Raw genomic sequence first — 55,527 nt, forward strand, 5'->3', positions numbered from 1 at the left:
GGACCGTTGGGGTATTTCCCTCCAGAACCGCTTCGCTGGACTGGGGCTATGATAGTGCGCAACGCGGTACGTCGAAAAGAGGAAGCAGAAGATAACGAGAAAACGCCGTTTGTCTGGGATAAGTGGCTAGCAAAACTTGCAGGACCAGCAGGCAAAGCGGATAAGCTTGACTAAACTGAAGACTTTAGCCACAAACGAGACAGTTTGCAGTGAAAGTCATTGGGGCGCGATGAAGCCTTGTGTTAGCCTCTGTCTTTCAAGCTCAGATTTAAAAGGTGAGTCATAAAATGAAAGTATTCAGCAACTTCGATAGCGGCAGCATTCACTTAGTGAAAGCGGACGACAAAAACGACATCCAACTCAAAATTCCTAACGACAATATGTCGGAATTCTACCAGTGGTTCCACTTCCGTCTTGAGACAGAAGCTGAGCAATCGCACACCATCAAATTGCTTGATTTGGCTAAATCGGCTTATCCAGAAGGATGGCAAGGTTACGATGTGGTTGCGTCTTACGATCGTGAAGAATGGTTCCGAGTACCGGCAGAGTTCGATGGCGACACGCTGACTTTCACTGTAATCCCTGAGCGCAGCTCAATTTACTTCGCGTACTTTGCGCCATACACGTACGATCGCCATTTAGACTTGTTACACATGGCACAAAGCGCGCACCACTGCCAACTTGAAACACTAGGCCACACATTAGACGGCAACGACATGAGCTTGCTTACTTTCGGTGAGCCAGAAGAAGGTAAAAAGAAAATCTGGATGATTGCACGTCAGCACCCAGGTGAGACAATGGCGGAATGGTTCATGGAAGGTATGATCCAACGTCTGTTAGATGAAAACGACATGGTTGCGCGTGCATTGCTTGAAAAAGCGGTGCTTTACGTCGTACCAAACATGAACCCAGACGGTGGTATTCGCGGTCACTTGCGTACCAACGCAGTAGGCGTAAACCTAAATCGTGAATGGCAAACGCCATCAATGGAAAAGAGCCCAGAAGTCTACCTTGTGCGTCAGCGCATGCTGGAAACGGGTGTTGACATGTTTTTAGATATTCATGGCGATGAAGCGATTCCGTATAACTTCGTCGCTGGCTCAGAAGGTATTCCTTCTTACGATGAAAATCTTGCCGCTTTAGAGACATCATTTAAGCAAGCGTTACTGACTATTACGCCAGAGTTCCAAGATGAGATTGGTTACGATAAAGATGAGCCTGGTAAAGCGAATTTGACGGTCGGTTCAAATTGGGTTGCAGAGCAGTTCAAATGCTTGTCTTACACAATCGAAATGCCATTTAAAGATAACAACAATCACCCAGATCCACTTTACGGTTGGTCTCCTGAGCGTAGTGTTTTGTTTGGGCAAGATGTATTAGCTGCAACGTTAACCGTAGCGGATAAAATTTAGCTCGACGAGTTAACGCTTTTTCATTATTTCGAAAACAGCTCATTTAAATGAGCTGTTTTTTTGTGCTCTCCAGAACCACGCTCCCCTGTAAAAATTTGTTGCCATTCACAAGCTTAAATGATGATTCTTAAATTTGAGAAAGTGGCTTTTTATGGTGATTTGCGTCACAGAAAGTTGGCTTCTTTGTGATATTCTCCGCAACGAATTGACTATGGCTAAACCAACGCAACGAACTTTATTTTTCGGTTGGGTATGCGGATGAAGCTCATGAATAGATGGTCTTGAGGTTACCTTTTTCCGTTTTACGTCATTGGCGTTTGAATATCATTTTTGATTCTTTCCTACGCTATTTAGCTATTTCTATTCGAAGAAAAGAGAAAGTTACGGCTTCATATTTTACGGCAGTATGCTGCCGCGATGTGTTGCTTTGTGTACAAGAAAAAGGAAAAGAATAATGAAAAAAATCGCTATAGCAGTGGCTACTGTACTTGCTGGTGGTGTGCTCTCAAACGTTGCACTTGCTGACACTTACATGGGCGGTAAAGTAGGTTACAACTCTCTAAACGATGCGTGTTACCTAAACGAACCTTGTGACGACGACAGTTTTGCAGCATCTATGCACTTAGGCTACAGCTTCAACAAGTACGTTGCGGCAGAGTATGGTGTTGATTACCTTGGTGACTTCACTGCAAACTTCAAAAAGCCTGGCCTAAACACCGTTGATGGTGATCTTTGGGCATTGACGCTTGCTCCTAAATTTAACCTACCACTAACGGATTCTTGGAATCTATTCGCGAAAGTTGGTGCTGCATACATGATGGCTGGTGACGAGAAAGATTTCGTACCAACTGGCTCTCTGGGTGCTGAATACCAAATCAACTACAACTGGAGCCTACGTGCTGAATACCAACGCTACCAAGATATGTCTGATGATGTAATTGAAGACATGGATTCAGATTTCTTCGGTATCGGTTTCAACTACAAGTTTGGTTCTGAGCCTGTCGTTCAAGAAAAAGCCGTTGAAGAGGTGGTAGAAGCACGTCCTGCAACACGCATTGTAGATCACGTTTACCCTGCTCAAACAACAGCGACAGTACAATTCGACTTAGAAAGTGCAGAAGTGAAAGACACGTCGAACCTTTCTGGTACCGTTGATTTGATGAATACTTACCCACAAGCTCAAGTTGAGATCACGGGTTACAGCGATACGACAGGTTCTGCTGCTTACAACAAGCAACTCACAGAAAAACGTGCGAAAGCCGTTGCTGACGAGTTCCAAGCAAAAGGTATTGCGGCTGAGCGTATGACAGTGAAAGGCATGGGTGAAGCTAACCCAGTGGCAAGCAACGAGACACGTCAAGGTCGTCAAATGAACCGTCGTGTTGAAGTGGTTGTTCCTGCGTTTGAATACCAAACAACTGAAAAAGCAGAATAATTCCTGCTTAAGATAAAGTTCCAAAAGCCAGCGTGTATCACGCTGGCTTTTTTGATCCCGCTTAACTAACTAAGTAGTTGTGTAGAAACATAGTTATATCGGGACGCTTTGACATGTGCTCAACATACGTAAACTCAGCACCTTCATCAATTTGTCATCACCAGTTCATAGCATGACAGCCAAGTGTTTGGGAGAATGATATGCAAAGTTTACCACCGCTCAATTTGCTCCGAGCTTTTGAAGCCACGGCGCGACTACAGAGTTTTACAAAAGCCGCAGAGGAGCTAAATGTGACTCGTGCGGCCGTAAGCCAACAGGTGAAATCGCTAGAACTGCAGTTAAATGCAACATTATTCGAGCGTAAGGGCACTCACCTTACGCTGACCTGCTCCGCGCAAGAATACTGGCCAGTGGTTAATCATGTGCTTCAAACATTATCGACCACGACGCAGCATTTATTTACTCGTCCCAAGAATACGCAAGTTAACTTACATGTCGCTCACAGCTTTTGCTCTCAATGGTTAATGCCAAGATTGGCTGATTTTCAGCGACAATTCCCAGACATTTCCTTTAAAATCTCGACCACTGCTAATACAGTTCCAAACGCCAGTGCGATTGCGGATATCGAAATTATTAACGGAGATGGAGATTGGCAAGAGCAAGAAGCCATACGATTAACCCAAGAAAACTGGATCGTTGTCGCAAGCCCGGGCTTTATGCATTTAAACCCGATAAATGACCTCTTGCAGTTAGCTAAAGCGCCTAAAATCTGTACTAGCGGTTATCATGAATCTTGGCAAGAGTGGCTTACGCACCAAGGTTATCAAGGGAAGGTGAGCAAAGTCGTCGCCGAGTTTGAACACTCATTGCTTGCTATTCATGCTGCGATTAATCAACTTGGCGTGTTGCTGGTAAGAGACTTTCTTGTTGAGGATGAGCTGCAACAGGGCGTATTAGTCCAGGTTGGAACTTGGCATATGCCAAGTTCTGGTGCACATTATATGGTGGTTCGAGCATCCGAAAAATCACACGTAAACACCTTTGCTCAATGGTTAATACAGAGTCTTTAATGTTCGTTCAGCTAGTGAGTAGAGCGCATGTGTGGTTTGGCTATTATTAGCAGTAGCAAGTCATCAGTCTAGGACTGAGCGACATGCTTAATGACATCTAATAACCACTGATTTACCGGATCTTGCTGTTGAGAGCGACGGCAGCTCATCACGTAGCGAACATCAAGCTCTAGCCCAGCAGGAAGCGCGATACTTCGGCAACCCTTAGGAACATGTCCACTCATCGTTATGCCAAAATGATTCGTTTGCAGAAGCACTTTTTGAATCATCGCTGGATGCTCAATTTCCACTTTAGGTGTGGCTCTAAAACCCATATGTTTGAGCCTTTCCAACACAGGGTATCGGTAGTCGTTCCATCCCGGCGTTTTAAAAAGTATGAAAGGGTACTCTTCTAGCTCTTGGGAGTTTTGAGCGGGATGATCTTCTCGAACAAAAAATACCGCTTTTCCTCGCCCTAGTTCGGTCTGAACAATTGACTGTGGCAGATCTTCATCAAAGTAATGAATCGCAATGGCGTTTTCACCGTTAATTAATCGTTTTTTTGCTTCGCTACCCCAGCGCAAACATGAGAATTTTGCGTTTGGGGCGTGCTTTAGTAACTCCAAGTAAAACTTGTCACCGAAGTACTCCCAAAACAATGTGTTGGCATAAATAGTGATTGAACCGTCAAAATGAGCTGGTGAAAAATGCTGTGGTTTGATGGAATCAATACTGTTGATTATTTGCTCAAAATGCGCAATGTTCGCTTCCACAAAAGCTGTTGGTTCAAAGCCATTTTTGGTCTGAACGAATAGCGGATCATTGAGCTGAGTTTTCATCTTAGTCAGATTTTTGCTGATTGCTCCTGACGTTTTACCGAGTGATTCTGCGACTAACCGGACGTTACGTAACTCATACATCCGTTTTAATACCAAAATATTTTGAATATCCAGATTAACGCTCATACATTGTCTCGCTTGGCTTTTGTCGACAAATCATATCGCTGAATTTCTTAAGAAAAGACAACGCTCGGTCAATTTAAGTCGCTGCCTTATCCCTGATTTATTGAAGGTAACGATAAGTTATTCTTGGTTACATCAGTTTATTAGCATGGATTTCCATTTGGTAAATAATGGCTTTCCTCGTATGAGCGCGTTTCTGTTGTTACAGTTTTTCCACCGACAGAAAGTAAGAACGATAATAGAGGTGATGTATGAAAAAACTAATCGCACTTGTTTTGATGGTTTGCTCAACAAACGTAGCATTTGCTGGCGATGGGTCATACACGGGCACGATTGATATGACGATGGCAACGAAAAATCAGGTTGACGTAGAGCGTGCAGATTCTCAATTGACGCTGAAGGGTCGCAATGAAATGGCCTATGGCGGTGTAACAATCCATTCGGATGCTGCAACTCAAAAAATTGAACTTCGTGGTCGACGTGATTAATCGAATAGTTTCTTGTTAAGAAAATGCCGCGAAGAACGCGGCATTTCTATATGTAATATCATCAGATCATAATTACCAGATAAGCGTATGGTGAGAAGCTAAGCGCAATGACCACCTGCCATTATTCGCATGGCGGTGCCATATGAATGACAGCTAAGCCCCCCAAAGAGGTTTCACGGTATTTTTTATTCATATCTTTACCAGTCTGATACATGGTTTCGATAACTTTATCTAACGAAATTAAACATTTACTTGTGCGCTTTAATGCCATACGCGATGCATTAATCGCTTTCATTGCTCCCATGGCATTTCTTTCAATACAAGGTACTTGAACCAAGCCGCCAATCGGGTCACAAGTCATACCCAATGAATGCTCCATCGCAATTTCCGCAGCAATACAAATCTGCTCGTTACTGCCCCCTCTTAGCGCTGTTAAGCCAGCGGCAGCCATGGATGAAGAAACCCCAACTTCTCCCTGACACCCCACTTCTGCACCAGAAATTGACGCGTTAGTTTTATATAAGATGCCGATAGCGCCGGCGACTGCGAGAAAGTCTTTTAGCTGTTTAACATCGAGCTCTTTGATGAAGCGATGGTAGTACATCAATACCGCCGGAATCACCCCTGCTGCACCATTCGTTGGAGAAGTGACGACTTGCCCTCCTGCTGCATTTTCTTCACTAACCGCAAAGGCGAAGAGATTGATCCAATCCATGATCTCCATCGGATCGTTTTCAACTGCAGCGTTGGCTTCGAGCTTTTTCAAAAGGTTTGGTGCTCGACGAGTGACATTTAGACCACCTTCCAAAATCCCTTCCGTATCGAAGCCACGTTGCATGCAGAGCGACATCACTTTCCAAATTTGCTCTGCTCTTTGGTTAATTTCTTCGTCTGAGCGAAATGCGAGTTCGTTTTGGAGGATCATGCCTCCCAAGCTGAAACCGTTCGTCTCGGCTTTTTCCAGCATCTCATCTGCGGATGTAAACGGAAATGGTACTGCGACCTCATCTTGTTGCGTGCCGTTCTCTAGTTCGTCGGCGGTGGCGATGAATCCGCCCCCAATGGAGTAATAAATTTCAAACGCTACTTGATCTCCAGCAGCGTCTAATGCCGTAATCGTCATGCCATTTTCATGCAAGGGAAGGTTGTCGCTATGAAAGACGATGTCATGGTCGTAGCTAAACTCAATTTGGTGTGTACCGGCGAGCATGAGCGTATTATTGTCTATGGTATTTTGTAGCGCACTTTTGGCACTGCTCATTTTGATGGTATCAGGTTTATTTCCCATCAAACCAAGGACCGTGGCTCGGTCTGTATGGTGCCCTCGACCTGTCAGTGACAATGAGCCATAAAGGTCCACTTGCACCCGATGCACTTTCGCCATAGAGTCGCTAACTAGCTGAGTGAAATGGAATCCGGCAAGCATAGGACCATTAGTGTGGGAGCTGGATGGCCCGACACCAATTTTAAATATATCGAAAATCGACAGCATAATTGACTTCCTTTAGCAGTGAACCTTTATAAAGGTCTCTAGAACAGTGTTGTTAACTAGATGTTAAAGCTTGTGGGTCGGGAGTGAAAGAAGATTTTTGTAACACTGCCAACTAAGCGCGAGATTTTAAAATGAAGTTAGACAACATCGTCATCGTTTTAGGTAAACGCCTCGTCAATAACAGGTTGACCTCTGAGGGCATAACCAGAGTCGAAGCTTTGTCTTGTAGGACTGCATCACTACCGATAGAGCGAACGGTGATTGTTTTTTGTGGCGGAGTAACGCAAGGACAAAGCGTTTCTGAAGCAGAGGCGATGTACGCGTATTTTAGAGCCCTAAACGCAGACTCTGTGAATCCGTTCCCTGAACGTCATATACTCTTAGAAACGGAGTCGTTGAACACGTTTCAAAACATGCGTTATGTTTCCCAAGTTTTGTGCAAAAGTGGGTTGTTCGAGTTATGGTCGGGGCATCCGGTTAAGGTTATCTTGCTATCTAATGACTACCACCTCGAACGAATCATTGATATCCAGAATTTGATGGATGAGCAAGGCTTATTACGAGTACTTAAATCCGATTGCGAATCCATGGGGGTGACACTCAATATTCCACTGGATATCAGCAAACATATTAGCGTGCCATACCCACATAAGGGGCTTATAGCGGAGACATTCTTGCTACTCGATGAACTCACAACCTACCGAGTTTATTTAGAAGGGGTCAAGCATGGCGTATTTTTCCGAGATTTATCAATTGTCCGAAAAAAGCCACTTATGATCGCAAGAGATGCTATTCACAAATTGCTCTCTTTCCCGCTCGATAAAGAGGCTTTGCAACATATTGAAGAAATGAAAAAGGCCGTCGAAATGACGGCCTTGGATGAATCTGTAGGTGCTGCGGAAAAGGCATTAAGTATCTTCCATCCGATACTGACGGCATTGAACCGTCGCTTTGACCCAGAGTCTATTCATTAAGCTCGCGTTTTGTGCGGACGGCGCTTAATGCGATCAAACAGTAGCAAAGCAGTTCTATACCTTCTTCTGAGATATTTTTAACATCACGGATGTAATTTTCGTCCATCACTTGTTGCCAAAAACTACCCATACCATACAAACGAGAGAAGACTAATAATAGCATTACAGCACCAACTAATAGCTTCATATGTGGCACCGTTAAAATAGTCGCCATTTCGTTCATGGTACCTTTACCACCTTGGTAGGCTTTGGCGCAAGCCAGTGCGGTGACAGCAAGTGCTGGGAAAACCCAAGAGCCATGATGAATCATGTCTGTCCAATAGTCCGTTTCGCGAATAATCAGTACTGCAAAAAATCCTGCAATCAAAATAGCCGCATGCTTTAGCTGAGGCTGTTGTTTCGATAAGCTGAAAAACGACCATGATGCAATAGCAAGCATCACAAGCTGGAGCGTTTCTGTAACGGAAAGCTCGCCAAGGCTTGATCCCAACACGACATAATCAAGACGAAGACTAAGGTTAACGAGAATACTTATAGCGACAATCATCAAGGCGTTTAAACTCGATTTATAAATAATGCGCTTTGATTTTTCAGTAACAACGTTGCTTGGGGCTGACTCGGCTTCTTTTACTATTTGTGTTTTCATCTTGCTCACCTGTCCCAGAAAATGTGGAAGAAATGTGAATTAGTGTGATCTGTGTTTGGAATTTTATTGTCCAAGTGGAAAGTTATGTCAGGGGAATGTCAAGAATAGAACACTGTTCGATATAGGGTCGATGTGCGGTAAAGTCAGAGATATGTAAAAACAACGTAAGAACACTTTGATAAATCAAATAAAAAAGGAGCCCAAAGGCTCCTAAGTGATAGAGGGAAGGTGACGTATCGATAAAAATAATTAGTAGTTGTCACCCTCATTTTCTTTGTGATTCTCGCGATAGTATTCCCATTGCTCGACGCGTTCATTGTCCGACAGCACACAGTAAGTGACACGTTCGCCGTTTTCCGACACGGTATCCAGCTCACCACCTTGCTGAACACAGTATACGGCTGCGGGATTTGCAACGGAGGTATACTCAGTTGATCGGGTCGCTCCCTCGTAAGTTGAACAACCAGCCAGTACCAATGTTGCAGCCATAGCCATCATTAAATTTGTCTTTTTCATTCTTTATCTCCGCATGGGGTGGGCGAGTATTGTATTGATTATAGGCAACTTTAAGAGATTATTGTCTTATCGATGTTAAAAGTAAGAGGGACGTATAAGAATTTAGATATTCTCATTTATTGCTGATTAGCACGTCACACTTCTGTTCTTGGCGTATTGTTGTGAAGGTCATATCAATCACTTCCTGACAAGCGCTCGAACGTACCTGGCCTACAACAATGATTTAAAGTGTGAAATTCGGTAATATGCGCACAAAACATTGACCGTGGTATTTTCGATGAGACATTTAAAATCGACCGTTCATCCAGACATAGAGCATTTGGATGACAAAATTGTTTTTCAGCGCAATGCAGCGCGAGCCATTGTACTTGATGGTGAAGATGTGCTGTTGCTCTATACAGAACGTTACCATGACTACACGCTACCAGGCGGTGGTATTGATGATGGTGAAGATGTCATTGCTGGATTAGTCCGTGAATTAGAGGAAGAAACGGGCGCCCAAAATATACATGGTATTAAGCCTTTCGGAATCTTTGAGGAGTTTCGTCCGTGGTACAAGGATGACGCTGACGTGATGCACATGGTGTCGTATTGTTATACATGTAAAATCGAACGTGAGCTAGGCGAAACGGCGTATGAAGATTACGAAGTTAAAAATGGAATGCGCCCGGTATGGATGAACATACACGAAGCAATTGCACACAATGAAAAAACGATGGCAGAAAGCCCGAAAAAAGGCATGAGCATTGAGCGCGAAACGTTTTTACTTCAGTTGATTTCTAAAGAATTACTATAAACAGTTAGTTTGCATCATTACGACTTAGCTTCTGTTGGCTCTATTGTGGGCAAAGATTTTAGAGCAATAAAAAAGTCCGGACTCCCCCCCGGAACCCGGACTTATTCCAGACGCGCAAGCGAAGCGTCATCTTGATATGTTAGATTTGTTTCGAACTATGAAAACAATAGCTGTTTTACATTTAGTGTGTAAATAATTATTAGGTCTGACCATTGGTTTTCATGTTTTTTTGCAAACGCAATGTGACGCATATCTACCCAATTGCCAAGCGCAATTGGGGCGCTTTTTAGTAAACCACTACTCTTTCTTATCTTTGAGATACCTTACCTCAACTTTTTTGCACACGTTTGCATAGAGATCACGAGTTTTCAAATTCGCCGAACAGGATCTTGTAATTTTACGTTTCTCTGACATTGAGCTCTGTCGTAGCTTTTATCACAAATTAACTAGCGGAGGCAGTCGGCTAAAGTCGACCAGCGGTTGTGAAATCATAGGAGCGTCTGGAGCAAATAAGAGTAAAGGTTGGAATGATGAGGATTGTAACTGACCGATATCTATCAACTTTTCCAATGCATAGAAGCGGCTGACATATTGGCGAGTCTCGTTAGGCAGCGTGAGTTGTTGGAAATCTCGACTTCCTGCTCGCTGAATAGCACGTGCAACACGTCCTTCTCCGGCATTGTATGCAGCTAAAGTGAGAGCCATATTTTGATCGAATTTGTTGTATAAAAACGCCAGGTACTTGAGCGCGGCCGTTGTGCTGGCTTCTGTGTCAAAGCGATCGTCTTGTTTTGTATTTATCGTTAATCCGAATCGTTTCGCTGTGGTTGGTATCAATTGCCAAAGTCCGGCGGCGTTAGCGTGAGAAACGGCTTTGGGGTTGTAAGAAGATTCTAACATTGGCACTAAGGCTAGGCTATTTGGTAATGAGTGGTTTTGAAGCTGTTTGAAAATGTGGTTAATTACCGGTTTGGATGAATCGAGACGCTTGGCAATTTGTGGCTTGTATGGTGCTAATACTTGATACTGCGTTTGAATATCGACAGCATTTGGTTTTGCCTGGCATGTGATTGGAAGGTAGGACAGAAAGGCAATAAAAATAAAAAGGCCTACAGTACTCAGCCGAGATGGCGACTGAATCTGTAGGCAAGACGAACATCGTTTAGAACGATTTATCTTCATAAGTGTGTTGCACAGGTTGTTTGAGTTGACTGACCAACTCATGGAACGCCGCAGAGCTGTGGCCATTGCTCTGATTGTATTGTTGGCACTGACTTACCAACGTTTCCAATAGCGCCCATTGTTTTCTAGCTTGCATACCTATTTGGGCAGGCAAAGCATTGAAAATTCGTTTTACGCTGGCGTCATTACACGCTAACCCCAGCGCTCGCATACACTGGCTTCTGTCATTGGCGGAGCGGCTGAGTTTATTGAGTATCGGCATTTGTTTCTGAACATTGTCGTTCAGTGCCTCTCCATCAAACTTTAAGTACAATACCTTTTGCTGCTGAAGCAAAGGAAGCAGTTGTTGATAAAGCTTAATATCCTCAGATATAGAGCGAACAAATTGTTGAATTCGCTGCGATACTGCGCTTGCCATGATGTCTTCCTAGCGTTTTATTACTCGTGACCTGTATGGAACTGCATGATTGCCTTGGATAGCACTTTTGTATCTAGGCTAAGTTCACCACGCGCTAATGCGTTGCGTACTTGTTCTACTTTTTCCATATCAACATCAGGTAGTGATGCCATTTCAGCTTGAGCGCGATCTATCGCTACGGTATTCGCTTGAAATGCAGGCTCGTGTACTTTGCTCTGTTCGACGACGTCGACAGGCTGTTTGCTTGCTTGCTGTAATTTTGTTTGTGGGACATGACCGCCCGCGACTTTGTCGATTTTCATGCTGTGGTCCTCATCATCATGTTCTAAATTAAGTAGGCGGTTAGAATGTGATAAACATTAAATATTTTTTTTGTACTCGAAGTTCAGTGTTACTGACGAGAGCCAAAATTAAAAAATGTTACCCCGAGTCAAAAAATCAAAATTGAGTATGAACCTGGTTTAATCCAGTTACGACTGCTCTTATGACCTTGCCCGAACTTGGGTTTTCCACGTCAATTTGTTGCCCTTTCGCTCCATCTTCTAAGGCGACTCCTTTTGTGCTGGCACTAAATCCATTTTTGCTCGCAATGACTATGACTTCATTGCCTTTCTCGATTAGAGGTGGGGCCGACAAATTGGATGGATTAACCACTTGTCCAGCCCGCAAACGACGCGAGGTTTCTAAGCCTACTGCTTGCTCGGGGCGAGTATAAAAATCGTCTTGGCGAGAGATGGTTCGGGTTTCAAGCTTTATGTGTTTAGCCGTTACGACTTCATTTCGGCCAACCGTGGTTGTCGCGACCAAAACAGGCAGAGTCAGCGAAGACTTTATCGTAACGTTAATTCGCCATGGTGATGCGATATTGTCGCAGCTGACTGAGCGCTTGAGGTTACCGACTGGCAACGTGTTGTTGTCACGACCTGTGATAACTAAAGGAGATTCACATTCTGGCAAGTGATTGGCTGAACCGGGCACCCACATGTCGAAGTCTAGTTTGTACTCCCCCCACTGATTGGAGAGCGCTACGCGATCCACCTCTTGTTCGAAATCCGTTGCTACAACGGACCTTATCTCTTCAACGCTTAGGGTTTTGTCATTGGTGTTGGCGAATGCTTGTTCTGATGTCAAAGCGAGTAACGTCAGCATTATTGTTGAGGAAGTAGACACTTTCCTCTTGTTTTTAATGCTTTCCGAGAACCGGAAGTCTGGCTTCCATCCTTGTTTGTAAATCATTGATATATATGGCTATTTTTTATGGCACGTATCTTGTTTGTATGTTGGCGTATTCGAGCCAACTGTAAGGAAGATGCATGGCGATCACATTTGAAAATGCTTTAGGAGTACATCCAGAGGCACTTAATTTTCGCGTTCAGCGTACCAAAGTCCTCGCCAGTAACCTAGCAAATGTTGACACCCCTGGGTATTTGGCGAAAGACCTAAGTTTCACCACCGTAATGAACCAAGTAACGGCAGGTGGTGTGAACAAACCGGTGCCAAAGTTCCAGGTTCAGGCCCAATACTCGGTGCCTTACCAGAATAGCAAAAATGGCAACACCGTAGAGCTTGGTGTTGAACAAGCAAAATTCACGCAAAACAACATGGACTTTCAAACTAGCCTGACGTTTCTCAACATGAAATTTAATGGCTTAGCGAAAGCGATTGAGGGACGTTAATTATGTCATTCACTGATATTTACTCGATCACTGGTTCCGCGATGACAGCACAAACTGTGCGTCTGAATACGGTAGCCAGTAACTTAGCAAACGCAGATGCAGTATCTGCAAATCCAGAAGATGCTTATAAAGCGCTTAAGCCAGTATTTGCGACTGTGTACCAAAAAACGCAAATGACAACAGAAAATGGAGCTTATCCCAATGCAGAAGTTCGCATTGTTGACGTTGTTAAAAATGCTGGAGATGCAGAGAAGCGTTTTGAGCCGAACAACCCACTGGCTAATGATGAAGGCTATGTGTTTTACCCCGATATTGATGTAGTTGCTGAAATGGCAGACATGATGTCCGCAACACGCAGCTTCGAAACGAATGTTGAAGTATTAGCCAATGTAAAAAGTATGCAGCAAGGTCTGCTTAGATTAGGGCAGGGCAGCTAATGAGTATTGCACAATACACCCCTTTATCGTCTGACGCTCCAGTAAATACAAAAGCAAAAGACAGCAACGGTATCTCACCAAACCCTAAAGACATGAACAGCGCTTCTTCATTGGAGAATGAGTTTATTTCTTTGATGGTGGCTCAAATTCAAAACCAAGACCCACTTAATCCCCTTGATGGTACGGAATACGTTGGTCAATTGGCTCAGTTCTCGCAGGTACAAAGTACCGAGAATATGTCTAAGACAATGCAACAGAGCATGGTGTTACTGGACAACATGCAAGTGCTATCAACAGCGGGCCTTGTTGGGCAAACGGTTTACGTCAATGCGGATGAATTTCAGCTTGGTGAAGACGTACAAAACGGAAAAATCGAACTCGCTCATAGCTCAAACCAAGTCACGTTAGTTGTTAAAGATGAATTTGGTCAATCAACTAAAGTGCCACTAGGTGCTCACGGCAAAGGTGACGTCGACTTTTCAATTAATCCTGAAGAACTTGGTCTTAAACCAGGCAAATACTCAGTGGCCGTAGAAGTGCAAGAAGGGCAAGCAAGTCCAAATGTGCTGATGGCAGGCACTGTTGAGCAAGTGCGCATTCCTAATACCGGTGGCGCAGCATTAGTCAATGTCCATGGCGTTGGCAACGTTCCTTTCTATCAAATCACTCAGTTTGGTGCTTAACCAAATACGGAAATCAGAGGTCTATTTATGAGTTTTAACATCGCACTAAGTGGTCTGGACGCGACCAACACAGAGCTAAACACAATCAGTCACAACATTGCCAACGCATCAACGTATGGTTTTAAAGGTGGCCGCACAGAATTCTCCGCTGTATATAACGGCATGCAACTTGGTGGTGTGGAAGTCGCGTCAATTTCACAGAACTTCGACAAAGACGGCAGTATCACAGGAACTGGCCGTGCGATGGACCTAGCTATTAATGGCGGTGGCTTTTTTGTTACTAAAGATAATATGGGTCAAATGTTGTACACACGTTCAGGTGTGTTCTCAACGGATAAGAACAACTTTGTTACGGCTAACAGCGGTGCAAAGCTTCAAGGTTACAGTGTCGATAGCAACAACAACCTAATGACAGGTTCTGTGGGTAATATTCAGGTATCGACTTCCTCGCTGAATGCTAAAGCAACAGACAGCTTAGATTTTGTTGCGAACTTCGACGCAAGCGCGTCTGTTATTGATAAAGCCGTAACGCCATTCAATCCAAAAGATCCAAGCTCATTTAACTCGTCTTACACAACAAAAGTCTACGACTCATTGGGTAACTCGCACACGGTAACTCAGTACTTTACTAAGACTGCTTCTAACTCGTGGGAAGTGAACGTTCAAGTAGATGGCGGTACGACGCCAGTAGCAACTGTGCCTGTAACGTTTGGTAAAGATGGCTCGCTTTCAACACCGACAGCACCGTTTAATGTTTCATTCCCTGCTGCAGGCGCGAACGCGATGAGTGTAGACATTAACCTGAAAGGCAGCACGCAATTTGGTGCAGCTTTTGGCGTAAGTACTAATAGCCCTAACGGTTACACATCAGGTGAACTTGCAGGTGTACGCGTTGAAGGTAACGGCATGGTTTACGCGACTTACACTAACGGCCAATCACAGCTACAAGGTCAGGTTGTTCTTGCTGATTTTGCAAACACACAAGGCTTAGCGAAAGTGAGTGGAACATCATGGACTCAAAGCTTTAGCTCAGGTGCTCCAATTATGGGTGTTCCGGGTTCAGGTACGATGGGTGACCTAACTCCGGGTGCATTAGAAGGTTCTAACGTTGACTTAACCAGCGAGCTTGTTGCTCTAATGACTGCACAACGCAACTACCAAGCAAACGCAAAGACAATTTCTACCAGCGACAAGCTTACTCAAGCTTTGTTTAACGCGGTGTAATGGGAGTTTTGCATGGATAGTTTGTTATTTACGGCAACGTCGGGTGCCAGCCGAGTTCTTAAAGCGCAGCACGTTCGTTCAAACAACTTATCAAATGCTGATACTGCGGGTTTTCGAGCGGATATGGAGCGTGTGCGTAGTGTCGAGATGCAAGGCCCTGGTTTTGATGGTCGCACTATGGTTGTGACCAACTCTGCCTCAACACGTTTCGACGCTGGCGATATTGTGAAAACAGGACGTCCGTTGGACGTTGCGGTTATGGGGGAGGGGTATCTCTCTGTAGAAACCCCAGCGGGTAACGAAGCTTACACCCGTGCAGGCAATATTCAGGTCGATACTTTTGGCGCTCTAACAATCAATGGGTTCCCTGTCCTCGGTGACAATGGTCCTTTGGTTGTGCCGGATTACCAAAAGATTGAAATCAGCGAGCGTGGTCAAGTCTCAGTGATCCCACCAGGTGGCGGCGCAGAAATTGTGGCAGGCACTTTGAAGTTGGTTAAACCGGAAATTAATCAGCTGCAAAAAGAGAGCGATAGCTTGCTGCACAGCGTAGATGGCGTGCCATTCGCGGCAGATGAAACCGTGCAACTCTCTCCTGAGCACATTGAGGGCAGTAACGTATCTGCTATTGATGAATTGGTTAGTGTGATGTCGCTGACGCGCAACTTTGAAATGCAAGTTCGCATGATGAAAACGGCGGAAACTCTAGCAAAAGCTGGTAACAAATTAATGGCGGCGAGCTAAGTCTCGCCCCGCAAGGAGTAAAAAATGCATTCAGCATTATGGGTAAGTAAAACAGGCATGGCAGCGCAAGACACTAAGATGACTGCCATTTCTAACAACCTAGCAAACGTAAACACGGTAGGCTTTAAGCGTGACCGAGTTGTATTTGAAGATCTTTTCTACAGCATTCAGCGTCAACCAGGCGCTCAAGTAGACCAAGTTAACGAACTACCAAGTGGTATTCAGCTAGGTAGCGGTGTTCGCGTTGTTGGCACACAAAAAGTATTCACTCAAGGTAATACCCAAAACACAACGCAAGAGTTGGATCTTGCTGTAATGGGTCAGGGTTTCTTCCAAATAGAAAACTCGGACGGACAGATCATGTATACACGTAATGGTCAGTTCCATCGAAACTCAGAAGGCTTAATGGTGAACAGTCAGGGCCTGCCTTTAGAGCCTCAAATCCAGATCCCAGACAATGCGGTCTCTTTCTCTGTGGGTGTTGATGGCACCGTGACTACAACAACAGCAGACGATCCAACACCTCAGCAGCTTGGTCAAATTACACTTGCAAAATTCATCAATCCAGCCGGCTTAGAGGCCATGGGTGGCAACTTATTCCGTGAAACGGAAGCCAGCGGTCCAGCTGATGAGCTGATTGCAGGAGCTGATGGTGCCGGCATTATCAAGCAAGGTGCACTGGAAGGGTCAAACGTACAAGTAGTAGAAGAGATGGTCGACATGATCACCACTCAACGTGCGTATGAGATGAATGCGAAAGTGGTCTCTGCTGCAGATGACATGCTGAAGTTTGTTTCGCAATCAATGTAAGTATGAAATTGGTGATGATGAAGGAAAAAGCAATGAAATGGCTTTCTAAGAGTTGGGCAGTAGCCGCCGTGTTGCTGGTGGGATGTGCTGGCCGTCAGGAATTTATTCCGCCTGAGCCGAATGCTGAGGAATATGCACCACCAACGCTCGATTACACGCTGCCGGAAACCCAATCTGGTAGCCTTTATCGTCACCAATACACGATGACCCTGTTCCAGGATCGTCGTGCTTACCGAGTTGGCGATGTATTAACGGTTCAATTATCAGAAGAAACCTCATCGAGTAAAAATGCGGGTACTAAGTTCGGTAAAAGTTCAGCAATTAACTTTGTGGCTCCGACCATAGGCACGAAAACTATCGATGAGTTAGGGGTTAGCGTGGATGGCAAACGTAACTTCGATGGCAGTGCATCAAGTTCACAAGGCAACAAGCTTCAGGGTGCCATTACGGTAACGGTACACGAAGTATTACCTAATGGCGTATTGCGTATCAGCGGTGAAAAATGGCTTCGTCTGAATCAAGGCGACGAGTTTATTCGTCTAACCGGTATCGTCCGTGTGGATGATATTAACCGCAGTAACCAAGTTTCTTCTCAACGAATTGCTGATGCAAGAATTACCTACGCAGGTCGCGGAGCCCTAGCTGACAGCAATGCAGCCGGGTGGCTAACTCAGTTCTTCAACAGCCCATGGGTACCTTTCTAATGAAGACAATGCAATCTTTCTTTATGTCTCTCCTATTGGTGTTGACCTTGGGACTACCAGGCACTTCACGTGCTGAAGCGGAAATTCCGATCATGGACTTGGTCGATGTTCGCGGCATTCGAGAAAACCAACTGGTTGGTTATGGTTTGGTGGTTGGCTTAGCCGGCCAAGGTGACCGAAACCAAGTGAAATTTACCTCTCAATCTATTACCAACATGCTACGTCAGTTTGGGGTTCAAATTGATGACAGTATGAACCCTAAGCTACGAAATGTGGCTTCTGTGAGTGTGACAGCGTCCGTTGATCCAATGGCAGGCCCAGGACAAACGTTGGATGTGGTTGTGTCTTCAATCGGTGATGCAAAGAGCCTTCGCGGTGGTACGTTATTGCTAACGCCTTTACGTGGTATTGATGGCGAAGTGTACGCGATTGCGCAAGGCAACGTGGTTGTGGGGGGCTTATCTGCAGAGGGGCGAAGTGGCTCCAAAGTAGAAGTGAACACACCAACGGCGGGTCGCGTTCCGAATGGTGCGACTTTAGAGAGAGAAATCAAAACCGATTTCAACCAACGTGATGAAATCACCCTAAACCTGCGCAAGCCTAGCTTCACTACAGCAAAAAATATTGCGCGTGAAATTAACAACACTTTTGGACCTAACGTTGCAGTTGCGATCAATAAAGCGCGCATTGATATGCGTGCACCAAAAGATACACAGCAGCGTGTCGTCATGATGTCGATGCTTGAAGAAATGAGCGTCGTTGAAGGCCGTAAACCAGCTCGTATTGTCTTTAACTCTCGCACTGGCACCGTGGTGATCGGCAAGAGTGTCAAAGTGAGTGAAGCAGCAGTAAGTCACGGTAACTTAACCGTGCGAATTTCTGAATCACAACAAGTTAGTCAGCCTAATGCGTTTGCAAATGGCGATACGAAAGTCGTTAACCAAACGGATCTTGATGTGAATGAAGATCTCGCTCAGATGGTGATTTGGCCTCCAGGCACGGAACTTAACACCATAGTTAATGCGGTAAATAGTTTAGGTGCCACGCCTACAGACTTGATGTCTATCCTGCAAGCTTTGAGTGAAGCGGGTGCATTGAACGCTGAATTGGTCGTGATATAAGGAGTTAAGGATGAAGCTAGACAGTACCAATGAACAAACTCAGTTAAATTCGATGCTTTATCACGACAACAGTGCATTGGCTAACATCAAGCATAGTCGTGATCAAGAAGGCGCACTTGAAGTCGTCGCAGGTCAATTTGAGGCAATGTTCTTACAAATGGTGTTACGCCAAATGCGCAGCAGTAGTGATGCTCTTGCTGATAAAGACAGCCCGTTTGCCAGTCAGCAACAAGGGGTATTCCGTGATATGTATGACGGTCAGCTGGCGATGGAACTAGCAAAGAAACAGAGCTCAGGCATTGCCAATATGCTCATCCAACAGCTGAGCCCGTCTATGCGTGAGGTTGCTTTCGATGCTGCGCGCAACATCTCATCCGCTAACGATGGTAAAGCTTCGAATTCTGAATCTATCTCACAAGTAGATTCTAAAGAGGTGGAGAAGAATTCAAGCCTATTTAATACCGCTTCTCAAGCCGTCGCCTCTGTTAAACAGGTATTCGGTGAGGCCGGTATGACTACCGCGTTTTCTCAGCCGTTGATCAGAAAAATGGAGCTGTAAATGAACCTAGTTAATATTGCCCTTTCAGGTTTAGGCGCGAACCGTGTGGCCCTAGACGTAACCGCGCAAAACGTGGCAAACGTGAATACCGTGGGTTACAGTCGTCAACAAGCGTTGATGGCGTCTGTCGATGATGGTAAAGCCAATCGCTTAAGTCCAGGCTTAGGGGTAGAAGTCACTAGCATTCGCCGCGTTACTGATCAATTTCTGATTAAGCAAACGTGGTCGACTAACAGTATGGCGGCATACGCATCTGGATACACCAGTAACATGAGTCAGCTGGAGAATACGCTTGGTGCCGATGGTTTCAGTATATCGGCTGGCTTGGACTCGCTAAACGCTGCGCTTAACGATGCGACCGTTAAGCCGGAATCCATACCTTACCGCCAGCAGATCATTAACGAATCTGAAGCTTTGGCCCGCCGTTTTAATACGCTTACCGAGTCTTTATACAATCAACATAAAGACATGAGCGACCAACGTAATGCAGCGCTTAACCACGCGAATAGCCTTATGGAAAATATCGCGAAGGTGAACAAGCAACTGGTAGAGATGCAAGGTACAGGTGGTAACCCATCACAGTTAATGGATGAACGAGATAGGTTAATCGGTGAGTTATCTCAAACCATTGAAATCAAAACAACACAGCAGCATGACGGCAGTGTTCAGGTCACACTAACCTCTGGTCAACCGCTTGTGATGGGTACGGACCATGGCAAACTGGAAGCCATTCCTGACCCGAGTGATCCTTACTTGGCGGACTTACACGTCACGTTCTCGAATCAAAGTTTTGCGATTGGTGACTCGCTTGGTGGCAAATTAGGTGCGATTAATGACTATCAAACCGAAGTGTTGAAACCAAACCAACTGGCTCTGAATGACATGGCGAAAGCTCTCGCGGATGAATACAACGCCGTGCTTGCAACTGGCAAAGACTTAAATGGCAACCCAGGTAAACCTTTGTTCAGCTATGACCCAGCAAACCCTGCAGCCAGTTTGGATATTACCAAGCTAACTCCAGATGAGCTTGCGTTCTCAAGTGATGGAACACCTGGTAACGCAGATGCGTTGCAATCATTGATCGAGTTAAGCAACAAGCCAGTGGCGGTATCAGGTTACGGCTCAGTAAGCTTGAACGATGCCTTTAGTTCAATGGTGGGTCAAACCGCAATTAAAGCACGCCAAGCTAACGCTGATTATCAAGCGAAGTTAGCCATGAACAAGCAAGCGCACGCAGCTCGCGATAATGTTAGTTCCGTAAACAGCGATGAAGAAGCGGCTAACCTAATGATGTTTGCTAATGCGCACAATGCCAACATGAAAGTGATCAGCACAGCAAATCAACTGCTCGATTCTATTCTGCAGTTATTCTAAGAGGAAAGTTTAGATGCGAATTAGTGACAATCAATTTAGTCAAATGATGTTGCACAGCTTGCAGAGCAATAGCGCGGGATTAGGCGAAGCTCTGCAACAGATGTCTACTGGCAAGCGCTTGACCAAGCTGTCTGACGATCCAATGGCTTCGATCAAGTTGCTTAACTTAGACCGAGAAACCAGTGCGATTGCTCAGTACAAAAACAACATTGAAAACGTAAAAACGACGCTATCGAGTCAAGAAACCCATTTAGATTCGATCAAAGAAAGCTTAAAAAGCATGCGAGACATCGCGCTTTGGGGTGCGAACGGCTCTCTTACTGACGAAAGTCGTGGCGGTATGATTACAGAGCTTAAGAGTTACCGTGACTCTATTGAGTCGTCTTTTAACGCGCAGGATGAAGAAGGGCACTACCTTTTCTCTGGTACTAAAACGGATACTGCGGCTGTAAGTAAAGCGAGCGGCAGCTACGTAATTGAAGGTAATAGTGACAAGCGCGTAGTAACAATTGCTAAAGGTGTCACGATGGATTCCAATATGACTGCAAAAGAAATATTGGACCTTGGGGGAGGCCATAACGTGCTTAACCAAATTGATGCGCTGATCAAAGAGTTTGAGAGCCCTACCGCCAACTTCAGAGCTGAAGTTGAGGCGAGTATCAGCGCTATCGACGATACTTTTTCAAACGTACTAGGGACCATGACTGAGATTGGTGGTCGACACAACAACTTAGATCTTGTTGGTGGCGCGCACAGTGAAAACAAGCTGTTCGTTGACAAAGTATCTGGAGACCTCTCTGCTCTGGACTATGGTGAAGCGTCGGTACGATTGAGTAATTACATGGCCGCTTTGCAAGCAACGCAAGCAAGCTATGTGAAGATCGATGGTTTGTCGCTGTTTGACCGTTTATAAGGTTAGGAAGTTCTTTTTATGGTAATGAGTACAGTAGAGGTTAGACCCCATAGCATACGCTTAGGTGGACAAGAACAAGCCTCTATCATGCCGACCCGTTCTGCAGACTCAAGTACGGCAATTAAACCGCGCCCGGCGCAAATTCAGGCTGACACTGCGTCAGCCTACTCTGTATCTGGTATTCAGCTTACGCAGGGTCAGCAGCAAGCCACGGCGGTTCAGATCGCTTCCAAATCGCTGCAGGTGATTGGCAAAGAGCTCACGCAAATTAAACGTGGTTTGACGCAAGCTGTTAATCAAGGCGTACAAAATGTTCCTAGTTTGCAGGATACATTGGTTCGCTCTAAAGCCACCATCCAAAAAGTCGTTGAGCAAGCACGTTTCGATGGCCAGAAAGTCCTAAATAACGAACTGCACTTAAAACTGGATAAAGCGAACATTCGTCGCTTTTCTATTCCAGGTTTGAATGTTCATCGCTTAAGCGACAAGGCCGAGCAAATCCGTTTGGATTTTCCTCAAGGTCAAGCGGTGATGATTCAGTTTGATGGACAATCAGACGGTGAGCGAACGGTCAAAATGCTGGATCGCAGCTTGATTGCGTTAGGAATGCGAGCCTCATTAGCCGATGATGGCAGCATTTTATTTGAAGCCAGAGACAACGCTTATCAACAAATGCAGCAAAAGGTGATGGTAACGGGGGAAGGGCACCGATTCCCTGCGGGACAGCCTAACGTTTTGAACTTAAAGTCTGAGCCAGATGGTATTGCGGAGCTCGGGTTTGATCTAGGCTCACGCGACGGCATCAAGCAGACGATTGCCAAAGTAAATCAGCATCTGAAACAAGTTCAAACGAGTTTGCAAGAAGCGAAAGCTTTTCATGGTGAACTGAATACTCAAATGCGTTCTATCCAAACCAAAACCGCACAGCTTTCAGTCAATGAGGTGAATGCAAAACTGGATGGATTCATGCAAAAGTCTGGCGAGTTTACTTCGACTTTTCAGGCATTGAATGCGCAAGCAAACGTGCGTCGTCATACCGTGGTCGCTTTACTGAAGTAACGAACACTCCAATGATTCCCGGCTTTACACTGTTATCGTCCCCCAATAACGAAAACAGCGCACTGTCGGGAATCTCTCTTCGACTCGTCTAGGGCTCGAGTGCTTTTGCCACCGAACGATTCAATTTCTGGAATAGCCATCCAAGTGCTATCAAAGACGCACCTAAGCCTAAGAAGCTTATTGCTCGCCAGAACCCATCCAGAGAGCTCACATCCCATAAGAATACTTTCAGTGCGACACAGGCAAGGACCACTAGACCGACACGCTGCATCATCAGCCCCTGTTGGGTCACGCCGCGCCAAGTCAGCAATCCACCTACGAGCAAGCCAGCCACAGAATAACTGAACAACTCTGCCATGCTGGTTGGCTGATACAGCATCATCGATGTGGTTTGCCAGAATTGACGGATAGACATCCCCAACCAAATGGCTGCAAGTAAAAAGCCTAGACTAGCAATCGCAAATCGATGAACTTGCAACGTATTCCAGCGTTTAAAGGTTGCGATAAGCAGGATGCAAGCTGGTAACAGCCAGCCGATACTCAGCATGTTAAAGATGGGAAGTGCTTGTGCCGAGACGTTATCAGTCACCAACGGCGATTCTGCCGTATTAAGCAAAATAATCAATATAGCGAACGCGCACCAAAGCAAGTAACTATAGATTTCGTAGATACGGCTTAAGCGTTGCGCAAATTGGCTGCGGTAGCTGTATACCAAACCCATAACTAATGCTTGATTGGCAAAGACTGCCGCACTTGTGAAGTCGATGTGCCCCAAGTAACCATATTGCCCCGTTAACCAGTAGTTAGTTTGGGTGAACAATGCCATTAAGAATACATGTAAAAACGCCCCTTCAAACCAGTTGGTCAGTTCTCGGTCCACTTGTTTTAGTGTTGAACGAGCATAAGACAAGATGAAGAGAGAAGGCAGATAACTCACAAGAACCCAAGCCCAATGCCCAGCTTCTACCGGTTGCCATTCGGGGATGAAAGGTAGCAGCGTGAGTCGGATAACCAGTATTCCCATTGCCACTTTAATCGCCCAACTCGCAGGTCGAAATAACCCGACTTGAGCCTGTAAGGCCATTATCGCAACTTGTATTGAGATTGCTGTTGTTAACCAAGTATCGCTCAACCAAACAAAAGCGATACCTACGATTAAAGCATGCATAACGGCAGAGCATTCTAATGCCAACGAACGTGCACGCTGACCAAGCACAACGTAGTAAGTGGCCATCAATGTGCAGAGTGCAGTCCAATACCACAGGTAGCCTTGCATAAATTCGTCAATATAAAACAACGTAATTAAGCTCATCGCGGGAGCCAGTACCAGCAGAAGCAGCCCACTGAGTTGCGAACGGTCACTAAGTGATTGGCAATATGTTCGATAGCAGATCAGCGCAATACTCACCGCCAATGCGAATAGGATGCTAGCTTCTCGCTCTACCATATACAGCGCATCAAAAGCGATGGTAAGAACTATCAGCGCGGTTGCCGAGACGAGTATGGATGGCAAAAATACACGTAATGACCAGCCTGTACGAAGTGCTGGTAGCCAGATGCTCGCAACAAGCAGCGTATAACAGTACGCCATTTGTAGAGTGTTCAGCTCCGGCATTCTGGTGACGGCAGAAAAGGTCAATAAAGCAGTTGCGAGAGCGGTAGCGGTCGGCGAGTTTGTCCACTTGCTTTGATAGTGACGAAAGCGAGGATTGAGCATCCAACCCATTCTCGGAACCGCGAAAATGAGATACAAAGTGATGGAGAGATAAATCGCGAGCCACGAGAACAACCGTTCTGTTGGTACACTCTCAATCAACAGCAACATCCAAATGACATGTGGAATCGCGATACTTGGCGTAATCCATGCCCTACGCACTTTTTGCATCAATAAGGTCGCCGCGAACGAAATTGCGCAGATGTATCCGGCTAACAAGAAGTAGTTGGGTTCATTACCCCCAATCCACAGTGGTGCTGTGTAGCCACCAATTAAGCCAAGCACGGCCATTAACGGCCCTTGTCGCAATGATAATGCTAAACTGAAAAATGCCGCTGAAGCCAAGATGATCAACGAGATACTCGGCGTTAGCATTTGATAAACCACAAAGGCAAAAATGACGGTGCAGTAAATGCCCGTTAATCCCGTACCGGTAACAGCAGCAGGAACATACGTAAAGCCTTGGGCTCGTGCTGCCCGTTGCGGATTCTGTTGTTCTTTACGGTGAAACCACTCGCCAACAAGCACCATAAGTAATGAGATCACAAAGGCAAAGGACACTCGCATAAATGGCGAAAACTGGATGTGACTACCAATCACCTGTACGAGATAACCTCCACCGATCAGCATGGCCAATGCGCCTACCCAAACCAACCAATTTTCTTGAATGTTGCTAAGCAGGCTCTGAACTTTACTCTGAAGGAATGACTCATTTTCTTGACTAAAAACATCCAGTTGCACTTCTCTTGTCTGGGCGTACCCTTGATTCGCAGCGCTCTGGTCCAAGTCTAGGTTGGTAGCTGGATCATGTTCCCCAGAGGATGAGACATCTTTCTGTGGTGATTCTATGTGAGGTGACGTCGCTACAGATGGTGTGTCTTTTTCGATGCTGAATTGTTGGTTTGAGCCCCCATGGACACTGGCTCGTAGTGATGTGACTTCCTCACGAAGTTTGGCTAGTTCTTTTTCTAAAAGTGCAGCTCGGTTGGCGGCTTTCACTCCGATGAGGATGGCGAGACACGCCATGAACAGTGCTAGTATTACGTACAATCCATTTCTCCTTGCGTACGTCGCGTGACACACGATTCTTAACTTTGAGCACTTACGCTAAAGCTTAGTTCATGCTCTATGCCTTAGCCTCATATAGTGCTAGGTTCCGCGCTTTCTTCAGAAATCATTCTACATAATGAAACTCAATGCGTAATGATGAATTCGACAAAGTCGCACACTTGTGTGCCACTTTAAGACCTGATGAACAAAAATGAGTCGTTAAGTCATTGGGGGTCAACTATATTCATAGTTCTGATGCGATCGCCAAAGGACTTCAAACATGTGCGTTTCGTAGCGATGTCATCGAAGGTCAGTCGTTTGATTTGCACGTTCGGTTGTTTCTATTTGACCGTAAGGCTGAATGTATTCGGGTATAGCGCATTCACGCGAAAAAAGACAAAAACAGGTAATTATTGATGCAAGTGGGTAATGAAGCGCTGGTGCTGTCAGCGGTTGGGGTTATTGGTTTAGGTTGCCAATGGTTAGCTTGGCGATTGCGTTTGCCAGCGATTTTATTTTTGTTGTTGGCAGGGCTGATCGTCGGGCCATTTATGCAGTGGTTAAATCCTGATGAGATATTAGGTAATTTGCTCTTTCCGTTGGTTTCTTTAGCGGTGGCAGTGATTTTATTTGAAGGCAGTTTGACCTTAAATTTTAAAGAAATTCGTGGCGTGAGTGGTTCGGTATGGAGCATCGTTTCCATCGGGGCGATCATTTCGTGGGCAGCGACCAGTATTGCAACACACTATTTCCTCGGCTTTACTTGGGAGCTTGCCATGTTGTTCGGCAGCTTAACCGTAGTAACAGGGCCGACGGTCATCGTGCCACTTCTACGAACCGTAAGACCTAACAGTACGCTTGCTAACATTTTGCGATGGGAAGGGATTTTGATTGACCCGCTCGGTGCGCTTTTTGTTGTGATGGTTTACGAGTTTATCGTATCTCACAGCGCGATAAATAGCGTCGAAGTGTTTGGGACGATCATTGCTGTCGGTGTCATGCTAGGTGCGGCCTCAGGCTATGCAGTTGCGACGATCATGCGTCGCTCTTGGCTACCGGAATATTTGCAGCCATTTGCGGTTTTGATGGTGGTTCTAGGTGTATTTTCGGTCTCTAACCACATTGAGTCTGAAGCTGGGTTACTAACCGTCACCGTAATGGGTATGTGGCTCGCAAACGCTAAAGACATCAATATTCAGCAAATTCTGCACTTTAAAGAGCATTTAACCATTTTACTGATCACCGGATTGTTCATCTTCCTTGCGGCTCGAATCAGTCTGGATGATTTTGCTGCGCTAGGTAGCGGTGCGTTATTGTTGTTTGTATTTATGCAGTTAGTGTCGCGTCCGTTATCGATTTTTCTTTCAACCTTCCGCAGCAACTTGCGTCTTAAAGATAAGCTGTTTTTGTCTTGGGTTGCACCGCGCGGTATTGTTGCTGCTTCGATTTCGTCTCTTTTCGCGATCAAATTGACCGAATACGGCATTGATGAAGCGATTTTACTGGTCCCTATGACCTTCATGGTGATTATAGGAACGGTCGTGTTACAAAGTGCGACGGCACGTCCTGTAGCGCTGACGTTGGGCGTTGCAGAGCCAGCACCACGCGGCTTCTTGTTGATTGGTGCTAACCGAGTAGCAAGAGAAATAGGGCAGGCGCTGGCGCGTTATGACCGTCGCGTATTAATGACTGACTCAAACTGGGAGTACATCAGTCAGGTTCGTATGTTGGGACTGGATTACTATTACGGCAACCCTATTTCTAGTCACGCTGACGACAACTTGAACTTGATAGGAATAGGTCAAGTGGTTGCATTAACGCCCGATCAGCATTTCAACATTATGGCTTGCATGCAATTCGTCGACGAGTTTGGGGAAGATAAAGTTCACTGCTTACAAAAAGTGAAAACCAACGGCAATGGCAGCGAGAAGCACTCCGTGGCTCAGGAGTACCATGGTAAATTGCTGATGGGCGGCAATGTAAGCTATACCCAGCTAGCCAGTATGTTAAGTCGTGGTGCAGAGGTTAAACACACGAAATTGAGCGATAACTTCACGTATCAAGATTATTTAGCGCATCACAAAGGTAGTTCAGTTGTACCGCTGTTCCATGTAGAAGAAAAAGGAAAAATTCAATTCTGTGATGATCCCGAACAGTTTGAACCAACGACGACAAGCACTATTGTGTCGCTAATTCTGTCGGACAGCGTAAAGTAAACTACAGAGCAATGTGATCCATTTGCATCATGGGTATTGTACGCTGATTATCTCAATTTGAAGAGAAACTTGCCGGCTTGTTGAAAACGGAAAGCGAGTTTCTTTTCTTATAATGTCAGGGGCAGTCGAGACTCATTACTCGTTTCGGAAAAGTAATCCGGCAAATTCACAAAATTCGCATTGACGTTACTGATAAGGATCGCAATACTGCGCGACTGTTTTACTTTAGGGTGACATTATGGCTCCGCAAACTAACCGAAAAGATTTACACCTAGATGCTGTTTTACATCATGATATGAGCATGAAGCATAAAACGGCGGGTTTTGAGTCTGTCGAGTTTGAACACTGTGCGCTGCCAGAATGTGACTTTCACGCGATCGATTTATCGACAGAGTTTCTTGGTCATCAATTAGCGCTACCGTTTTTGATTAGCTCGATGACTGGCGGAGCAAAAGACGCAGAAACGATCAATTGTCGTCTAGCTGAAGCAGCAAGTGAATTAGGTATTGCCATGGGTGTGGGCTCGCAACGGATTAGCTTAGAAGAAAGTCAGCATTCGGGCTTGGGTAAAACCATTCGTGAGTTGGCGAAAGAAGTACCGTTGTATTCCAATCTTGGAGCCGCTCAATTGCTCGATAAAGGTAAACTCGATAATGCGCAACGTGCGGTTGAGGCGATTCAAGCAGATGCCTTGTTTGTGCACGTTAATCCAATGCAGGAAGCGTTTCAGAAAAATGGCGACCACAATTGGGTTGGTGTTTTCCAGGCAATTGAGATGCTTAAATCTCGCGTGAAGGTTCCTATCATTATCAAAGAAGTCGGTTTTGGTATTAGCGGACACGTTGCGCAGCGATTAATTGATGCTGGTGTGGATGCAATTGACGTTGCGGGCGCGGGTGGCACAAGCTGGAGTGCGGTTGAAGGGTATTGCCAAGATAATCCGAAAATGCAGCGTGCAGCCGAGCTTTTCCGCGATTGGGGTGTCCCTACAGCAACATGTTTGGCTCAAATCCGCGCACTGCATCCTACATTACCCTTGATCGCCTCGGGAGGTGTTCATAACGGACTTGAAGCGGCGAAAGCCATTCATTTGGGTGCTAATCTCATTGGGCAAGCTGGTGCGGTATTAAAAGCTGCGACGATCAGCACGCAGTCTGTCGTCGATCACTTTGAACAAATGGCATTAGAGCTGCGTTTAGCGTGCTTTGGTACTGGCTCTTTTAAGGTTGGTGAGCTAACAAAAGCGCGCTGCCTATAGCTTTTAGAATGGCGCGCTTTACACAGAGTCGCTCAATAATTTTTCGGTGTCTTAACACGTAGACTGATAATTTCGTTATAGTTGATACAAAAGTCACTTCAGCTAGTGACGCCTTTATTCAGACACTTGAATGGGCATGTGTTGAAGAGATTGAGTTTAATTTTACTATTGTTTGCAACTGGAACCTTAAATTTATGAAAAAACTAGTCATGCTGATGTTGGCGGCTTCTGCTTTGACCGCTTGTAGTGATGAAGTGGGCACTGAAGGCTGGTGTAACGACATGCGCGATAAGCCAAAAACAGAATGGACAGCAGACAACGCGGTAGACTTTGCAAAGCATTGTGTTCTGCAAGATGGTGTCGGCAGCGAGCAATGGTGTGAAAACCTGAAAGATAAGCCGAAAGGTGACTGGACTGCAAACGAAGCGACCAGCTTTACTAAACACTGCATTTTTTAAGCACAGCGGAAAGCGCCTTTTCTGAGGCGACATTCTGTGAGGTAAACACCAAGCGTTATTGCTTGGTGTTTTTGTATCTAAAATAGCTCTATTTTTCACGTGTCGAGCGCACTTCCCTCTGAATGGAATGTTTTACATTTTCGTTTCATTTTTGAAAACCTGTATTGCCTGTCTTTAATTTTTCGTATTGCAGTGGCATGGTGTCGAGATAGCCATCTAATTCAATTAGATTCATAACAAAAAGGAATTCAAATGGAAGTACTAAAAGGCTCATGTCTGTGCGGCAAGGTAAAGTTGGAAGTGGCAGATGAATTTAAGTACATGGGAAATTGCCATTGCTCTGAATGCCGCAAGTTCACAGGTTCTGACTATTCATCTGCCGGTGGTATTGCGTTGGATAAACTGCTTATTATCCAAGGGAAAGAAGATATTCAAACTTATCAGAAAAGCGAAAATACCATGCTATGCTTTTGTCGCCACTGCGGATCGAGCCTGTATTCGAAAAAGAACAATGGGATCGTCAATATTCGCCTTGGTATCTTGGATGACACACCTTCTCACAAGCCTGATTTCCATATTTTTGTCGCGTCGAAAGCGCCATGGATCGAGATATCGGATAACCTGACTCAATTTGATGCAGGGCCCAAATAGAGTTGTTGTAGATAAGTATTTAGAAACAGAGCGCGTTACAATACGCTTGCGACACGCTCTGTGCTTTTACTTTGTATATTAGAACGGAGACGACTATTTGGCGTTTTGTAGTTCTTCTAAGCCACCTGCATTGTGCAGATTCGTAAAGCCTTGCGATTGTAAGTATTGATACGCTTTGCCAGAGCGGTTACCACTGCGACAGTACAACACGATAGCTTGATCTTTATCGACGTCTTGAAAATGTTTATCAAGTTCAGATAAAGGGAAGTTGACGGCATTATCCAAATGCCCTTCAGAAAACTCTTGCGGCGTACGCACATCGACAATCATCGCGCCCTTGTCAATCAATTGCCACCCTTGTTCAGCGCGTTCAGAAGCCGACACGTTGGGGGAGAGGAAGCCAACGCACAACGTTGCAAGAAATAGAGATACGGCCTTTTTCATTGTTTGATTATCCTTTTTAAGAGTACGTAACCACTCTAGATTTGATTGAGCATATTTTCCATCATAAAGAGATGCTAAGTAGTTGTGAATGCGATAATTCGATAGAAAATTTTATTTAATTTAATAAAAAATTTTTATCAAATTCACCTCTTGAACTCTAATTTTTCGACCTTATTATTTTCATCGAAAGCGAGCTGTCGACTCGCAAATCCATCTTGATGTTTATTTTGTCTTTTATTTTTGGTTCCAAGTAGGAGGCACTTAAAAATGAAAATTCGTCCTTTAAATGACAAGCTAATTGTTGAAAGACAAGAGGTGGAAAATAAATCTGAAGGGGGAATCGTTTTAACTTCTCAGTCGGTGAAAAAATCAAACCGCGGGAAAGTCATTGCTGTTGGTTTAGGTAAACGTCTTGAAAATGGCGAACGCGCTGCGATGGAAGTCAAAGTGGGCGACCAAATCATTTTCAATGACGGTTACGGCGTGAAAACCGAGAAAATTGACGGCGCAGAATACTTAATTCTGTCCGAATCTGATGTGTTAGCAATCGTTGAGTAATTATTTTTGTAGTAGTTTTTTGAGGAGATAACCATGGCTGCAAAAGACGTATTATTTGCTAATGACGCACGTCAAAAAATGCTGAAAGGTGTGAACTTACTGGCGGACGCAGTAAAAGTGACACTAGGCCCGAAAGGCCGCAACGTTGTGCTTGATAAATCTTACGGCGCGCCAACCATCACCAAAGATGGCGTGTCTGTAGCGAAAGAAATCGAACTGAAAGATAAGTTCGAAAACATGGGCGCACAAATGGTGAAACAAGTGGCGTCCAAAGCGAATGATGAAGCGGGGGACGGTACAACGACGGCTACCGTACTGGCGCAATCTTTCATCAATGAAGGTCTTAAAGCGGTAGCCTCTGGCATGAACCCAATGGACCTAAAACGTGGTATCGACAAAGCCACTGAAGCGGCGGTTGAGAAACTACGTGAAATGTCTAAGCCATGCAGCGACAAAGAATCCATCACCCAAGTGGGTAGCATTTCTGCAAACAGCGATCGCGCGATCGGTGAAATCATTGCAGAAGCGATGGAAAAAGTGGGTCGCAATGGCGTGATTACGGTTGAAGAAGGCCAAGGTCTAAACAACGAATTGTCTGTGGTTGAAGGTATGCAATTTGACCGCGGTTACTTGTCGCCATACTTCATCACTAACCAAGAAAATGGCAGCGTAGAGCTAGACAACCCTTACATCCTATTGGTGGACAAAAAAGTCAGTAGCATCCGCGAGCTATTGCCTGTATTAGAAGAAGTGGCGAAATCTTCTCGCTCGCTATTGATCATTGCTGAAGACATCGAAGGTGAAGCGCTAGCGACATTGGTTGTGAACAACATGCGCGGCATCGTGCGTGCGACTGCGGTGAAAGCGCCTGGCTTTGGTGACAACCGTAAAGCGATGATGGAAGACATTGCGGTACTAACTGCTGGTACGGTCATCTCTGAAGAAATCGGCCTAGAGCTCGAAAAAGCAACGTTAGAGCAACTAGGTAGTGCGAAGAAAGTGACCATTACCAAAGACACAACAACCATTGTGGGTGGCGCAGCAGAAGCAAGCGCGATTGCTGATCGTGTGGCTTCGATTGAAAAACAAATCGAAACAACCACTTCTCAATACGACAAAGATAAGCTTCAACAACGTGTTGCGAAGCTATCTGGCGGCGTAGCGGTGATCAAGATCGGCGCTGCAACCGAAGTTGAGATGAAAGAGAAGAAAGATCGCGTGGACGATGCGCTACACGCTACTCGCGCAGCGGTTGAAGAAGGTATTGTTGCTGGTGGTGGTGTTGCCCTAACTAAGATCGCGAAAGAATTGGCGGATCTAAAAGGCGACAATGATGACCAAAACGTGGGTATCCGAGTTGCGCTACGTGCAATGGAAGAGCCTCTTCGTCAAATCGCAACTAACGCAGGTGACGAAGCTTCTGTTGTGGCGAACGCTGTCAAAGCTGGTGATTCCGATTACGGTTACAACGCTGCAACAGGTGAATACGGCAACATGATCGAAATGGGCATCTTGGACCCTGCGAAAGTAACACGTTCAGCGCTTCAATTCGCAGCGTCTGTTGCTGGCTTGATGATCACCACTGAAGCGATGATCACCAACCACGTTGAAGACAAAGAACTTGATATCTAACGTCATCAACCGTTAGTGATTAAGTAAGCGTTAAAATAACAATAACATTGCAAAACCTAAGCGGGCTCGCTTGAGCCCGCTAATCAGTCATTTGAGGTAAGTGTTATGACCCGTTTACCTGAGTTTTCTTTCTCAATATCTGAGCCGGGCGGTAATGAAGCTTCGTCAACGTGGCCGACTGCTATTCACTTCCCCCTTGTTCCAGCTGGGCCAGAGTTTTCGATCGAAAATGCTCTGCCTAAACGTCCGACGGTGACGATATTCACTATCGATCTGTCTCAGTTATTTAAAGGGGACGCTCGGGTCATCCATTAACTGTATCGAAACAGCCAGCGCACGTTGGCTGTTTTTTCTAATTTAAGGTATTGATAATGAAGATTTTTATTTGATTACAGCCACTTGTTCAATGATCAATTTGAACTGGGGTAATCGGACCGCAAGCGTACTACACTTTTAAGCCCAGCATCGCGCCGAAAATGATTAATCCCGCCCCACATGCTTGATTGAGTCGATGCTTAATCTTCAACAAGAAAGCTTGTAGCTGGGGTGACGTGAATAAAACAGCAACGATAGAAAACCAAATACCATGCAGCGCAATCATATAAATCCCGTAGAACAAGGCGATGTGTTGCTGACTAGAGTCGGGAGAAATCACTTGGCTAAAAATACTCAGAAAAAACAGCATCGTCTTGGGATTGAGTAAATTACACAGAAACCCCTGCATGAAAAATCGCCACATTGAATACTCGCTCTGTTGAACGGTTTCTGAGTTTGATGCAGGTTGCGAGGAGAATATTCCTTTAATCCCAAGGTAGACAAGATAAGCGGCCCCAAGATAGCGCACGAGATTAAACAACCATTCATTTTGTGAAATTAAGTAACTGATCCCCAGCATGGAGTAAGCGATGTGGATGCTTATCGCCATGCTGATACCAATCGCACTGTATACGCCTGCTTTTCGTCCTTGATTTAAGCTATTTCTTAATACCAAAACAAAGTCTGCGCCAGGGCTAATAACAATAAGCACACCTAATAACGCAAGAGTTACAAATTCCATATCGATTTCCTGTTTGAATGATGAAGTCTGGGATGTAGCGGAATTGTAGGCGTCTTTATTACTGACTATAATCGAGAAATATTCCCATATTGGTGAGAAAAACTCACAGATGCGTCACCTGAAATCTTTTTATGTCTTCCACGTTGCGGCGAGTTCTTCAAGCTACACTGAAGCGGCTGACAAACTGAACATTACCCACGGAGCCGTGAGTAAGCAGATCAAGCAACTTGAGCAATATCTGTCTCAACCTTTGTTCTTCAAAGAGGGCAGGAAAGTCGTGTTGACGGCAGAAGGCGAATTACTCAAGACATACACAGAAACGGCATTCCAAACGCTAGAAACAGGCGTGAATACGCTTATGCAAGAGAAGCATCAGCATCTTGAAGTGTCTTGTGAACCGACATTAACCATGCGCTGGTTGATGCCAAGGTTGGCCGCGTTTAATGATGAACACCGTGCTGATGTTCGTTTGTCGACGGCTGGTGGCCCGGTAACATTAGGATCAACTGGGCTTTCGATGGCGATTCGTCGAGACGATTTTGCGCAGCATCACGATTACGACAAAACCATTCTTGTGGAAGAGTGGGTGGGGCCGGTATTTTCTCCTGAGTATTGGCAATCCATTAAAGACAATTTGAAAGCAGCTCGATTGTTGAATAGCCAAACCAGACCGAATGCTTGGGCGGATTGGCAGCAATCAACACGTTGTGAAACTTTCAACGGCAACACTCAGCAATCATTCGCGCATTTTTATTTTTGCATACAAGCAGCGGTGGATGGCTTAGGCGTCGCAATGGGATCGTATCCTTTTGTCATGGACGATATTAAGCGTGGTAATTTGGTCGCACCATTTGGGTTTTCTCCATCAAGTTGCAATTACGTTTTATTGAGTCAAGATAAAAAGCGTACAGAACTCGAACATAAATTTATCACGTGGTTACAAACGCAAATGGCAGAGTGTGTGCCACTGTCATCACAGCAGATTACGCAAGGCGAATAGAAGGCATAGAGCGAGATTACGTCAGTCAGTTTTATGGAAAAAGGCTTAGGAAATTGGAAATGGAAAACCTCAATATTGTTGAAATCAAATCATTTGTTCCGGCGAAAGATTACGCGCTATCAAAACGTTTTTATGAGGCGATTGGCTTTGAAATGGCATCGGACTTCGGTGATGTAGCATACTTCTCTCAAGGTAGCTGCGCGTTTCTTTTACAGAATTTTTATGAGCCAGAACACGGCAATAACTTCATGATGCACTTGCTCGTAGAAGACGCAGAAAGCTGGCATCAGCACTTATCCAAAGTGGGTCATGAAGAATTTGGTTCGCGTTTGACTGAGCTGGTCGAGCAACCTTGGGGCATGCGCGAATGTTGTTTGTTTGACCCTAGCGGCGTTTTATGGCGAATTGGTCAGAACATGAATACTGACTAACGCCAGTCTTATTTTCACCACATCTACGCGCAGGTATTGAGATCTCGATATCTGCGCGTTTTCTTTTTTACTTAGCCTTGCCAACGTTTGTAGCGCACTCACGCCTTTTTCGAGGTGGTGTGCGATGGGCTAACGCCAAAAAACTCCTCAAGCAGCATGGCTTTGAGTTCTGCTCTGACTTCTGCGCCACCGATTAACGCCAAAAGTGCGAGTCCTCCTGGAATAAGGATGACCATTAATATCGGTCTTAAAATATACGAAAAGCAGAAGATGGTCGGGAAGAAAATCAATCCTTGGCCTAGTTTGTTTAATACGTACATGAGCGATTCCTTTTGTATTTATATAAAATGAGCATGCTCAATTTTATAAATGAGCGCGCTCAATTTGTCAATCTCAACCACGCAAGGTATGATCCTTTCAGGCTCATTAAGCAGACACATCAATGACGAAGCGACAACAAACCAGAGATAAAATTCTAAAAGCCGCATGGGCATCTTTTGCTCAAAATGGCTATGACATGACGACCACAAGGCAGATAGCGAGAGAAGCAGGAGTAGCCGATGGCACAGTGTTTAGCCATTTCCCGACTAAACTGTCGATTTTGCGCGAAGGGATGCTGGCGCAACTGCAACAGATCAGTCAAGAAACGCTAGTCAGTGTGGAAGGTAAAACCGATATCGACATTGGTTTGGCGCTGACGGAGAAATACTATCGCTACTATTTTGCGAACGTTGAGCTGAGCCGAGCTTTGTTGAAAGAGGTGATTTGGGATTTGGATTATTATCAGTCGTTTAACCAAGCTTTGTTTCAATCTGTAAACGGAAGCTCCGTCCTTGAGGGAAAAATACCGCTGATTTTTGACTGCTATTTTATGACGTTAATCTCGCACTTGAGCCGTGCAGAACCGGATGTTGAAGCGGCACTTGAAGAGCTTCATGCTAAGTTTCAGCAAATCATTGCGACTGCATAACATGGCCCCAACGCAGGATGTGAAAGAATATACTGCCTGTCATTTTATTTGCTGGACTCCCATTTTCTCGTTTCAGTTGGCGTCTCACCAAATAGCCGCTTGTAGCTTTGACTGAACTGCCCGAGATGGAAAAAGCCAAAGTCAAAAGCGATTTCTGCAATTGTTCGATTATCTTCAGGGCTTTGTAGCACTCTACGTACTTGATTTAGGCGCATTCGATGTATGAACTGCTTTGGGGAAGTATTACAGCAATGTTCAAAGGTGTACTGTAGTGTGCGACGACTGACGTGTACTGCGTCACACAGTTCACTGACGGTTATTGGTGTACGGTAGTCTAGATCCTGTAGCTGTTGTTTTATACGCTGCATCACGTGTTGACGATGAGAGATTGATATCGGATGGCTCGTGTGCAGTGAACTGAGTGAGAACAACTCCAGCACAATGTCTTTTAAGATTGCTTGATGTGTGGTTTCAGACCATCTTGGCTCGGCGGAACCAAGTAACGTGCCTAAGTAGTATTTAAGTTGTTGAATGTGTTTTTCCGTCAAACCCGTTAAGTGAAATGTGTTGTTTTGGATACTCCCAAGCTCAAGTTGATTTTCTATGATGTGAACGAAGTTTTTGTCGAGCACTATTCCATAGATAGAAAACTGCTCCGGTGTCATTAACTCAAAATCAGCGCCACCTTGCCTAAGCAAAAGCTGGCTTGAATTAAACTGACTGTGATTTAGGTGTAGCGGCTTATTTTCCGCACTCAAACCCAACCAAATACCTCCCTCTTCAACCCTGCATTGCTGTCTTAGCGAGCGGTTACTGTCTTCACGAAACACATGGAAATTGGGAAATCGTCGTTCTCGAATTTGACCTAAAAATCGACCATCGCTGAGTTGGTCATACTCCTGTTGCCAGTTTATCAGACTCGCAGCTTGTTGGTTTGCATCCTTAGTGTGATGGATGCACAGCATTGGTGCAGTTTGGGGCATTTGGTTACTCATCCTTGTGATGCTCATTCCTTTTTTGTGAGTCATGTTGGAGCAGTATTTACATAACTCATTGTTTATTATTGGTTTATAAATGTTGCCAGTTTTTGATAACGCTACGGAACACATTTGGCAATACTTTCTTAAAGCTTATTGATAGTTCAGCAAAAAGCGAACCAAATAGTGAAGAGGAAGAGCAATGACGGCAACTTATCGTCGGCAACAAGGAAGTAAAGTCTATACCTTTAAGTCATTAGCTGACTTGATGGCGAAAGCGACACCGGAGCGCTCAGGCGATGCGTTAGCCGGGGTTTGTGCTCAGTCAGCGGCAGAACGTGTAGTCGCACAAATGGCGCTGTCTGAGTTACCACTTAAAACGTTTCTTAACGAGGCGGTTATTCCATACGAAAGCGACGATATCACTCGCCTAATTATCGATACGCATGACCTTGCAGCCTTTAAGCCGATTGAGCACTTGACGGTCGGAGATTTTCGAAATTGGCTGCTGAGTGAAGAAGCCGATGGTGAAACGTTGGCTAAAATTCGTCAAGGTTTAACACCAGAAATGGTGGCCGCAGTCAGTAAGATTATGCGCAACCAGGATTTGATTCTCGTTGCTAAAAAATGCCAAGTTGTCACGGCTTTTCGGAATACGATTGGTTTGCCGAGTCGCCTGTCTACTCGCTTACAGCCGAATCATCCCACTGATTCTCTCAACGGTATCGCAGCGACCATTTTTGATGGTCTGATGTACGGAAATGGCGATGCGGTTATCGGTATCAATCCGGCAACAGATAATGTACCTCAAGCTATTAAGTTAATGAACTTAATGGATGAGGTGATTCAACACTATCAAATACCGACTCAGTCTTGTGTGTTAACTCATGTCACGAACACGATCGAAGCCATTGAAATGGGTGCACCAGTCGATCTCGTTTTTCAGTCGATAGGCGGCACGCAAGGGACGAATGATACCTTCGGAATCGACTTGTCGATTTTGAAAGAGGCCCATGAAGCCGCGTTGTCTTTGAATCGAGGTAGCGTAGGAAACAATGTGATGTATTTTGAAACCGGACAAGGTACAGCGCTGTCTGCGAATGCATTTCATGGGGTCGATCAGCAGACTTGTGAAGCCCGCGCTTATGCTGTCGCGAAACAGTTCGATCCTTTGTTGGTTAATACTGTCGTTGGGTTTATTGGCCCTGAGTATCTGTTTGATGGCAAACAGATCATTCGTGCTGGGCTTGAAGATCATTTCTGTGGAAAGTTGCTTGGTTTACCTATGGGTTGCGATATCTGTTACACCAATCATGCCTATGCCGATCAGAATGACATGGATAACTTGCTGACACTATTAGGTGTGGCCGAGTGCTCGTTCATCATGGGTATTCCAGGGTCTGATGACATCATGCTCAACTATCAAACTACCTCATTTCACGATGCCCTTTACGCAAGAAAAGTACTCGGTTTGAAGCCAGCACCAGAGTTTGAAAAATGGTTAATGGAGATGCAGATTTTCGAGAGCGTGCAAGACGTTCGGTTAAGTGAGCAAATCTCTCGCTCGTTTTCGGGAGCAATTAACCAACTGAATAAGGGGTATTCTCATGGGTAAAGTAATCACCATTGCTCAGTCCCCACAAGATGAGTCTGGAGTTGTCACACACAACCCTTGGGGCAAGTTACGCGACTTCACCTCTGCTCGGATCGCTCTGGGTCGCAGCGGAAACAGTGTACCAACCAACGAGTTACTCTCATTTCAGCTGGATCATGCCCAAGCTATGGATGCAGTGCATTGCAGTTTGAATGTTGACTCTCTCGTTGCTGGTTTATCGGACTCTTACTCGATTCTTGAAAATACCTTAGAACCTCCAGTGGTAGTGAGCAGTCAAGTGAGTGACCGGCTTATGTACCTGCAAAGGCCCGATCTAGGAAGGCTGCTTGATGAATCTTCTTGGCAAACGCTCAACTTGATAGCAAATGAGCATAACACTGACATTGATCTTGCGATTGTTATTGCTGATGGACTTTCTTCCGTCGCAATTCAAAACCATGCCGTGCCTGTTGTTACTCGATTGATTTCTCTTTTAAGCGCTGATGATGAACATCAATGGAAATTCGCACCTATCACAATCGTAAAGCAAGGAAGAGTAGCGGTAGGGGATGATGTTGGTGAATGTTTTAACGCCAAGGCCGTGCTGGTTTTAATTGGAGAGAGGCCCGGTCTAACTTCTCCGGATAGCATGGGTATGTATCTCACTTGGGGGGCTAAACGAGGCTCTAAAGATTCCCAAAGAAACTGCATTTCCAATGTGCGTCCCCAGGGGCTCAACTATGACGATGCCTGTGAACGCGCATTTTACTTGCTCAAGGAGGCTCGAAAATTACAACTGTCAGGAGTGAACCTGAAAGATCGCTCCGATATCAATGAGCCAAGTGGCGCAAGCGTTGAAGATAAACACAGCGACAACTTTTTAATTTCATCAAAGTAGAAGGATTTACTATGTCTAAACATCAGGAGTACTTGGCCAAAAGGCAGCTAAAAAGAGGCACCGCAGGTTGGATTTTACTTGCTGGCTTAGGTGTCTCGTATGTTATATCTGGTGACTTTGCCGGTTGGAACTTTGGCATCGCTCAAGCAGGATGGGGAGGCTTTCTTATTGCTGCTATCGCGATGGCAATAATGTATTTCACGCTAGTATTGTCTTTAGCTGAAATGTCTGCGGCGATTCCTGCTGCGGGTGGTGGTTACAGCTTCGCAAGACAGGCGATGGGGCCGACAGGCGGCTTTTTCACTGGCTTATCAGTTTTGATTGAATATGCGCTCGCGCCTGCTGCGATAGTGATTTTTATTGGCTCAGCAGTGAATGAATTGGTTGGTATCGATGGCCCTGTTGTTTACGCACTTTTCTACGCCGTCTTTATCGCTATTCATATGGCAGGGGTAGGCGAAGCTCTCAAAGTAATGATGGTCATCAGCGGTTTGGCTGTGCTAGCTATTCTCATTACTGCTGCTGTGCTTATTGATCACTTTGACGTTAATAACTTATTCGATATTGCTCCGGCGACGGCTCAGGCAACAGAAATCTTGCCGTTTGGGTGGTATGGCGTATGGGCTGCGTTGCCATTTGCAATGTGGTTGTTTCTTGCGGTTGAAGGTGTGCCTTTAGCGGCAGAGGAGGCAAAAAATCCGGCAAAAGATGTTCCCAAAGGCATCATTGGTGCGATGCTGTTTTTATTGCTAACCGCAACTCTCGTAGTCGTCCTTTTGGCTGGTGCGGTTGGCTCAAAGGTCATAGGCGATAGCGCGGTGCCATTAGTTGACGCCCTAAAGCTTACGGGCAATTCAACGGTAGCAATGGCCGTGAACTTACTTGGATTGGCTGGCCTTATCGCTTCTTTCTTTTCAATCATTTATGGTTACAGTCGCTTGGTGTTTGCGCTTTCCCGCGCGGGTTATTTACCGCAAACTTTGTCATTAACCAGTGACAAAAAAGTGCCTTCTCGTGCGCTTTTGGTTCCGGGCGTTTTTGGGTTCTTGGTTTCACTTACGGGTGAGGGGGACTTAATCTTGGCGATGGCTGTTGTCGGTGCGACTGTATCGTACGCATTAATGTCCTTGAGCCATATTTTATTGCGAATTAAACAGCCGGAATTAACTCGTCCATATAAAACGCCTGGTGGGATAATTACTTCGAGTATTTCTCTGGTGCTTTCTTTGATCGCAATGACAGGTGTTTATGCTTTTGATCCCTCAGCCTTTTTCATGACAATGGGATTGTTTCTTATCGGTGGTGTTTATTATGGGTTATACAGCCGCAACAAACTGGTGGCAGCAACCGCCGAGGAAGAGTTTGCCATGCTGTCTGTAGCAGAGCTAGAGCTTGAATCAGATGTCGTACGATAGTCACTTTGATTCTTGTTATTCAGCATATTAAGGGAGCCATAGGCTCCCTTTGTCATTTCTATCAAAAGTGCATAGCGCACAAATGCATCACTTTAACTTTATAAGCGGTTAATCATGTGAAAGTCTAGTCTGGATAACGATGGCGCAGATCCATCACAGGTAAAGGTTAAGTTTTCAAGGAAAGAGCATGATAAACAAGGTATTTAATACACTTTTGGGAACAGAGTTACCGATTATTCAAGCGCCAATGGCCGGTGTGCAAGACAGCCAAATGACCATAGCCGTCAGTAATGTTGGCGGGCTTGGCTCGTTACCTTGTGGAATGCTGAACAAAGACGCCATCGTAAAAGAACTTCAACTTATCAAGCAGGCAACTAACCGACCGTTTAACCTCAATTTCTTTTGCCATGAAATGCCGGAGTATGACGCCAACAAGCACGAAAAGTGGCAAAAAACGCTGCAACCGTATTTTTCCGAGGTTGATGCAACCGTTCAGGCTCAGCCAAACGCTCTGACAAGGATGCCTTTCAATCTTGATATTGCTGACGCGATTGAACCATTTGCACCGCCAGTGATCAGTTTCCACTTTGGTTTGCCAGACGATGATCTGTTAGCTCGAATTAGAGGGTGGGGAGGGAAGATCCTTTCGTCAGCGACTACGGTGGACGAAGCACTTTGGCTAGAAGCAAAAGGCGTTGACGGTATTATCGCCCAAGGCTTGGAGGCTGGTGGACACCGAGGTATGTTTTTATCGGATGATTTAACTACTCAATTAAGTTTGATGGCGTTATTACCACAAATCGCCAAACGGGTGAATTTGCCTGTTATTGCTGCAGGCGGAATCGCTGATAGAAGTGGGGTGGAAGCCGAGTTGAGATTAGGAGCGAGTGCCGTTCAAGTTGGCAGCGCCTATTTGTTGTGTGATGAGGCGAAAACATCGTCTTTACATCGATATGCCATTGCCAGTGAACGCGCGCAACATACCGCTGTGACCAATGTTTTCTCGGGCCGACCAGCGAGAGGCATTGTGAATCGCGCGATGTCGGAGCTAGGCTACATCAGTGAGTTTGCGCCGAAATTCCCATACGCCTCCATTGAAATGGCTCAACTAAGAGCGCTTATGGAAAAGCAAAACCGAGATGAATTCACACCGTTGTGGTGCGGACAAAACTCGTCGGGTTGTAAGGAAATATCGGCGGCAGAAATGACATTGTCATTAGTGGAAGGCATCGATTTAAACTGATATGCATCTTGCCTTTTAAAGCGATGCTGACTGAATGGTTACGAGTTATCCCTGTATTTATGTAGTAAATCTAATGGGATGTGGCAGTAATCATTCGGAAAGTTTGTGAGTCTGTCTTGGTGCTCATCATCACTTGGTACATAATTTGTGAGTGGCAGTACTTCTACGGCGATCTTGTCGGCGTCCGGTCGTGCTGCGATAAACGCTTTCGCGATGGTGAGATGCTGTTCGTTTTGGCTATAAACACCAGTACGGTACTTCTCACCTACGTCTTCACCTTGCTTGTTAACGCTGTAAGGGTCGATTATCTCAAACAAATACCCCATTAAAGTTTCAACCGAAACTTGCTCAGCATCGAACTGGGTTTTCACGCACTCTGCGTAGCCATCGTATTCGGATTGAGTGTTATCCGTTGTGCCATTTGCTCGCCCGGCTTCTGTGTTGATTACGCCCGGAAGGTGGCGCATAAATTCTTGCACGCCCCAAAGGCAGCCGCCTGCGAAGTAAATTTCTTCCATTACTTTTATCCTAGTCTCTATCGTTGTTGGGATGTAGGGAGTTAACCCCTACATCCCATTTTCGTTGCCCTATTATCTGTTGATGGGAGCGATATTCGCAAGGTACAGCTTGGCTAATCAGACCACGCGTTTTTTCCTTTTTACTTTCAAGTTCTTTTCATATGAAACATCAGGTGAGTATACTGTAAGCTCATCAATAAGGAGCGAACCTGTGAACCCAAGACAAAATGAAATTCTGCAATTAGTGAACGACCGTAAACGCGTTCAAGTCACGGAGCTTTCTGACATCATTGGCGTGTCGGGCGTGACCATCAGACAGGATTTGAACTTTCTGGAGCAACAGGGCTACCTAAAGCGCGTTCACGGCGCAGCTACCGCTTTGCAAAGTGATGACATTGATGCCCGCCTAGAAGTACGTTTCGATATTAAACAATCGCTCGCAAACCAAGCTGCGGATTTGGTCGCACCGAATGAGACAGTGCTGATTGAAGGAGGCAGTGCCAATGCGTTGTTGGCTCGGACATTGGCTGAGCGCGGCGATGTGACCATTATTACGCCATCGGCGTATATCGCCCATCTCATCCGTAACACTTCTGCCAACATTATCTTGCTTGGTGGCGTGTATCAGCACCAAGGCGAGAGCTTGGTCGGACCGCTGACTAAGTTGTGTATTGAGAACATTCATTTCAGCACGGCCTTCTTGGGTATTGACGGCTTCCATCAAGACACTGGCTTTACTAGCCGCGACATGATGCGCGCTGAGATCGCAGAAACCATCATTGCGAAAAAAAGGCGCAATATTGTTCTAACGGATTCTAGTAAATTTGGGCAAATTTATCCCTCATCAATTGGTAAGACTGACGAAATATCAGTGCTGCTGACTGACAAAGCCGCTCCGAAAAGCGACCTTGAACAAATCAAAAAGCGAGGTGTGGAAGTTATATTAGGCTGATTAAGCCACGCTTCGTTTTCTCTTCGCGAGCATTGCTGTTGGGGAGAAACCGGTGACTAGCATAGTGCCGCTAAGCACTAGAATTGTTCCTATGATGGTGTTAGAGCCGACGGGCTCATCTAGCACCAAGTAGCCCCATAAGATACCAAAAACAGGAACAAGAAAAGTGACAGTCAGTGCTGACGCTGGGCCGATATCAGAAACTAAGCGGAAATAGAGCAAATAAGCGAACCCTGTGCATACAACGCCGAGCGTGACAACAGAGCTCCATTCGAAATGACTTGGTTCTGCACGCATTGGTAAGAATGGTAGCAGCGGCAGTACCCAAATAACCGCCGCCCACATGCTGCCGTGAGCATTGTCAAAAGCAGGCACTTGTGGCGCATTTTTAGTGTAGTTGGTAGCAATGCCATAGCTGAAAGAAGCCATCAAACTGGCGGCAATAGGGAGCATGGCTTCTTCACCTATGGTTGAAGTATCTAAGCCGACCAAGACTGCAACGCCTCCAATGCCTATTAGCATACCGAGAACAGATTTCGCTGTGAGTGGGCTGCGGTACCAAACAAAGCCAACTAGTGCTCCCCATATTGGGGCGGTTGAGTTCAATATTGCTAAAGTTGATGCATTCAGTGTCTGGGCTGCGTACGCAAAGAGTAAAAATGGAACTGCGCTATTGAATAAGCCAATAATAAAGAAGTGTTTAGTATGCGCAGTTAACGTGAGTTTCTTCTTCAAATATACGGCGATCAATAACAAAGCGACGGCGGCAAATGTAACTCGAAATTCGATTAAGTAAGCCGGCCCGAATGTGTTGGCGGCGACTCGCATAAACAGAAACGAGCCACCCCAAATAGCAGCGAGGCAGAGTAAGCGAAAAAAACTGACGGCAGTCATTTGACATCCTTGGTCGAGGTCTAGCGCCTCATCGATTAATTGTTGCGCTAACAGTGAATTAAACCAAGGATGAGGTCAACCAGAAATGTAATGCCAGTTCCGGATCTGGCTAGCTTGGGCTCACGTTGATGGTGTGTTGTTGATTTGTGATCACTTAATGGCTCTCTGACCATACTGCGAATTCATTTCCACTCGGTTCAGTGAAGTGGAATCGACAGCCGCCGGGGAATTCGAAAATAGGGCGGATAATTTTTCCACCATGCTGCTCTACTTTTGTCTGAGTGGCCTGAATGTCTGAGCTATAAAATACTAAAAGTGCGCCACCATTTGCGGTTTGGTTTATAAACTCAGATTTGAAGAATCCGCCATCCAACCCTTGTCCTGAAAATGCAGAATATTCTGGACCATAATCGGTAAAGCTCCAGTCAAAAGCACGCTCAAAAAATTGTTTGGTCGCACTGACATTAGTGGAACCAAATTCAACGTAATTCAATTTTTCATGTTGATGCATGGTGAAATCCTTCTCGGTTACTATCGTTTCTAAGCGAACTTTTCTACGATGATGTCGTCCGCTTTTTCGACAAATAATGCGCCATTATCTCTGAGCTCTGTCAGCACATTCTCTACATTATCAGGCAGCACCGCACGAGTTGAAGCAAGATTAACTACCACATTGTAGCCAAGTTCCAGCGCTTGCATGACGGATTTTTTCACACAAAAGTCTAAGGCAAGGCCACCGATAACTAAGGTATCAATCCCGTTGAACTTTAGAAATTCATGCGCGCCTGTCGTTTTGGTGTCGGCAATATCATGGAAAAAAATACCGTAAGGGTGTGCGTCAGGATCCATACCTTTATTAACTTGAAAATCGTAGTCCAACACGGGTGGTAAGCCATCTAGCAGCTCAGAACCTGTTGTGCCAAGCACACAGTGACGGTTCCACTTTATATCCACATTCGGTAAACCAACGGGCTCAAGCATATTGGCTGGCGATTCTGCATCCCATTTTGCTTTCGGTGGGTGCAAGTCACGACTGACCAGTTTTAATCGGCCTTTGGCATGATTGTTCAAAAGCTCCGGTACGATTTCCAACGCACCTGCAACGGGCAGTTCATTTGGACATAACTCACTAAAGCCTTTCTCTGGATCAACGTCGATCACTGCTGTAGTTTGATAGTTTACTCGAACAGTCATGGCAGACTCCTTGTCTGTCTGATTGTCTGCGTTTATCCACGCAAACAGTTTTGAAAAAAGGTTACTTCGTCGCTAGTCAGCGTATATACCATTGCGGGTTTTCCACCTTTGCCTTTGTTGGTTGAAGCGACTTTATTAGTGGGTTTTAGTACGCCTGAATCTATCAAGCGGCGCTTAATCGTCATTCGGCTGATATCAATACCAAACTCTTGATAAGCAGAAATGATGTCCGCAACCAAAAACTCTTTGTCTAATGCAAACAAAAGAACCGATGTGTATTCAATGGATGCACGAAGCTTTTGCCACGCTTTTTCAATGGTTTTTTGATGATCAAATGCGAGGGTTTCTTCTCCATTGAGAATAGCCTGTAGCGAAAACCATTTAAGTTGGCATTCCGGTACACCTGCATTATTTATTTGCTCTACATTGTTACGATCGACTAAGGCGTAGTGCGTAATGTTTAAGCTCCAGTCTTCTGGATCGCGCTTTGGATCACCGTCGATAAACGCTTCGCTAAAATGGCGAGGGTAGGTATGGATTTTCTCACGGCAAATTCGGCGACGCGCCGCTTCAAAGTTTTCATCGGCCGGGCGTCCGCCTTCACTGGTTAAGTCTTTATCAAAGACAAATCCGCCCGGTAGTGCCCAGACTCCATGGTATGGCCGATTTGGATTTGAACGTTTAATCAACAACACTTCCAATCCCTTATCGGCACAGCCAGATAGCCTGAATGGAATAATGTCGACAGATACGATCATGGTTGGGTCCTAATATTGATTTGTAAGTAATCTAGCGCATAACAAGTGGTCAATCAATGGGTAAGTAACGAGTTGTTAGAAACGTTTTTGGTAGTGTTCGTAATACGGTTTGAGCATAAATTTAAGGATGACTCTGACTTATTCACAATGCTTGCTCGAATTCTAGACAAAAAAACCTTATAAAAATGAGTGGTTAGTAACAAAAGTTGACAAACTATAGATGGGTGTTTATTGTTTACGCAAATTAGTTAGTAACAAAAAGTTATATACCCAGGAAGGGCATGTAGAAGGGCACCTAATGACCACCAAACTATTTTCTTCCCGCATCATTCAAAGCGCTTTGGATTTCGATGTCTACAAAGTCAATATGATGAGTGCTGTAACAGCGCTTTACCCTGATGCGATGGTGTCATATAAGTTTATCGTGCGCAGTGAGGAAGACCTTTCTGAGCTTTTGCCTGAGGTAAAAGCCGAAGTCCTTAAACTGCAAGATATTCAATTTACGCAAGAAGAAATTGAATATATTAAGCGTGTCGCGCCTTACCTGAATCCTGACTTTGTTGATGCACTGCGCCATTTCCGTTTCAACCCACAAAGTGATGTCTCTTTCCATAATAAAGCCATGGCTGATGGCTCAAGCCAGTTAAGAATTACCATTAACGGTTTGTGGCGAGATACCATCTTGTACGAAACGATCATCATGAGCATCGTGTCTGAAGTTCGTAGCCGTCAGCGTTGGTCAGATATCCCTGTTGCGCAATTTACCACTGTTTTAGAAGAGAAAGTTCGACACCTAAAGTCGGAACTAAAACGTCGTAACATCACTAACTTTAAATTTTCTGACATGTCGACGCGTCGACGTTTTTCCTTCCAAGCTCAGCGCACTATGCTGGAATATTTGTGCCAGGAAGTGCCGGAATGTTTGACAGGAACAAGTAACTATCACTTAGCAAAAGAGCTGAATTTGACGCCTATCGGCACCGTTGCTCATGAATGGTTTATGGGACACCAAGCTCTGGTGAATGTGCGAGATTCGCAGAAAGTGGCGTTGCAACGTTGGCAAAAAATGTTTAATGGTGCACTAGGCATTGCGTTAACCGATACGATTGGTATCGATGCTTTCCTTAAAGACTTTGATGAAGAACTAAGTAACGCGTACTTCGGTGTACGTCACGATAGTGGTTGCCCTTATAGCTGGGGTGAAAAAATGATTGCACACTACCAGTCGCTGAATATAGACCCATTAACAAAAACACTGGTGTTTACCGACGGACTTAACTTCGAACAAGCGTTAGATATTTGCGAGTATTTCCAAGGACGTATTCAGGTGAGTTTTGGTATCGGTACTTTTCTTGCCAATGATATGGGTGATTATGTCAATAAAGATGGTGAAGCCTACCAGCCACTTTCTATCGTGATAAAAATGGTCACGTGCAATGGTTCACCGGTCGCCAAAATCAGTGACGAACCTGAGAAAGCCATGTGTGAAGATATCTTCTTTTTGATGAATCTCAAGCGCCGCTTTGAACAACCTCTTGATTTAAATGAGTGTCGTAAAATGATTGATCGTTTAGAAACTGAAGGTCAAAATTATCTCATCGACGCGTAGGCGTTATCCTCTCTCCATGATAAGCACCCTCTATCGTTACGACAAATTTATATAGGTAAACGTGGAGGGTGATTTCGTTATAGTAATATACAGAAGTAACCAGATACAGCGCAGGAAAGCACTCAAAAGTTGATGTGTTATCTGCCTTTGATAGGTGTAAATCGATACGTTACAGCATCGTGGACGGTGTATCTCATCCGACACTAAACTCAGTCTAATCACGTAGTTTATTCCCACGTACCATGAGCTCACTCGGGTATAGACGTCTATCTGCTTTTATGACTTTGGGCTTCACGTAGTTGCTTGAATCAGGAGTCAAAATGAACCTAGTAGTACATTTGCAAAAGAAAGCGATCCGAAAATATGGCTATGAGATGGCCACTCGCCAAGCATGGAAGTGTGGTATCAAGGCAAATCTTGTAAAGCGCGTGATTGGCCTTTTTAAAGGACAAATTGTTTGTGTGGTTGAAGGTTGCCGAGCAGAGTTTTCTTCTCCTCTTAATAACCCCCTTCACGAAGATGGCAAGCAGGGGCGATATGTGTTTGTTGGCGGTGTATGCTGGGAACCAAATAACATTATAGCGCCTGGTTTCCCTGATTTTATGTTTATGCACGTGCGTAATCTAAGCCACCGTCATAAGTATTTAACGGATGACGAACTATTTTTGAGCTTGGCTTAAAAATAAATCTCATAGACTAGTCCAGCCCAATCATAATCAGTAGTGATACAGTTTTAGCTCTGTTGACATTCTGCTGAGTGTTTCTTGACGTATCTCTTATAAAACAGTGTTTCTTTACTTGTTAATAACAGAGGGTTTGTTTTCGTCTGATGTGATTTCCCTTTTGCGATTTACCATAACGCTCATCAAAGCAAACCATACTGGGATGTAAATCATGAATATGAAATCTATCGCAATTGCAACGGCAGTTGTTGCTGTACTAGCAGGCTGTAAAGACAAAACGCCACCAGCTCCAACTCAAGCAAACATTACTTTGGTTGAAGCGGTGACTGAAACGGTGAAAAAGCCGCACCAAGTATGTAAAGACGTGGTAGTAACCGAGCAAGTTGCCCCTGCGGATGACAATAAAATTATTGGTACGGTTGGTGGCGCAGCAGCTGGAGCAGCGCTGGGCAACCAAATCGGTGGTGGCTCAGGTAAAGTGATTGCAACTGCAGCTGGTACGATTGCTGGTGCACTGACAGGTCGTAAGATCCAGGAAAATGTGCAAAAAGGTGATGTAGTAACAACGACGAAAAAACAGTGTCATACAGAATATACGACATCTGATAAAGTAGTGGGTTACGACGTCACTTACGAAGTTTCAGGTGCACCAACGACGGTTCGTTTGGCGAGCAAACCAGCGACAAAAACGTTCCCAATTCAAGATGGTAACGTTGTTCTACCACAATAGTTAGCGACTTAACCGAAGCGATTAACAAGCCCTTTTATCTTTGAGATGAAAGGGCTTTTTCACATAAGCGGCGTTTTCATCTGTTTTCCCATTGGAATGTGCGGCCAGAAATACCCGTTAATTTCCGCGTTCGATACAATCACTTTTCTTAAAGTACGAACGGAAAAAACATGGAAGATTTTTACCTGGCCGAGCACGGTCTGGCTGGTTATTTCGAAGCGCAATGGTTCGACAAGTTCATTGAGGAGCAACAGATTGAGATGATAACCAGTCGCTCAAAACAAGTCCCACTTTCTTTTTTGTCATCACCTCACTGCTCCCAAGTTGCTGATTTTATTGCGCAGGCGGTAATCGAAAGCAGCGTTCAGCCGTATTCCCTACTTGAGGTTGGGGCGGCGCTGGGAAGAAATTATTATGAGTTAGTGCAACGCTTACCTAACCTTAAAGAAGCGACGCTTGTGGAGCCTTCAAATAGGTTAATGGATGGCTTGAAGCAATTATTAATAGAAGAACAACGCGTCGAGCTTACTTACCTTCACGATGTGAACACCTTAAACACTTTAGAGGTAGAGAATAGAGATATCGTACAGAAATGTGCTCATGTTGATTTGACGCTAATTAACCAGCCTTTTGAGCTCGATACTCTCCAATCTCGCTTTGATTTAGTCGTATGTTTAAATGTGATTGATCAATGTGAGTCGCCACTTAGCGTGATCAATGCTCTAAAAAAAACCACCAAGGTGGGTGGGCTGATCGTTGTCTCTTGCACTTATCAGTGGAACGCGAAACACATCAAAAATAAAGAAGAAGCGGTTGATGATATCAAAGAATACTTTGCTGAAGGCTGGCGTCTAGTGTCGGAAGCCGAGCATGAATATCGCATCCGGTTTAATGATCGCTTTGCAAGGCAGTTTTTATCTCACGTAGTCGCTTACGTAAAAACCGATTAGAGCCACATAAAAAAACCGAGCACTTACGGCTCGGTTTTTTAGTCTTTGGGTTAGAGCACAACTTTAAGTAACGTGCGCTTCTTGTTGCTCTTGCAACTTTTTCTTGCGACGCTCTCGTTTAGAAAGCCAAACCAGAGGCACAACAATCATAATGGTTCCTATTGCCATAAATATATCAGGCACTTCTCCAAACCAAATCAATCCCACAAACACGGCACCAATTAAGCCACTGTATTCAGCGCTCGCAATTTTGTTGCTATCGATCGAGCGGTAAGCGATGACACATGTTGCTGCATAAATCATGATGAACAAACTTGAGCCAGCAGCAACAGGGAAAGCACTCCAGTCCCAAGGTTCTGCTTCGATCAGAACAAGCAAGAAGGCTACTGGAATACCTGCCAAGTTTGTCATCAATAACGTTTGCATCACAGACTGATTTTTTGGCAGTTTTCGAATGAGCAAGTTATTGATTGCTAAAGTAATTGCAACAACTAAAGCTGAAATCGCTGCCCAATCGATTTGGTCTGGACGAATGATGACCAATACACCGGCAAAGCCCATTATCGCTGCGGCGACCGATTGCTTAGACAACTGTTCTCCAAAAAAGATTGCTGCAAGCGGCAACATGATCAATGGCGCGGCGTAAAAGATCGCGTTCGCAGTTGCGAGCGGTAAAGATGAGATCGCCAAAACCATGAATATTGCACCAAGTAACCATACGTGAGCGCGAACAGCATGCCACTTAAACCCTTCAAGAAAAGGCGCATTTTTTGTTAGCAAGTAGACTGGCAGCAGGAAAAGCACCGCTGAAATTTGTCGGAAAAAGACAAATTGAAAAATAGGCACTTCATTTCCGACACTTTTAATTAAAGAGTCCGAAAGCACCGCAATGAGGTTTCCAACAATTAATAGCAGCATCGCTGCTCCGACCGATGTAACTTTCACTTTTTCCTCTCCTCTTTCTTTGCCAAAGAGTAGGTGATGTCATAGGATGAAGTGAAGTGATATTTATTAGTTTAAGTATGAGATTTTTAGATAATGAAATTGCCACCACTCAGAGCGGTTCACTGTTTTGAATCTGTTGCCAGAAACTCGAGCTTTTCGCTTGCTGCTGAAGAACTCAATGTGACGCAAAGTGCCGTTAGTCACCAGATACGATTATTAGAAGATTATTTGGGTGAATCATTATTTATCCGTCAAGGCAGAAAGCTCTCTTTGTCCGATACGGGCACCCGCTATTTAGAGGATATTAGCCCAGCAATTAGCTCAATTGCGATGGCCAGCCAAAAGGTGCGAGAAGGGGACAAAGGCAGCATACGGTTGGCGATTTATAGCTCGCTTGCCGTAAAGTGGCTTATTCCGCGTTTGTCTGATTTTAAGCGCTTACATCCAGAAATCGATCTGACACTCAATATGGTCGTTGGAGATCCTGAACAGACAGACAGCGTTGGCGATTGTTTCATCACGGTAGAAAAGCCAAAGCGAAACTACATGTCGGTAAAGTTATACGCGGAGACGCTGTATCCGGTCTGCAGCCATAAAATTTGGAAAGAGTTGCAAGATCAACCGATTCCAGAAGCGCTTTGGCGATACCCTATTTTGTCGACAGACTCAATTTATCGTGAGAGAGGAAAAGACTGGGCTGAGTGGTGCAGAGCGGGCGGTTACACCTTGCCGAAAGATGTCGATGTTCAACATTTTAGTCATATGTTGTTGGCAATAGAGGCGGCGCGTTATGACCAAGGCATCGCATTTGCGAATGATTTTATGCTCAATGAAAGAGATAAAGCGCACGATTTGGTGTACATCCCTTCTCATGGATTGGAAACCGGAGACAGCTTTTATTTTATTCATAAAAAGAGTCGAGCCAAGCAAGCGGAAATCATCAAGCTCACTAACTGGTTGAAGCAGCAATGCTTGTGAAATGACTAAATTGTCGAAATTAAGAAAGAAAGTGGCAAAGTTGTGTCTAAATATTTCATGTTTTATTGAGTTTTTATTCATTAACATCCACTTGGTTTTGAAACCAAGTGAAATGGATAGCATGGCATGCTTAAGGATGGGCAAAACACAACCTCAATAATTAACAGGCAGTGAAATACAATGTTTAAAAAAACATGGCTAATGACAGCCCTTCTAGCAACATGTTCTGTTGCAAACGCAGCTCCTTACGTTGGTGCATCTGTAGGTCAAGCATCGTTTGGTGATGTTAATGGCTCTATCAATGGTGGTGGTACTAACGCTAGCACTAAACTTAAACTTGAAGATGACTCAAGCCTTTCAGGCAAAGTATTCGGTGGTTACAAATTCAACGAATACATTTCTCTAGAAGCAGCCATTGGTGGCTACGATGCTTTAGACGGCAAAGTTGTTACTGTTGGTGATATGAAGTATCTATCGATTCAGCCAAAAGCGACTCTACCGATTGGCGATCGTTTCAACCTTTTTGCTAAAGCTGGTCTTTCTTACTTCAATGCTGAATTCAAAATTAGCAACTCTGTGATTGACGGTAGCGCAGGCCATACCACCATTTCTGACAGCACTGTAACAGGCATGTACGGTTTAGGCGCAGAGTTCGCTATTACTGAAAACTTTGCTCTACAAGTTGAATGGGAATACATGATGCCTGAGCTAGACATTGCGAAATTTGGCAATGAAAAAGTAACGGTTGATGCAGACATCAATGTATTCTCTGTAGGTATGAGCTACCGTTTCTAAGAATACTTATTCAAGTTACCTCTTGGCTTAGTAAACGTTTTTGACTTCTGTTGGTCGAGCTGAGTCCAAGCTTTGAATTTGTTTAGATATAGCACAGGAAGTTTAGTTGCTAAGCGTCCTGTGCTATTTTTTTGCTTTGGAATAACTCTTAGGAATCTTTGTGAACGATGTCAATCTTAGGTATCTGGATCTACTGTTAAAGCACTTTGAACCTCACCAGTATCACCTTGTTACGCTTTCTGAGCTAGAAGCGGTGATTTGCACGTCGAGGCGCAATGTTTCTATTGTGATGAAAAAGCTTGCCACTTACGATTGGGTCGATTGGCAACCTGCGATTGGCCGAAGTAACGCTAGCCGTCTCAGTATTAATATTTCCCTCCAACAAGCGATGACCGAGTTTTTGGTTGAGGAGCTTGGCAGAGGAAGAATGAACTCAATAACGAAACTTATTGATTGGTTCGGTCAAACCGCGGTTAGAGCACTAACCATCGCTTCTGAAAAAGTGAATCGATTGAATGAATCAAATAACGCTATTTTGATTTCTTCTTACCCTTGGGTATCCAAAATCGACCCTGCGAATACTTACCGTCACACTGAATTACACGTCGCGAAAAGCGTTTATGACGTATTGCTGACCCAAAATTCCAATGGTGGTATCGAGCCATCGTTAGCACACGAATGGAAAATGGAAGGCAAGGTAATGACGTTATGGTTGCGGCCAGGCATATATCGCCATGATGGCGAGCCCCTTAACATACAGGATGTGGTTTGGAGTATAGAAAGACTTAGGGAGATAAAAGGACCAGTTCACGAGCTCTGGCAATGCATTGATAGCGTGGTTGCAGAAACATCTAACTGCTTAAAAATTATATTGAAGCATCCGAACAAGTTGTTTCCATACATGCTAGCAACTCCTCATGCGTCTATTCTGTGTCGAGATGTCGTCTCTTTCGGTTCTAGTTATTCCTACCACATAGGGACTGGACCATTTAAAATCAGCGGCTGGAACCAGGAGAGTATGACTCTTGAAGCGCACAAAGAGTATTTTTCAGCACGCGCATTGTTAGATCAAATAACGCTGTCTCATGGTGATGTTAAAACCTTAAATATGTTGAGCTTTAACCAAAGCTCCGATCACGTTGAAGTGGAAAAAATTAGCGCATTTTCATATCTGACCTACCGCGAACGCGTGGAATCCCAACTCACAAAAGAAACTTGGTATCAACTCGCTGATTACATCCATGTGCAAAAGCGAATTTATGATGCGCCAAGTGCCGTTGACAGCATTCAGTTAGAGACTCATGAGCAAGATTTATCAATAACAGATGGTGTTGTGATACCTAAACTGAAAGGTAAAGTGGTATTAGCTGAACCTGTCTGGACGATTCCGAGTTTAATTCGTCATTCCGAATGGTTGCACAGTGTGATTCGTGCAACGGGATTAGAGTTAGAGATCATTGTTATTGATGACATTAGTTTTCCTGAGGTAGTGTCTCACCAAGCAGATTTGCTCTTCATTGAGGAAGTCATGGAAGCACCATTTGAATATGGCATCTTCGAATGGCTGTCGATAGCAACTGGACTGCGTTTTAGTTTTGATCAAAGCCAGATGTTAAGCCATAGAGAAAAGGTTCGCAGGGCGATGGCAGATGATCACTCGCTACAGTCTTTATTAAACCTAGAGAAAGCGCTGCGCGATCAGTACCTATATTTGCCTTTGTTTGTTGGCTACGAAGAAGTGACAAAAACACAGCAAGTGCGAGGTGTGCAGGTGAAGAATACAGGCTATAGCGATTTACATAGGTTATGGATTGCTCATTCACACTAGAGTCGGTGTTCAAGATTATGCAAATGTCCAACGCATAAAGCCATCGAAATGATGGCTTTATAAGGGCGTATCGGATTAGAAGTTGTACGACACACTTGCGCCAACAACCCATTGGTTTGCGCTATCAACGATAGAAGAGTCGCTGATACCGCTGCCTAGGCGCGTGTATTGTGTCATTTGGCTTACTTGCCAGTTGTCGTTGATTGGCATAACAAGTTTGTAGCCCACACCATAGCTTACCGTTGAATCACCTTTGTATGCTTTGCGGTTTGCGTTTGCTTCGCGTTGTTTCACACCAAAGTAGTAATCTACGTAGTCTTCACTTTGATAAGTTAGGTTAGCAAAAGGAACAAAATCAACACTACCGAATTTCATGATGTGGAAGTAAGTCGCGCCCGCTAAGTAACCTTTGTAAGCACCGCTGATATCGTGCTGAAGGTATGTAGAAATGAC

The 55,527-nt window shown here is 44.9% G+C and carries 61 protein-coding genes (2 of these 61 running past the window's edge); 41 read left to right on the forward strand and 20 right to left on the reverse strand.

The window, feature by feature from the left end; all coding sequences use genetic code 11:
• The 4 genes from R7Q48_RS00515 to R7Q48_RS00530 form a co-directional block, all read left to right on the forward strand.
• On the forward strand, positions 1–174 hold the final stretch of the coding sequence (locus tag R7Q48_RS00515; RefSeq protein ID WP_256903315.1) for an FAD-dependent oxidoreductase. Its footprint begins 1,227 nt before the window's first position; only the last 174 of its 1,401 coding nucleotides appear in the window; its start codon lies beyond the left edge, outside the window; the stop codon is at positions 172–174.
• A 113-nt stretch (positions 175–287) separates the two neighbouring features.
• Positions 288–1,412 carry a M14-type cytosolic carboxypeptidase gene (locus tag R7Q48_RS00520; protein ID WP_256903316.1) on the forward strand — a complete coding sequence of 375 codons (1,125 nt, stop codon included), beginning with the start codon at positions 288–290 and terminating at the stop codon, positions 1,410–1,412.
• Positions 1,413–1,866: 454 nt separating this feature from the next.
• Positions 1,867–2,847 (forward strand): outer membrane beta-barrel protein, encoded by a 981-nt coding sequence (locus R7Q48_RS00525; RefSeq protein WP_256903317.1) that lies wholly within the window; start codon positions 1,867–1,869, stop codon positions 2,845–2,847.
• 200 nt (positions 2,848–3,047) lie between these two features.
• A complete protein-coding gene (locus R7Q48_RS00530) occupies positions 3,048–3,917 on the forward strand; it encodes a LysR substrate-binding domain-containing protein (RefSeq protein ID WP_256903318.1) in 870 nt (289 codons plus the stop codon).
• A 68-nt stretch (positions 3,918–3,985) separates the two neighbouring features.
• Here R7Q48_RS00530 and R7Q48_RS00535 read toward each other — a convergent pair whose 3' ends face one another.
• Positions 3,986–4,861 carry a LysR family transcriptional regulator gene (locus tag R7Q48_RS00535; protein WP_256903319.1) on the reverse strand — a complete coding sequence of 292 codons (876 nt, stop codon included), beginning with the start codon at positions 4,859–4,861 and terminating at the stop codon, positions 3,986–3,988.
• 248 nt (positions 4,862–5,109) lie between these two features.
• On the opposite strand from R7Q48_RS00535, the gene R7Q48_RS00540 reads away from it, so the two are divergent.
• Positions 5,110–5,346: a hypothetical protein gene (locus R7Q48_RS00540; RefSeq protein WP_005374030.1), complete on the forward strand. Its 237-nt coding sequence runs from the start codon at positions 5,110–5,112 to the stop codon at positions 5,344–5,346.
• A gap of 121 nt (positions 5,347–5,467) precedes the next feature.
• On the opposite strand, the gene R7Q48_RS00545 is transcribed toward R7Q48_RS00540, so the two are convergent.
• Positions 5,468–6,838, reverse strand: a complete 1,371-nt coding sequence (locus tag R7Q48_RS00545; RefSeq protein ID WP_017819764.1) for an L-serine ammonia-lyase — start codon at positions 6,836–6,838, stop codon at positions 5,468–5,470.
• 131 nt (positions 6,839–6,969) lie between these two features.
• Here R7Q48_RS00545 and R7Q48_RS00550 point away from each other — a divergent pair, with 131 nt between their 5' ends.
• Positions 6,970–7,812, forward strand: a complete 843-nt coding sequence (locus tag R7Q48_RS00550; RefSeq protein WP_258650042.1) for a YdcF family protein — start codon at positions 6,970–6,972, stop codon at positions 7,810–7,812.
• Here R7Q48_RS00550 and R7Q48_RS00555 read toward each other — a convergent pair.
• Positions 7,802–8,458: a hypothetical protein gene (locus R7Q48_RS00555; RefSeq protein WP_005374025.1), complete on the reverse strand. Its 657-nt coding sequence runs from the start codon at positions 8,456–8,458 to the stop codon at positions 7,802–7,804. The two genes, R7Q48_RS00550 and R7Q48_RS00555, sit on opposite strands and share 11 nt — an antisense overlap.
• A gap of 249 nt (positions 8,459–8,707) precedes the next feature.
• Positions 8,708–8,974, reverse strand: coding sequence for a DUF333 domain-containing protein (locus tag R7Q48_RS00560; RefSeq protein WP_005374023.1), 267 nt, complete (start codon positions 8,972–8,974; stop codon positions 8,708–8,710).
• 277 nt (positions 8,975–9,251) lie between these two features.
• On the opposite strand from R7Q48_RS00560, the gene R7Q48_RS00565 reads away from it, so the two are divergent.
• On the forward strand, positions 9,252–9,770 hold the full coding sequence (locus R7Q48_RS00565; RefSeq protein ID WP_005374021.1) for an NUDIX hydrolase: 519 nt from the start codon (positions 9,252–9,254) through the stop codon (positions 9,768–9,770).
• Positions 9,771–10,205: 435 nt separating this feature from the next.
• Here the strand turns inward: R7Q48_RS00565 and R7Q48_RS00570 are convergent, their stop codons facing one another.
• From R7Q48_RS00570 to flgA, 4 genes are all read right to left on the reverse strand, one after another.
• On the reverse strand, positions 10,206–10,952 hold the full coding sequence (locus R7Q48_RS00570; protein ID WP_054576173.1) for a lytic transglycosylase domain-containing protein: 747 nt from the start codon (positions 10,950–10,952) through the stop codon (positions 10,206–10,208).
• The gene (flgN, locus tag R7Q48_RS00575) at positions 10,933–11,370 is read right to left on the reverse strand and encodes a flagellar export chaperone FlgN (protein WP_005374018.1); all 438 of its coding nucleotides are present in this window, start codon (positions 11,368–11,370) and stop codon (positions 10,933–10,935) included. The genes R7Q48_RS00570 and flgN overlap by 20 nt, the downstream gene beginning before the upstream one ends.
• A gap of 20 nt (positions 11,371–11,390) precedes the next feature.
• Positions 11,391–11,672 carry a flagellar biosynthesis anti-sigma factor FlgM gene (flgM, locus tag R7Q48_RS00580; protein WP_005374016.1) on the reverse strand — a complete coding sequence of 94 codons (282 nt, stop codon included), beginning with the start codon at positions 11,670–11,672 and terminating at the stop codon, positions 11,391–11,393.
• A 136-nt stretch (positions 11,673–11,808) separates the two neighbouring features.
• Positions 11,809–12,606: a flagellar basal body P-ring formation chaperone FlgA gene (flgA, locus tag R7Q48_RS00585; RefSeq protein ID WP_213970296.1), complete on the reverse strand. Its 798-nt coding sequence runs from the start codon at positions 12,604–12,606 to the stop codon at positions 11,809–11,811.
• Positions 12,607–12,683: 77 nt separating this feature from the next.
• On the opposite strand from flgA, the gene flgB reads away from it, so the two are divergent.
• The 12 genes from flgB to R7Q48_RS00645 are packed head-to-tail and all read left to right on the forward strand — an operon-like array spanning position 12,684 to position 22,674.
• Positions 12,684–13,046, forward strand: a complete 363-nt coding sequence (gene flgB / locus R7Q48_RS00590; RefSeq protein WP_005374013.1) for a flagellar basal body rod protein FlgB — start codon at positions 12,684–12,686, stop codon at positions 13,044–13,046.
• A 2-nt stretch (positions 13,047–13,048) separates the two neighbouring features.
• Entirely contained in the window at positions 13,049–13,483 is a 435-nt protein-coding gene (gene flgC / locus R7Q48_RS00595; protein WP_005374012.1) for a flagellar basal body rod protein FlgC, read from the forward strand.
• Positions 13,483–14,166: a flagellar hook assembly protein FlgD gene (gene flgD / locus R7Q48_RS00600; protein ID WP_005384410.1), complete on the forward strand. Its 684-nt coding sequence runs from the start codon at positions 13,483–13,485 to the stop codon at positions 14,164–14,166. The genes flgC and flgD overlap by 1 nt, the downstream gene beginning before the upstream one ends.
• A 27-nt stretch (positions 14,167–14,193) precedes the next feature.
• Positions 14,194–15,390, forward strand: coding sequence for a flagellar hook protein FlgE (gene flgE / locus R7Q48_RS00605; protein ID WP_137282833.1), 1,197 nt, complete (start codon positions 14,194–14,196; stop codon positions 15,388–15,390).
• A 12-nt stretch (positions 15,391–15,402) separates the two neighbouring features.
• A complete protein-coding gene (gene flgF, locus R7Q48_RS00610) occupies positions 15,403–16,134 on the forward strand; it encodes a flagellar basal-body rod protein FlgF (protein ID WP_005374009.1) in 732 nt (243 codons plus the stop codon).
• Between the two features lie 24 nt (positions 16,135–16,158).
• Complete coding sequence (gene flgG, locus R7Q48_RS00615) at positions 16,159–16,944, forward strand: flagellar basal-body rod protein FlgG (RefSeq protein ID WP_005374008.1); 786 nt, start codon at positions 16,159–16,161, stop codon at positions 16,942–16,944.
• Positions 16,945–16,976: 32 nt separating this feature from the next.
• Positions 16,977–17,648, forward strand: coding sequence for a flagellar basal body L-ring protein FlgH (flgH, locus tag R7Q48_RS00620; RefSeq protein WP_017635111.1), 672 nt, complete (start codon positions 16,977–16,979; stop codon positions 17,646–17,648).
• A complete protein-coding gene (locus R7Q48_RS00625) occupies positions 17,633–18,769 on the forward strand; it encodes a flagellar basal body P-ring protein FlgI (RefSeq protein ID WP_086026720.1) in 1,137 nt (378 codons plus the stop codon). The genes flgH and R7Q48_RS00625 overlap by 16 nt, the downstream gene beginning before the upstream one ends.
• 10 nt (positions 18,770–18,779) lie before the next feature.
• Complete coding sequence (locus R7Q48_RS00630) at positions 18,780–19,328, forward strand: rod-binding protein (RefSeq protein WP_005374002.1); 549 nt, start codon at positions 18,780–18,782, stop codon at positions 19,326–19,328.
• Positions 19,329–20,702: a flagellar hook-associated protein FlgK gene (gene flgK / locus R7Q48_RS00635; protein WP_005374000.1), complete on the forward strand. Its 1,374-nt coding sequence runs from the start codon at positions 19,329–19,331 to the stop codon at positions 20,700–20,702.
• Positions 20,703–20,715: 13 nt separating this feature from the next.
• The gene (gene flgL, locus R7Q48_RS00640) at positions 20,716–21,615 is read left to right on the forward strand and encodes a flagellar hook-associated protein FlgL (RefSeq protein ID WP_005373998.1); all 900 of its coding nucleotides are present in this window, start codon (positions 20,716–20,718) and stop codon (positions 21,613–21,615) included.
• 18 nt (positions 21,616–21,633) lie between these two features.
• Positions 21,634–22,674, forward strand: coding sequence for a flagellin (locus R7Q48_RS00645; RefSeq protein ID WP_256903322.1), 1,041 nt, complete (start codon positions 21,634–21,636; stop codon positions 22,672–22,674).
• Between the two features lie 88 nt (positions 22,675–22,762).
• Here the strand turns inward: R7Q48_RS00645 and R7Q48_RS00650 are convergent, their stop codons facing one another.
• Positions 22,763–25,414 carry a DUF2339 domain-containing protein gene (locus R7Q48_RS00650; protein ID WP_411979271.1) on the reverse strand — a complete coding sequence of 884 codons (2,652 nt, stop codon included), beginning with the start codon at positions 25,412–25,414 and terminating at the stop codon, positions 22,763–22,765.
• 440 nt (positions 25,415–25,854) lie between these two features.
• Between R7Q48_RS00650 and R7Q48_RS00655 the strand changes: the two genes are divergently transcribed.
• The 4 genes from R7Q48_RS00655 (at position 25,855) to R7Q48_RS00670 (ending at position 30,021) form a co-directional block, all read left to right on the forward strand.
• The gene (locus tag R7Q48_RS00655; protein ID WP_318132104.1) at positions 25,855–27,654 is read left to right on the forward strand and encodes a sodium:proton antiporter; all 1,800 of its coding nucleotides are present in this window, start codon (positions 25,855–25,857) and stop codon (positions 27,652–27,654) included.
• A gap of 238 nt (positions 27,655–27,892) precedes the next feature.
• Positions 27,893–28,912: a type 2 isopentenyl-diphosphate Delta-isomerase gene (gene fni / locus R7Q48_RS00660; protein ID WP_005388695.1), complete on the forward strand. Its 1,020-nt coding sequence runs from the start codon at positions 27,893–27,895 to the stop codon at positions 28,910–28,912.
• 194 nt (positions 28,913–29,106) lie between these two features.
• Positions 29,107–29,370, forward strand: a complete 264-nt coding sequence (locus R7Q48_RS00665) for a DUF3012 domain-containing protein (protein ID WP_005373992.1) — start codon at positions 29,107–29,109, stop codon at positions 29,368–29,370.
• A 252-nt stretch (positions 29,371–29,622) separates the two neighbouring features.
• The gene (locus R7Q48_RS00670) at positions 29,623–30,021 is read left to right on the forward strand and encodes a GFA family protein (protein ID WP_064376173.1); all 399 of its coding nucleotides are present in this window, start codon (positions 29,623–29,625) and stop codon (positions 30,019–30,021) included.
• Between the two features lie 93 nt (positions 30,022–30,114).
• Here R7Q48_RS00670 and R7Q48_RS00675 read toward each other — a convergent pair whose 3' ends face one another.
• A complete protein-coding gene (locus R7Q48_RS00675) occupies positions 30,115–30,465 on the reverse strand; it encodes a rhodanese-like domain-containing protein (protein ID WP_064376174.1) in 351 nt (116 codons plus the stop codon).
• A gap of 267 nt (positions 30,466–30,732) precedes the next feature.
• On the opposite strand from R7Q48_RS00675, the gene R7Q48_RS00680 reads away from it, so the two are divergent.
• The 3 genes from R7Q48_RS00680 (at position 30,733) to R7Q48_RS00690 (ending at position 32,970) form a co-directional block, all read left to right on the forward strand.
• The gene (locus R7Q48_RS00680; protein WP_005373989.1) at positions 30,733–31,023 is read left to right on the forward strand and encodes a co-chaperone GroES; all 291 of its coding nucleotides are present in this window, start codon (positions 30,733–30,735) and stop codon (positions 31,021–31,023) included.
• 33 nt (positions 31,024–31,056) lie between these two features.
• Complete coding sequence (gene groL / locus R7Q48_RS00685) at positions 31,057–32,655, forward strand: chaperonin GroEL (RefSeq protein WP_053304624.1); 1,599 nt, start codon at positions 31,057–31,059, stop codon at positions 32,653–32,655.
• A 105-nt stretch (positions 32,656–32,760) separates the two neighbouring features.
• Positions 32,761–32,970 carry a hypothetical protein gene (locus R7Q48_RS00690; RefSeq protein ID WP_115386481.1) on the forward strand — a complete coding sequence of 70 codons (210 nt, stop codon included), beginning with the start codon at positions 32,761–32,763 and terminating at the stop codon, positions 32,968–32,970.
• Positions 32,971–33,100: 130 nt separating this feature from the next.
• Here R7Q48_RS00690 and R7Q48_RS00695 read toward each other — a convergent pair whose 3' ends face one another.
• A complete protein-coding gene (locus tag R7Q48_RS00695) occupies positions 33,101–33,712 on the reverse strand; it encodes a LysE family translocator (protein WP_005388704.1) in 612 nt (203 codons plus the stop codon).
• Positions 33,713–33,821: 109 nt separating this feature from the next.
• Between R7Q48_RS00695 and R7Q48_RS00700 the strand changes: the two genes are divergently transcribed.
• Both R7Q48_RS00700 and R7Q48_RS00705 read left to right on the forward strand, forming a co-directional pair.
• Positions 33,822–34,712: a LysR family transcriptional regulator gene (locus tag R7Q48_RS00700; RefSeq protein ID WP_064369418.1), complete on the forward strand. Its 891-nt coding sequence runs from the start codon at positions 33,822–33,824 to the stop codon at positions 34,710–34,712.
• 59 nt (positions 34,713–34,771) lie between these two features.
• Positions 34,772–35,143 carry a VOC family protein gene (locus R7Q48_RS00705; RefSeq protein WP_005373979.1) on the forward strand — a complete coding sequence of 124 codons (372 nt, stop codon included), beginning with the start codon at positions 34,772–34,774 and terminating at the stop codon, positions 35,141–35,143.
• Positions 35,144–35,241: 98 nt separating this feature from the next.
• Here the strand turns inward: R7Q48_RS00705 and R7Q48_RS00710 are convergent, their stop codons facing one another.
• Positions 35,242–35,463, reverse strand: coding sequence for a hypothetical protein (locus tag R7Q48_RS00710; protein ID WP_017635120.1), 222 nt, complete (start codon positions 35,461–35,463; stop codon positions 35,242–35,244).
• A 122-nt stretch (positions 35,464–35,585) separates the two neighbouring features.
• Here R7Q48_RS00710 and R7Q48_RS00715 point away from each other — a divergent pair, with 122 nt between their 5' ends.
• The gene (locus R7Q48_RS00715) at positions 35,586–36,113 is read left to right on the forward strand and encodes a TetR/AcrR family transcriptional regulator (RefSeq protein WP_005373975.1); all 528 of its coding nucleotides are present in this window, start codon (positions 35,586–35,588) and stop codon (positions 36,111–36,113) included.
• Between the two features lie 44 nt (positions 36,114–36,157).
• Here the strand turns inward: R7Q48_RS00715 and R7Q48_RS00720 are convergent, their stop codons facing one another.
• The gene (locus tag R7Q48_RS00720) at positions 36,158–37,108 is read right to left on the reverse strand and encodes a helix-turn-helix domain-containing protein (RefSeq protein ID WP_031781237.1); all 951 of its coding nucleotides are present in this window, start codon (positions 37,106–37,108) and stop codon (positions 36,158–36,160) included.
• A gap of 184 nt (positions 37,109–37,292) precedes the next feature.
• Here R7Q48_RS00720 and R7Q48_RS00725 point away from each other — a divergent pair, with 184 nt between their 5' ends.
• The 4 genes from R7Q48_RS00725 (at position 37,293) to R7Q48_RS00740 (ending at position 42,240) form a co-directional block, all read left to right on the forward strand.
• On the forward strand, positions 37,293–38,705 hold the full coding sequence (locus R7Q48_RS00725; RefSeq protein ID WP_115386484.1) for an ethanolamine ammonia-lyase subunit EutB: 1,413 nt from the start codon (positions 37,293–37,295) through the stop codon (positions 38,703–38,705).
• Entirely contained in the window at positions 38,698–39,582 is an 885-nt protein-coding gene (eutC, locus tag R7Q48_RS00730; protein WP_213972254.1) for an ethanolamine ammonia-lyase subunit EutC, read from the forward strand. The genes R7Q48_RS00725 and eutC overlap by 8 nt, the downstream gene beginning before the upstream one ends.
• 11 nt (positions 39,583–39,593) lie before the next feature.
• Entirely contained in the window at positions 39,594–40,997 is a 1,404-nt protein-coding gene (gene eat / locus R7Q48_RS00735; RefSeq protein ID WP_005388719.1) for an ethanolamine permease, read from the forward strand.
• A gap of 187 nt (positions 40,998–41,184) precedes the next feature.
• The gene (locus R7Q48_RS00740; protein ID WP_318132105.1) at positions 41,185–42,240 is read left to right on the forward strand and encodes a nitronate monooxygenase; all 1,056 of its coding nucleotides are present in this window, start codon (positions 41,185–41,187) and stop codon (positions 42,238–42,240) included.
• 38 nt (positions 42,241–42,278) lie between these two features.
• Here R7Q48_RS00740 and R7Q48_RS00745 read toward each other — a convergent pair whose 3' ends face one another.
• Positions 42,279–42,758, reverse strand: coding sequence for a peptide-methionine (S)-S-oxide reductase (locus R7Q48_RS00745; protein ID WP_005388723.1), 480 nt, complete (start codon positions 42,756–42,758; stop codon positions 42,279–42,281).
• A 211-nt stretch (positions 42,759–42,969) separates the two neighbouring features.
• Here R7Q48_RS00745 and R7Q48_RS00750 point away from each other — a divergent pair, with 211 nt between their 5' ends.
• Entirely contained in the window at positions 42,970–43,710 is a 741-nt protein-coding gene (locus tag R7Q48_RS00750; RefSeq protein WP_017635127.1) for a DNA-binding transcriptional regulator YciT, read from the forward strand.
• On the opposite strand, the gene R7Q48_RS00755 is transcribed toward R7Q48_RS00750, so the two are convergent.
• The 4 genes from R7Q48_RS00755 to R7Q48_RS00770 all read right to left on the reverse strand — a co-directional run bounded on the left by R7Q48_RS00755 (position 43,711) and on the right by R7Q48_RS00770 (position 46,556).
• Positions 43,711–44,604 (reverse strand): DMT family transporter, encoded by an 894-nt coding sequence (locus R7Q48_RS00755; protein WP_005373960.1) that lies wholly within the window; start codon positions 44,602–44,604, stop codon positions 43,711–43,713.
• A 154-nt stretch (positions 44,605–44,758) separates the two neighbouring features.
• On the reverse strand, positions 44,759–45,115 hold the full coding sequence (locus tag R7Q48_RS00760) for a VOC family protein (protein WP_042523322.1): 357 nt from the start codon (positions 45,113–45,115) through the stop codon (positions 44,759–44,761).
• Between the two features lie 29 nt (positions 45,116–45,144).
• Complete coding sequence (locus tag R7Q48_RS00765; protein WP_033906301.1) at positions 45,145–45,798, reverse strand: isochorismatase family protein; 654 nt, start codon at positions 45,796–45,798, stop codon at positions 45,145–45,147.
• A gap of 32 nt (positions 45,799–45,830) precedes the next feature.
• A complete protein-coding gene (locus tag R7Q48_RS00770) occupies positions 45,831–46,556 on the reverse strand; it encodes an NUDIX domain-containing protein (RefSeq protein WP_005373953.1) in 726 nt (241 codons plus the stop codon).
• A 298-nt stretch (positions 46,557–46,854) separates the two neighbouring features.
• Here R7Q48_RS00770 and pncB point away from each other — a divergent pair, with 298 nt between their 5' ends.
• The 4 genes from pncB to R7Q48_RS00790 all read left to right on the forward strand — a co-directional run bounded on the left by pncB (position 46,855) and on the right by R7Q48_RS00790 (position 50,528).
• Positions 46,855–48,165 carry a nicotinate phosphoribosyltransferase gene (gene pncB, locus R7Q48_RS00775; protein WP_042523435.1) on the forward strand — a complete coding sequence of 437 codons (1,311 nt, stop codon included), beginning with the start codon at positions 46,855–46,857 and terminating at the stop codon, positions 48,163–48,165.
• Positions 48,166–48,485: 320 nt separating this feature from the next.
• Positions 48,486–48,845, forward strand: coding sequence for a hypothetical protein (locus R7Q48_RS00780; RefSeq protein WP_033906302.1), 360 nt, complete (start codon positions 48,486–48,488; stop codon positions 48,843–48,845).
• A 214-nt stretch (positions 48,846–49,059) separates the two neighbouring features.
• On the forward strand, positions 49,060–49,578 hold the full coding sequence (locus tag R7Q48_RS00785; protein ID WP_005373945.1) for a glycine zipper 2TM domain-containing protein: 519 nt from the start codon (positions 49,060–49,062) through the stop codon (positions 49,576–49,578).
• 170 nt (positions 49,579–49,748) lie between these two features.
• Positions 49,749–50,528, forward strand: coding sequence for a methyltransferase domain-containing protein (locus tag R7Q48_RS00790; protein WP_318132106.1), 780 nt, complete (start codon positions 49,749–49,751; stop codon positions 50,526–50,528).
• Between the two features lie 63 nt (positions 50,529–50,591).
• Here the strand turns inward: R7Q48_RS00790 and R7Q48_RS00795 are convergent, their stop codons facing one another.
• Positions 50,592–51,473 (reverse strand): DMT family transporter, encoded by an 882-nt coding sequence (locus R7Q48_RS00795; RefSeq protein WP_005373940.1) that lies wholly within the window; start codon positions 51,471–51,473, stop codon positions 50,592–50,594.
• Positions 51,474–51,566: 93 nt separating this feature from the next.
• On the opposite strand from R7Q48_RS00795, the gene R7Q48_RS00800 reads away from it, so the two are divergent.
• From R7Q48_RS00800 to R7Q48_RS00810, 3 genes are all read left to right on the forward strand, one after another.
• A complete protein-coding gene (locus R7Q48_RS00800) occupies positions 51,567–52,451 on the forward strand; it encodes a LysR family transcriptional regulator (protein WP_005387224.1) in 885 nt (294 codons plus the stop codon).
• A 180-nt stretch (positions 52,452–52,631) separates the two neighbouring features.
• Positions 52,632–53,246, forward strand: a complete 615-nt coding sequence (locus tag R7Q48_RS00805; protein WP_005373936.1) for an outer membrane beta-barrel protein — start codon at positions 52,632–52,634, stop codon at positions 53,244–53,246.
• Positions 53,247–53,406: 160 nt separating this feature from the next.
• Entirely contained in the window at positions 53,407–55,074 is a 1,668-nt protein-coding gene (locus R7Q48_RS00810) for an ABC transporter substrate-binding protein (protein WP_005387219.1), read from the forward strand.
• 75 nt (positions 55,075–55,149) lie between these two features.
• Here R7Q48_RS00810 and ompV read toward each other — a convergent pair whose 3' ends face one another.
• Positions 55,150–55,527, reverse strand: the 3' portion of a protein-coding gene (gene ompV / locus R7Q48_RS00815; protein ID WP_017635134.1) for an outer membrane protein OmpV. Its footprint extends 399 nt past the window's final position; only the last 378 of its 777 coding nucleotides appear in the window; its start codon lies off the right edge, out of view — the gene reads right to left on this strand; the stop codon is at positions 55,150–55,152.

It is taken from the genome of Vibrio sp. 378 (assembly GCF_033339435.1).

Excerpts from the sequence above, each read along its gene's own strand:
- R7Q48_RS00655 (WP_318132104.1), top strand. The coding sequence starts at position 25,855 with ATGCAAGTGGGTAATGAAGCGCTGGTGCTGTCAGCGGTTGGGGTTATT.
- R7Q48_RS00710 (WP_017635120.1), bottom strand. The coding sequence starts at position 35,463 with ATGTACGTATTAAACAAACTAGGCCAAGGATTGATTTTCTTCCCGACC.
- flgF (WP_005374009.1), top strand. The coding sequence starts at position 15,403 with ATGGATAGTTTGTTATTTACGGCAACGTCGGGTGCCAGCCGAGTTCTT.
- eat (WP_005388719.1), top strand. The coding sequence starts at position 39,594 with ATGTCTAAACATCAGGAGTACTTGGCCAAAAGGCAGCTAAAAAGAGGC.
- R7Q48_RS00535 (WP_256903319.1), bottom strand. The coding sequence starts at position 4,861 with ATGAGCGTTAATCTGGATATTCAAAATATTTTGGTATTAAAACGGATG.
- R7Q48_RS00625 (WP_086026720.1), top strand. The coding sequence starts at position 17,633 with ATGGGTACCTTTCTAATGAAGACAATGCAATCTTTCTTTATGTCTCTC.
- flgB (WP_005374013.1), top strand. The coding sequence starts at position 12,684 with ATGGCGATCACATTTGAAAATGCTTTAGGAGTACATCCAGAGGCACTT.
- eutC (WP_213972254.1), top strand. The coding sequence starts at position 38,698 with ATGGGTAAAGTAATCACCATTGCTCAGTCCCCACAAGATGAGTCTGGA.
- flgE (WP_137282833.1), top strand. The coding sequence starts at position 14,194 with ATGAGTTTTAACATCGCACTAAGTGGTCTGGACGCGACCAACACAGAG.
- flgC (WP_005374012.1), top strand. The coding sequence starts at position 13,049 with ATGTCATTCACTGATATTTACTCGATCACTGGTTCCGCGATGACAGCA.
- flgL (WP_005373998.1), top strand. The coding sequence starts at position 20,716 with ATGCGAATTAGTGACAATCAATTTAGTCAAATGATGTTGCACAGCTTG.
- R7Q48_RS00680 (WP_005373989.1), top strand. The coding sequence starts at position 30,733 with ATGAAAATTCGTCCTTTAAATGACAAGCTAATTGTTGAAAGACAAGAG.
- R7Q48_RS00520 (WP_256903316.1), top strand. The coding sequence starts at position 288 with ATGAAAGTATTCAGCAACTTCGATAGCGGCAGCATTCACTTAGTGAAA.
- flgH (WP_017635111.1), top strand. The coding sequence starts at position 16,977 with ATGAAATGGCTTTCTAAGAGTTGGGCAGTAGCCGCCGTGTTGCTGGTG.
- R7Q48_RS00690 (WP_115386481.1), top strand. The coding sequence starts at position 32,761 with ATGACCCGTTTACCTGAGTTTTCTTTCTCAATATCTGAGCCGGGCGGT.
- R7Q48_RS00670 (WP_064376173.1), top strand. The coding sequence starts at position 29,623 with ATGGAAGTACTAAAAGGCTCATGTCTGTGCGGCAAGGTAAAGTTGGAA.
- R7Q48_RS00550 (WP_258650042.1), top strand. The coding sequence starts at position 6,970 with ATGAAGTTAGACAACATCGTCATCGTTTTAGGTAAACGCCTCGTCAAT.
- R7Q48_RS00630 (WP_005374002.1), top strand. The coding sequence starts at position 18,780 with ATGAAGCTAGACAGTACCAATGAACAAACTCAGTTAAATTCGATGCTT.
- fni (WP_005388695.1), top strand. The coding sequence starts at position 27,893 with ATGGCTCCGCAAACTAACCGAAAAGATTTACACCTAGATGCTGTTTTA.
- flgD (WP_005384410.1), top strand. The coding sequence starts at position 13,483 with ATGAGTATTGCACAATACACCCCTTTATCGTCTGACGCTCCAGTAAAT.
- R7Q48_RS00805 (WP_005373936.1), top strand. The coding sequence starts at position 52,632 with ATGTTTAAAAAAACATGGCTAATGACAGCCCTTCTAGCAACATGTTCT.
- R7Q48_RS00705 (WP_005373979.1), top strand. The coding sequence starts at position 34,772 with ATGGAAAACCTCAATATTGTTGAAATCAAATCATTTGTTCCGGCGAAA.
- R7Q48_RS00565 (WP_005374021.1), top strand. The coding sequence starts at position 9,252 with ATGAGACATTTAAAATCGACCGTTCATCCAGACATAGAGCATTTGGAT.
- R7Q48_RS00545 (WP_017819764.1), bottom strand. The coding sequence starts at position 6,838 with ATGCTGTCGATTTTCGATATATTTAAAATTGGTGTCGGGCCATCCAGC.
- R7Q48_RS00525 (WP_256903317.1), top strand. The coding sequence starts at position 1,867 with ATGAAAAAAATCGCTATAGCAGTGGCTACTGTACTTGCTGGTGGTGTG.
- R7Q48_RS00760 (WP_042523322.1), bottom strand. The coding sequence starts at position 45,115 with ATGCATCAACATGAAAAATTGAATTACGTTGAATTTGGTTCCACTAAT.
- R7Q48_RS00700 (WP_064369418.1), top strand. The coding sequence starts at position 33,822 with ATGCGTCACCTGAAATCTTTTTATGTCTTCCACGTTGCGGCGAGTTCT.
- R7Q48_RS00560 (WP_005374023.1), bottom strand. The coding sequence starts at position 8,974 with ATGAAAAAGACAAATTTAATGATGGCTATGGCTGCAACATTGGTACTG.
- R7Q48_RS00780 (WP_033906302.1), top strand. The coding sequence starts at position 48,486 with ATGAACCTAGTAGTACATTTGCAAAAGAAAGCGATCCGAAAATATGGC.
- R7Q48_RS00800 (WP_005387224.1), top strand. The coding sequence starts at position 51,567 with ATGAAATTGCCACCACTCAGAGCGGTTCACTGTTTTGAATCTGTTGCC.
- R7Q48_RS00720 (WP_031781237.1), bottom strand. The coding sequence starts at position 37,108 with ATGAGTAACCAAATGCCCCAAACTGCACCAATGCTGTGCATCCATCAC.
- R7Q48_RS00665 (WP_005373992.1), top strand. The coding sequence starts at position 29,107 with ATGAAAAAACTAGTCATGCTGATGTTGGCGGCTTCTGCTTTGACCGCT.
- groL (WP_053304624.1), top strand. The coding sequence starts at position 31,057 with ATGGCTGCAAAAGACGTATTATTTGCTAATGACGCACGTCAAAAAATG.
- R7Q48_RS00540 (WP_005374030.1), top strand. The coding sequence starts at position 5,110 with ATGAAAAAACTAATCGCACTTGTTTTGATGGTTTGCTCAACAAACGTA.
- R7Q48_RS00745 (WP_005388723.1), bottom strand. The coding sequence starts at position 42,758 with ATGGAAGAAATTTACTTCGCAGGCGGCTGCCTTTGGGGCGTGCAAGAA.
- R7Q48_RS00790 (WP_318132106.1), top strand. The coding sequence starts at position 49,749 with ATGGAAGATTTTTACCTGGCCGAGCACGGTCTGGCTGGTTATTTCGAA.
- flgK (WP_005374000.1), top strand. The coding sequence starts at position 19,329 with ATGAACCTAGTTAATATTGCCCTTTCAGGTTTAGGCGCGAACCGTGTG.
- flgM (WP_005374016.1), bottom strand. The coding sequence starts at position 11,672 with ATGAAAATCGACAAAGTCGCGGGCGGTCATGTCCCACAAACAAAATTA.
- R7Q48_RS00785 (WP_005373945.1), top strand. The coding sequence starts at position 49,060 with ATGAATATGAAATCTATCGCAATTGCAACGGCAGTTGTTGCTGTACTA.
- flgA (WP_213970296.1), bottom strand. The coding sequence starts at position 12,606 with ATGATTTACAAACAAGGATGGAAGCCAGACTTCCGGTTCTCGGAAAGC.
- R7Q48_RS00530 (WP_256903318.1), top strand. The coding sequence starts at position 3,048 with ATGCAAAGTTTACCACCGCTCAATTTGCTCCGAGCTTTTGAAGCCACG.
- R7Q48_RS00765 (WP_033906301.1), bottom strand. The coding sequence starts at position 45,798 with ATGACTGTTCGAGTAAACTATCAAACTACAGCAGTGATCGACGTTGAT.
- R7Q48_RS00650 (WP_411979271.1), bottom strand. The coding sequence starts at position 25,414 with ATGGCGTGTCTCGCCATCCTCATCGGAGTGAAAGCCGCCAACCGAGCT.
- flgG (WP_005374008.1), top strand. The coding sequence starts at position 16,159 with ATGCATTCAGCATTATGGGTAAGTAAAACAGGCATGGCAGCGCAAGAC.
- R7Q48_RS00725 (WP_115386484.1), top strand. The coding sequence starts at position 37,293 with ATGACGGCAACTTATCGTCGGCAACAAGGAAGTAAAGTCTATACCTTT.
- R7Q48_RS00555 (WP_005374025.1), bottom strand. The coding sequence starts at position 8,458 with ATGAAAACACAAATAGTAAAAGAAGCCGAGTCAGCCCCAAGCAACGTT.
- pncB (WP_042523435.1), top strand. The coding sequence starts at position 46,855 with ATGACCACCAAACTATTTTCTTCCCGCATCATTCAAAGCGCTTTGGAT.
- R7Q48_RS00755 (WP_005373960.1), bottom strand. The coding sequence starts at position 44,604 with ATGACTGCCGTCAGTTTTTTTCGCTTACTCTGCCTCGCTGCTATTTGG.
- R7Q48_RS00570 (WP_054576173.1), bottom strand. The coding sequence starts at position 10,952 with ATGAAGATAAATCGTTCTAAACGATGTTCGTCTTGCCTACAGATTCAG.
- R7Q48_RS00675 (WP_064376174.1), bottom strand. The coding sequence starts at position 30,465 with ATGAAAAAGGCCGTATCTCTATTTCTTGCAACGTTGTGCGTTGGCTTC.
- R7Q48_RS00715 (WP_005373975.1), top strand. The coding sequence starts at position 35,586 with ATGACGAAGCGACAACAAACCAGAGATAAAATTCTAAAAGCCGCATGG.
- flgN (WP_005374018.1), bottom strand. The coding sequence starts at position 11,370 with ATGGCAAGCGCAGTATCGCAGCGAATTCAACAATTTGTTCGCTCTATA.
- R7Q48_RS00770 (WP_005373953.1), bottom strand. The coding sequence starts at position 46,556 with ATGATCGTATCTGTCGACATTATTCCATTCAGGCTATCTGGCTGTGCC.
- R7Q48_RS00695 (WP_005388704.1), bottom strand. The coding sequence starts at position 33,712 with ATGGAATTTGTAACTCTTGCGTTATTAGGTGTGCTTATTGTTATTAGC.
- R7Q48_RS00645 (WP_256903322.1), top strand. The coding sequence starts at position 21,634 with ATGGTAATGAGTACAGTAGAGGTTAGACCCCATAGCATACGCTTAGGT.
- R7Q48_RS00740 (WP_318132105.1), top strand. The coding sequence starts at position 41,185 with ATGATAAACAAGGTATTTAATACACTTTTGGGAACAGAGTTACCGATT.